This window comes from Actinomadura bangladeshensis (assembly GCF_004348335.1).
Taxonomy (GTDB): Bacteria; Actinomycetota; Actinomycetes; order Streptosporangiales; family Streptosporangiaceae; genus Spirillospora; species Spirillospora bangladeshensis.
In genome coordinates, this window is the sequence record NZ_SMJW01000020.1 from 1 (window position 1) to 51,255 (window position 51,255).

A 51,255-nucleotide genomic window follows, 5' to 3' on the forward strand; every position below is an offset into this window, starting at 1 on the left:
TATGCGATCGTCGGAAGCGTCAGATGTGTATAAGAGACAGCCCGCGGCACCCAGCGCTACGCCGTACTCGCCCACACCGAACCACGCCCCAACGGCACCCTCCCGCACTACGCACCGGCCGAACCCAAGACCCGCTGGTTCCCCGTCCAGCCGATCCAGGACGCCGTGACCGGCGCCCTTGGGCATGATGCCGCGCCCCGCACACTCTCCTACGACGAACGGCTGTTCGCCTACCTGCCCTGGCCCGGCTACACCGCGGTCGACCGCACCGCCGCCTCCAGCACCACCCACTGGGACGACCGGCACACCGCACTCGCCTCGCTCGCCTCGATCCCGGACCCGGACGCCTTCGCAGCCGCAGCCGCCCACACCCCCTACGGCCCCATCGACCTATTCATCCTGCACGCCGGGCCAGGCACCTGGACATGGAACGACATCCACTTCCGCCCCACCCAATTCACCCCAGCACACTTCACCGTGCGCACGCTCCCGAACGACACCGTGATCGCCATCCGCCGCACTCGGTGACGTCCGCCCGATATCGGTCGCCGCTCGGCGAAGCGATCGCGCAGGGCGTCTATCCCCGCATCGACCGTGGTCGGCCTTCACTTCGGTCAGGGACGCTGATGCCCTTGCGGGGGAGGAAGAGGGCGATGTCCTCGAAGCCGGTCGTGCACCATGCGGAGCCGTCCGAGGCCACCGCCAGTGCCTCGATGCCGGGATGGGCGTCCGTCCAGGCGCGTGCGCTGCCACCCATGGCGAAGGCGGCGGTGGCGAGCGCGTCCACGTCGGTGAGGTGCCGTCCGACCAGGGTGATGGAGGCGAGGCCCGTGGCGGGGCGCCCGGTGCGGGGGTCGATGATGTGGGCGCCGCGTTCGGTGCTGCCGGAGGTGGCGACGGCGAGGTCGTGTCCGGCCACGGCGGTGATGAGCCGGTCGCGGTGACGCGGGTCGGTGACGCCGATGTGCCAGGGGTGTCCCGGGTGGGCCTCTCCGCGCGCCTGGACGTCGCCGCCGCCGTTCACGCAGTGGTCGCGTGCACCGGCGTCGTGCAGGATCGTGGACGCACGCTCGACCGCCCACCCCTTGACCAGGCCGCTGGGGTCGAGCCGTCCACCGGGCCGGCAGGTGAACGCCCCACCCGTGAGGTGCTCCAACTCATCGCAGCGGCGCAGGACGTCGGCGACGTCGGGATCGCATTCGCCGACCGTGAGGCGCCCCTGGGCGAGGCACGTTATCTGGCTGTCGGGCCGGTAGGGGGAGAAGACGCGGTCGACGTGGTGTAGCCAGGCGACGGCCCGTGCCAGCGCCTCGGTCACGGCGGGGGAGGGGCCCGTGCGGATGTCGAACGTGACCGCCGTCCCCATCACGTGCTCGACGTGGCGGATCGCCTCAGGCATGGGCGCGGTCCAACGCGCTTTGCAGGGACGTGATGTATCCCTCGCTGGTGTAGGTCGCGCCGGAAACGGCGTCGATGCGGGCGCTGCCGGCCGTGACGGCCTCCTGGGTGAGCCGGGGGAGCGCCATGGCGGCGATCTCCCGGTCGCGGCCGTTCTCCGAAGGGGCGCGCAGCACCCGGACGGCGGTGAGCCGGCCCTTCGACATGGTGATCTCGACCTGGACCGGCCCGTACCGGGTGTCGACGCTCTGCCCCCGGTAGGTCCCGTCCGCGGTGGCCGCCGTCACGCCTCCGCCCGGCGCGCGCGGTTCGGGGGCGACCGGGCGCGTCACCGAGATCGCCTGGTGGTGCGGTTTCAGCGACAGCAGCAGGATGACGCCCGCGATGGTCGTCCCCGTCGTGATCGTGGCTCGGCGCATGCTCGGCCTCTCAGAACTCGAACGACTCGGTGCGGATGTGGCGGCGCCGCACGCCGGCCTGGCGCAGGGCCCGCAGTGCGGCGGCGGTCATGCCGGGCGGCCCGCACAGGTAGACGTCCCGGTGCCGGACGTCGGGGACGACCGACCGCAGTGCCCGCCCGGTCAGCGGCAGCGAGTACCCGGACGGCTCGTCCACGAAGTAGTGCACCCGGGCGCCCCGCGCGGCGGCGACCGCGTCGAGTTCGCGGCGCAGGGCCAGGTCCTGCGGGCGGCGCGCGAGGTAGACGAGGGTGACGTCGCCGGGGAGCGTCTCGAACAGGGTCCGCAGCGGGGTGACGCCGACGCCGCCGGCGAGCAGCAGCGCCCGGTCGTGGCGGGGGCGCGTGCCGGTGAAGCCGCCGTAGGGGCCCTCCGCCCACACCCGCGTCCCGGGGCGGAGCCGGGCGAGGGCGCGGCTGTGGTCCCCGGTCTGCTTGACGGTGATCCGGAGCCGGTGCCCGCGCGGCGGCTCCGACAGCGAGTAGGGGTTGGCGGCCCACCACAGGCCGGGCGCGAGGAACCGCCAGCGGAAGAACTGCCCCGGCTCGGCGCGCAGTCCGCCCAGGTCGCGTCCGGTCATGTAGACGGAGACGACCCCGGGGGCCTCGGTGTGGACGGCGGCGACCCGCAGCCCGTGCCGGAACCCGCTGATGACCGGTGTGAGGAAGCGGAACCAGGCGAGGGTCACGGCGACCCCGATGTACAGCGTGTACCAGGCGGCCCGCGCCCAGGCGCTGCCGACGAACTGGGCGCCGTTGGCGAGCTGGTGCGAGAAGGCCAGGAAGATCGCCAGGTAGGTCGCGAAGTGCAGGTAGTGCCATGTCTCGTACGGCAGCCTGCGCCGCGCCGCCCGTGCCGAGGTGATCCCGACGCCCAGCAGCAGGACGAACCCGGCGGTCCCCTTGAGCATCTCGGGGTAGTCGAGGACCACGGACACCGTCTGGTGGACGACGTCCGTGCGGGACGTCACCGCGTAACCCCAGATGATCAGCAGGACGTGCGCCATGACGAGCCAGACGGTGTACCGGCCGCCCATCGCGTGCCAGCGCGCCAGCCGGTCGGTGCCGACGCCCCGTTCCAGCGCGGGCACCCGTGCCATCAGGGCGAGCAGGACGGCGCATCCGTAGCCCGCGAGGAGGCCGGTGACGCGCCCGGCCTCGGTCAGCCAGCCGTCCAGCCCGGCGACCGAGCCGGTGCTCCGCCACCACAGCGCCAGCACCAGCGCCGCTCCCGCGTAGATCAGGAGCTGCGGCCACGAGGACGGGACGCGCCACGCCGGACGCGGCGGCCGGGTGACGGGCCGCGGGATGTCGGGTCTGGTCACGGTCATGCCGGCCACCCTGCCAACGCAATCTCTGCGTTCCCTCTGACACCGTGGGGAAGACGCCCCTTCAGAGCCGTTTCAGAGGAAACTCAGAGGTGGGAAAGGGAAGCTGGCCGCACTATGACGAGTGAATCCGGGGCCGCGAGCCTGCGGCGGACCGACGGCACGCCCGTCCGGGTCCTGGTCGTCGACGACGAGCCGGATCTGGCCGAGGTGCTCTCGCGCGTGCTGGCCTCCGAGGGCTGGGCGGTCCGCACCGCCGCCGACGGCGCCGGGGCGGTCGCCGCCGCCCGCGACTTCCGTCCGGATGCGGTGGTGCTGGACGTGATGCTTCCCGACATCGACGGCCTGCAGGTGCTGCGCCGGCTCCGCGCCGAGGCGCCGGAGGTGTGCGTGCTGTTCCTGACCGCGCGCGACGCCGTCGAGGACCGCATCGCCGGGATCACCGCGGGCGGCGACGACTACGTGACCAAGCCGTTCAGCCTGGAGGAGGTCCTGGCCCGGCTGCGCGGGCTGCTGCGCCGGGCCGGTTTGACCCGGCAGGCGGAGTCCGCGCGGCTGCTCACCGTCGGCGGCCTCGCCATGGACGAGGACGCCCGCGAGGTGACCCGCGACGGGCGGCTCGTCGAGCTGACCCCGACCGAGTTCGAGCTGCTGCGGTTCCTGATGCGCAACCCGCGCCGGGTGCTGTCCAAGGCGCAGATCCTCGACCGCGTCTGGGACTACGACTTCGGCGGCCAGGCCCACGTCGTCGAGCTGTACATCAGCTACCTGCGCAAGAAGATCGACGCGGGTCGGGCGCCGATGATCCACACCGTGCGCGGTGTCGGGTACGTCCTGAAACCGGAGGCTTCGTGAGGGCTCCGCGCACGCTGCGGGCCCGGCTCACCGCCGGGCTGGTCGTCCTGCTCGCGCTGAGCTGCCTCGCCGTCGGGACCGCCACCGCGGTGGCGCTCGACGGGTTCCTCGTCGGGCGGCTGGACGAGCAGCTGACCGCGTCCGGCGGCAGGTTCCCGGCGAGCCTGGAGCATGAGCGCCACCGGGACGCCGACAACGGCCCGGACACCCGCGGACAGGCGCCGGGAACCTTCGGCGCCCGGCTGTTCGGGGGCTCGGTGGCGCAGGCCGTGATCGTCCGCGGCGACGACGTCGAACCCGTTCCGCTCACCGCCGCCGACCGGCGCGGACTGGCCGCCGTCCCGCCCGACGGACGCGGCCGGTCGCTGTCGCTGTCGGCGCTGGAGGAGTACCGGATGGCGGCGGTGCGCGGCGACGACGGCGACGTGCTGGTCACCGGGCTGCCGCTGCATCCGGTCGAGGAGACCGTGCATCGCCTGATCCTGGTGGAGGCCGTCCTCTTCGCGGCCGTGCTCGCCGCCGCCGGGATCGCGGCGGCGGCCTGGGTGCGGCTGGCGCTGCGCCCGCTGCGCCGGGTCGCGGCCACCGCGTCCCGGGTCACTGAACTGCCACTGGCCAGCGGGGAGGTGGCGATGCCGGAGCGGGTCCCCGACGCCGACCCCCGCAGCGAGGTCGGCCAGGTAGGTGCGGCGCTGAACCTGATGCTCGGCCACGTCGAGAACGCGCTGGCCCGCCGCCATGCAAGCGAGGAGCGGCTGCGCCGGTTCGCCGCCGACGCCAGCCACGAGCTGCGCACGCCCGTCGCCGCCATCCGGGGCCACGCCGAACTCGCCCTGCGCACGTCCGAGCCCGTCCCGGCGGAGGTGCGGCACGCGCTCGGACGCATCGAGGCCGAGTCGGTGCGCATGTCCGAACTGGTCGACGACCTGCTGCTCCTCGCCCGCCTGGACGCCGGCCGCCCCCTGGACACCCGCCCGGTCGACCTGACCCGGCTCGTCCTGGACGCCACCGCCGACGCCCGCGCCGCAGGACCCGGTCACCGCTGGGAGCTGGTGCTCCCCGAGGAGCCGGTGACGGTCACCGGCGACGACCGGCGCCTTCACCAGCTGATCGCGAACCTGCTCGCCAACGCCCGCACCCACACGCCGCCCGGTACCCACGTCACCGTCCGGCTCGCCGCTCGCGGCGACGGCGCCGTCCTGGAGGTCGAGGACGACGGCCCCGGCATCCCGCCCGGGCGGCAGGACGAGATCTTCGACCGGTTCGTCCGCGCCGACCACGGCCGCTCCCGCGCCGCGGGCGGCACGGGCCTCGGGCTGGCGATCGTCCAGGCGGTGGCCGCCGCGCACGGCGGACGCGCCGAACTCGTCGGCGCCGACCGCACGATCTTCCGCGTGACGCTCCCGGCCTCAGGCCGGTGAGGCGCGCGAACCGAGGACCTTGGTCCCTGCCGGTAGCGGGGCCGGAGAGGTGGAATGGAGTCGGGCGGGAGAAGCCCAGGAAAGGGATGGAGAAGCGGGAGACCGCGCACCGTCCAGCTCGAAACGCTGCCTAAGCGGCGGAGGACTTCTCCCGCCTTCTGCATGGCCCCGCGGTCAGGTGAGGTGAGCGTCGAGTTCGGCCCGGCCGGGGAGCAGGCCTTCGGCGCCGCGTTCGGCCGGCTGCCCGAGCGGTTCGGCGGTGATCTGGAGGGCATGCTCGTCCAGGCCATGGCGGAGCAGGGCGTCGAGGTGCTGCGGCGCCGTCCAGGACGAGGTGTTCGGGGCAGTGGTGGTGATGTTCGGAGTCGGGAGCGTCGACGTGCTCGGCCATTCGGCCCGCCCGGCCGGGGCCGCGGCCGCCGATGCCCGCGCCCGCCTCCTACCCCGCCGCAGGTGGAACGCCCACCTGCGCCGACTCCGCTGAGCCATGCCCGCCAAACGGCATCACGCGGGAACCGCGACCGGCCCGGCCGAGCCGAGTGCCGATCCGCGGGAGCCGCTGCCGCTGCTGCGCAAGGAACTGGGCACCGGCGACCGGGGCCTGTCCGCGCGCGAGGCGGCCCGGCGGCTCGCGGTGTACGGGCCCAACCAGGTGCGGCGGCGGGAGAAGCGGTCGCTGGTGCGGCTGCTGTCGGGTCAGCTGGCTCATCCGCTGGCCCTGCTGCTGTGGGGCGCCGGAGCGCTGGCGTTCATCGCCGGGATGGGGGTGCTGGGCTGGGCGATCCTCGCGGTCATCCTGATCAACGCCGTCTTCGCGTTGCTGCAGGAGCACCAGGCCGAACGCGCGGTGGAGGCGCTGGCGGCCTACCTGCCCGAGCAGGCCCACGTCATCCGGGACGGGCGGCGGCAGGCCGTCGAGGCGGCCGGGCTGGTGCCGGGCGATCTGATCGTGCTGGCCGAGGGCGACAAGGTCCCGGCCGACGCCCGGTTGACCGATGGGGCGGTGGAGGCCGACCTGTCGATGCTGACCGGCGAGTCGGCGCCGGTGGAGCGGGTCGCGGCCGCCGCGGAGGAGGGCGCGCCGCTGCTGCGCGAACCCAACCTGGTGTTCTCCGGGACGACCTGTACCGGCGGCGAGGCGCAGGCGATCGTGTTCGCGACCGGCGGGCACACCGAACTGGGGCGCATCGCCGCGCTCAGCCAGCGCGCGCCGCGCCGCGACAGCCCGCTGGAGGTCCAGGTCAAGAAGGTGGCCTGGCTGATCGCGGCGGTCGCGGTCGGCATGGGCGTCGTCTTCCTGCTGATCGGCGCGCTCGTCGGGCTGCCGCTGAGGGACGCGCTGATGTTCGCGATCGGGCTGCTGGTCGCCAACGTCCCCGAGGGCCTCCTGCCGACCATCACCCTGGCGCTGGCGGTCGGCGTGCGCGTCCTGGCGAGGCAGGGCGCCGTCGTCAAGCGGCTCAGCGCGGTCGAGACGCTCGGCTCCACCAATGTCATCTGCACCGACAAGACCGGCACCCTCACCCAGAACCGCATGCGCCTCCAGGCCCACTGGACCCCGGAGACCGGGACCGTCACCGGCGCGGCCCCGCCCGCCGAACTCGCGCAGGCGATGACCGAGTGCACGACGGTCTCCGCTGCCGAGAACGGCGACCTGCAGGGTGATCCGACCGAGATCGCCCTGGTCGAGGGAGCCGGGCCCGATGCGGCCGCGCGGCTGGCCGCCCGGGACGAGCGGCACCGCGCGATCTTCCGGTTCGACGCGCGGCTGCGGCTGATGTCCACGGTCGGGCAGCGCGGCGACCATCTCACCGTCTACGTCAAGGGCGCACCCGAAGCCGTCCTCGCCCGGACCACCGGCGCCGGCCGCGCTGCGGTCATGGCCGTCGTGGACGACCTCGCGCGCCGGGGACTGCGGGTCCTGGCGGTGGCCGTCCGGGATCTCCCGGCCGGCGCCGGGGTGCCCGAGCGCCGGGAGGAGGCCGAGACCGGGCTCCGCCTCCTCGGACTGGTCGGGCTCTACGATCCGCCGCGCCCGCAGGTCGCGGACGCGGTGCGCCGCTGCCACGACGCGGGGCTGCGCGTCCACATCGTCACCGGCGACAACGGCGCAACGGCGGCCGCCGTCGCCGCGGAAGTGGGCATCGGCGTCCCCCGGCTCCAGGTGGTCGCCGAGTCCGAGCAGGTCCACGACCATGAGCTGGACGAGCTGCTGACCGGCGATGCCGAGATCGTCTTCGCCCGCTCGTCCCCGGAGACCAAGCTGAAGGTCGCCGACGCGCTGCGCGCTCACGGCCAGGTCGTGGCGATGACCGGGGACGGCGCCAACGACGCGCCGGCTCTGCACCAGGCCCACATCGGCGTGGCGATGGGACGTTCGGGCACCGATGTGGCCCGCGAGGCGTCCACCATGGTGCTGACCGACGACAACTTCGCCACCATCGTCAGCGCGATCGAATCCGGACGCCGCGTCTACGACAACGTCCGCAAGTTCATCCTGTACATCTTCGCCCACGCCGTCCCGGAGATCGTCCCGTTCCTGGTGTTCGCGCTCAGCGGCGGCCTGGTCCCCCTCCCGCTCACCGTGCTGCAGATCCTCGCGATCGACCTGGGGACCGAGACGCTGCCCGCGCTCGCGCTCGGCCGCGAGCCCGCCGAGCCCGGCATCATGAACCGCCCGCCGCGCCGCTCCTCCCAGGGCGTCATCTCCCGCGACATGTTGATCCGCGCCTGGGGCTACCTCGGCCTGGTCTCCGCCGTCCTGGTCATGCTCGTGTTCTTCTACGTCCTGTGGCGTGCCGGCTGGCACCCCGGCGACCCCACCGGAAAGGGCGCCGCCCTGCACCACGCCTACCTGACCGCCACCACCGCGACGTTCGCGGGCCTGGTCACCTGCCAGATCGGCACTGCCATGGCCGCCCGCACCGACCACGCCTCGCTCCGCGAGGTGGGCCTCACCACGAACCCGCTGCTACTGGCGGGCATAGCCTTCGAACTGCTGTTCGCCGCCGCCCTGATCTACCTCCCCCCATTGCAGCACCTGTTCGGCACCGCCGCCCTGCCCTGGGACGTCCTGGCCATCATCGCCGTGTTCCCGCTCATCGTCTGGGGCACCGACGAACTCCGCCGATGGAACCGTCGCCATCGAGGTCATCAGGCTGCCGAGCCGGCCGAGCGCGCCCGATCGGCGGCCGGGTAGGCCGGCGCAGTCAGGGATGGTGATCATCATTGTCGCGGCGGGTGTCGCTCTCCTGCTCAGGGCCCTCCACCCCGGCGCCCGCGGTGCTGGGCGGCACTGCGACTCCGGTGGCGGGTTCCGGCGCGGGTGCCGACCCGCCGGACGCCAGTTCGTCCGCGATCCTCGCCGCCCAGGCGTCGATCGACGGCCAGTCGCGGTAGTCGCCGTACCGGATCCCGAGCAGCCCGCAGATCAGGCGCCCGGCGAGAGGGATGTGCTCGCGCCGGAAGGCCCCGGAGAAGAGCCGGTGTTCGCGGGCGTCGAGCGTCCGGTGCAGGTCGTCTGCCAGCAGGGCCTCCTCCTTGGGGCCGTAGCCGCGCCACGGGCCGCGCAGCGCGGCGGGCATCCCGACGCTGAACAGCCACACCGGCCGCTCGGCGAGGACGGCGCGCTCCCGCCGCAGGAAGCCGGTCGCCTCGGCCAGCCAGGCTCGGCTGTGGACGGCGCTGCCGAGCACGAACGCCCTGTAGGCGCCGGCGTCGCCCACACCGCTCATGGCGGAGACTTCGACCCGCTCACCGTGTTCGGTCAGTACCGCCGCGATCCGTTCGGCGATGCTGCGCGTGGACCCGTGCGCGCTTGCGTATGCCACCAGGACCGTCATGTCCTCACCTCCAGCCCGCGTTGTGCGGACTCCCGGGGCCGTGGCCCCTCGTCAGGCGAAGCCGACGGCGTCCTTTCAGCCGACGGCGGCCGCGACGGGGCGCACGAACCGCTTGTCGAGTCGAGTGATGCGCAGGATCCGCGCCATCTGCGGCCGGACGCCGGTCAGCGTGGCATGGACGCCCATGACCGCTCCTTTCGTGAACCCCGCCAGTGGCACCAGGTTCCGTTGTCGCCCACTGCGCCGCCAGGGACCAACGTCCCGATGACATCCGGGCTGAAGACGGCCGGTCTGTGATCGGGTCCGCGGCGGCCCGTCGGCAGGTGCCGAAGGACGGGCGGTGACGGGACCTTTGGCCGCTGCCGAACGCCGATCACTTCTCTAGCTTCGGGAGCGGGATCGTGAGGAGGTGCGCCGTGGTCGCGTCGGCGATACGGACCGAGGGCCTGACCAAGCGTTTCGGGCCGGTGGTCGCGGTGGACGGGCTCGACCTGAGGGTCGCCCGCGGGGAGATCTTCGGATTCCTGGGGCCGAACGGTGCCGGGAAATCGACGACGATCCGGTTGCTGCTCGGCCTCGTCCGGCCGACGTCCGGCAGGGCGTGGCTCATGGACGTTCCGGTCGGGGACGTCGAGCGCGCTCACCGGCACGTCGGCTACGTCGCCGGGGACGTGGCGCTCTGGCCGCAGCTGACCGGGATGGAGACGCTCACCTATCTCGGGAACCTGCACGGCCAGGTGGACGTGCCGTTCCGGGACGAGCTCGTCGAGCGGCTGCGGTTCGACCCGGGCATGCGGGCCCGCTCCTACTCCAAGGGGAACCGGCAGAAGCTCGCGCTGATCGCGGCGCTGATGACCCGGCCGGACGTGCTCCTGCTGGACGAGCCGACGTCCGGTCTGGACCCGCTCATGGAGGCCGAGTTCCAGGCCCTGGTCCGGGAGGCGGCCGGCCGGGGGCAGACCGTCTTCCTGTCCTCCCACATCCTGGACCAGGTCCAGGACGTCTGCCACCGGGTGGCGATCCTGCGCGAGGGGCGGCTGGCCGAGGTCGCCGCGCTGGAGGACCTGCGCGGCCTCGGCGGGACGGTGCTGGAGGCGATCGTCGACGGACCCGTCCCCGACCTCGCCGGCGTCCCCGGCGTGACCGGGGTGGAGCCCATCGACGGCGGCGTGCGGGTGTCGGTCAGCGGACCGCCCTCGGCGGTGCTGTCCCGGCTGAGCGCGTTGCCGCTGGTCCGGCTGCGCAGCCACGAGCCGACCCTGGAAGAGATCTTCCTGAGCTACTACGAGGCGGCGGAACGATGAGCAGGGCCGTTCCGGTGCGCCAGGCCGCCGTCCGCCCCGGCCTGGAACGCGGGCACTCGGCGTCGCTGCGGGTCGCGTGGCTGACCGTCCGCCTGATCCGGCGCGGCGTCGGCTGGCTCGTGCCGGTCGTCGCGTTCTATGTCGCGGTCGAGGTCTTCTCCTACGAGCAGACCTATCCCGATGCGGCCTCCCGGCAGAAGCTGGCGTCGCTCTCGGATGATCCCGCGATGCGGATGCTGCAGGGCATCCCGCACGCGGTCGACACACCGGGCGGATTCGTCGCCTGGGACGCGGGCTGGATGCTGGCGGCGGTCACCGGCATCTGGGCGCTGCTCGTCGCGGGGCGGCTGCTGCGCGGCGAGGAGGAGTCCGGCCGCGGCGAGCTCGTCCTGGCCGGGCCGATCCGTCCGGCCCGAGTCGTCCTGGTGCAGGAGGCGGTGATCGCCGGTGCGGCGCTTGCGGCCGGCGCGTCCGCCGCCGTCATGCTGGCGCTGATGGGCGCGGGCGCGGAGGGTTCGGCGGTGTTCGGTCTCGGGCTCGCCGGGTTCGCCGCGACCTTCGCGGGCGTCGCGGCCGTGCTCGCCCAGCTCTTCCAGGTACGGCGGCGCGTGACCGCCGCCTCGGCCGCGGTCTTCGGACTGTCCTTCCTGCTGCGGATGGCCGCCAACAGCGCCGACTCGCGAGGCTGGCTGCGCTGGTTCACGCCCTTCGGCTGGCTCGACGAACTGCACGCCTACCGCGATCCCGGCCGGCCGGCGCTCGCCGTCCTGCTGGCGGCTCCCGTCCTCCTGGCGTTCGCCGCCGTCGCGTTGCGGACCCGGCGCGACACCGCCGGTGCGTTGATCACCGAGCCGGACCGCGCCCGAGCCCGGCTGCGGCTGCTCGGCGGCCCGGCGGCCTTCGCCTGGCGCGGCACCCGCGGCATGCTGGCCGGCTGGCTGCTCGGCATCGCCGGGTACGCGTTCGTCGCCGGCGCGCTGATCGTCACCGCCCTCGACTTCATGGCCGACGACCCGAACTACCGGCGCGTTCTGGAGACGATCGGGTGGGACGCCGCGGACGTTGCCGAGGGGTTCGCCGGGATCATGGGGATCCTCATCGGCCTGCTCATCGCCCTGTACGCCTGCTGGCGGGTCGGCGCGGCCCGCGCCGAGGAGGCCGCCGGACGGCTGGACCACGTCCTCGCGCGTCCCGTCGGCCGTCGCCGGTGGCTCGGCGGCCATGTCGTCCTGGCCCTGGCTTCGGCGCTGTTGCTGGCGCTGGCCGCGGCGGCCGCGATGTGGGCCGGCGGCGCCGCCACGGGCGCCGGAATAGGGTTCGCCGACATGCTCGCCGCCAACCTCAACCCGCTGCCGGTCGCCGTCCTGGCCACGGGCTTCGCGGTGCTTCTGTTCGGGGTCAGGCCCCGGCTGACCGTCCCCGGCTCGGCCGCGGCGGTCGTCATCGCCTACCTGGTCGAGATGATCGGCCCCGCACTGGACTGGCCGGACGCGGTGCTGGACGCCTCCCCGTTCCACCACCTCGCCGGCGTCCCGGCGGAACCGTTCGAGCCCGTCGCCGCCGCCGTCATGATCGCGGTCGGCGCGCTGCTCACCGCAGTCGGCATGCTGCGCTTCGAGCGCCGGGACCTCACCGGCGACTGAACGTGCGGAACGCCAGGGCGGCGGGCGGGATCGGGAGCCAGAAGCTGAGGATCCGGTAGACCAGCACGGTCAGGACGGCTTCCGTGGGCCCCGTCCCCAGGGTGACCAGGGCGAGGACGAGCACGGGTTCGACGAGTCCGAGCCCGCCCGGGAGGGGACCGAGGAGACGCAGCGGAACCAGCAGGAGGTAGACCGCGGCCAGAGCGGCGGGGGAGAGCGGCACGTCCATGGCGTGGCCCACGGCCAGGAACGCCAGTACGGAGCAGCTGGTCACCGCGGTGTTGCCGGCCAGGAGCGCGATCAGGCGCCGGGGCCGGCGCATCCGCCCGGGCAGGCCCGCCGCGGCCGCCCTCAGCTGCAGCACGAGCTCCGCCCGGCGGCGCCACAGCTGCGCCGTCCCCAGAGCGGCGACGGCCGAGACGAGCAGGACCAGCGGCAGGGACCAGGTCGGTGCACGGAGCGTCTCCCGCCCCTGCACCGCGGCGGAGGCCAGTGCGAGGGCCAAGGCGACCAGGTGGACGAACGCGCCCGTCAACCGGGTGAGCGCGACCGTCGCGACGGCTTCGTACGGCCCGGCTCCATGGTCGCGGAGGTAGGTACCGAGGACGGCGGCGCCGCCCCGGCCGGTCGGGTGCTGGCGGGACGCGTAGGACGCGGCGACCTGCCGCACGCAGGTGCGCCCGAAGGCGAGGTCGCGCGTGGAGGCCCCCATCAGGGAGAGCGCGCCCGCCGCATAGGAGGCCGCCACCAGCAGCAGGGCGACGAAGAGCCAGCGCACGCCGGCGTCCGCGAGGACGGCCGCGGGGGAGCGCAGGCCCGCGATGCCGATGAGGGCGTGGTAGGTCGCGTAGCCTGCGAGGACGAGCAGCAGCAGGAACCACGGCCGGGACGGGATCCGCGACAGCGGGCGAGGGGCGGCACGGGTCGCCCCCGCACGGGTCGCCGCGGTGCGCAACTCGTCCAGGAGCCCGGGGGTGTCCCGCAGTTCCATCCGGGTGGATCGTGCCAGCGCCAGCGGCTGGAGGTAGGGGGCGGCGGCCTCGACGGCGGATGCTCCGAGCACGTCCACGGCCGCTTGGACCGACCGCCGCGGGTCGGTCAGGAGTGCCGTGGAGACCAGGAGTTCGGCCACGTCCTGGGCCAGCCGCCCGTCGCCGGCGGCGTCCTCGGCGAAGCCGAAGTCGACGAGCACCGGGTCACCGCCGGTGTCGATGAGCACGTTCGCCAGGCGCAGATCGCGGTGCGCGATCCGTGCCTTGCGGAGCTTGGCGACCTCACCCCACAGGCGGCGGAGGGAGGTGTCGTCCAGCGAGGTCGGCGGCCGGCCGCCGGTGTCGACGGTCTCCTCGGCGAGGATCCACGTGCCCGCTCCGGCGGGCGCCACACCGAGGACGGCGGGCACGCGCGCACCTGCGGACGCCGCGCGCATCAGCATGTACGCCTCATGCTCCACCTGGCGTTTGGGGCTCGCCATCGGCGTCTCGTCCTCGACCTCGCGGTAGAGGAGGAATCGGGCCGCCTTGAACAGCAGGTCGGCGTCGCGTTGATCGCGGCCGAGCGCCTTGACGAAGGCCGTGCGCCCGTCGGGGGAGCGGGCGGTGAAGGGGACCGAGCCGCGGGCGTCGGCCTTCACCGGCTCGACGAGGGAACCCGCCAGGCCGCAGCGGGCGAGGCCGGCGGCGACCTGCGCCGGCGTCGGGACGTGGTCGGGCGTGCCGCGCGCGAGGTGCACGGCGCCGCCCACCGCCCAGCCGAGGGCCGCCCCGGCGACGACGTCGAGCGGGAAGTGGGCGCCCACGTAGACGCGGGCCAGCGGGACGGCGACGGCGACCGCCCACAGGACCCACCGGACGGGGCGGCGGACGTGCGCGGCGGCCACGGTGGCGAGGGCGGCGGCCACGGCCGCGTGGCCGGAGACGAAGCCGAGCCCGCCCTCGTGCGCCCCCCGCAGCACGACCTCCGACAGCAGTGCGCCGGGGCGTCCGCGGTCGGCGGCGTCCTTGACCAGCTTGGCGAGCAGCCAGGCCAGGGAGCCGGCGAGGGCCAGGTCGACGGCGAGCCGGACCCGGCGCACGCCGAGGGCCGCCGCCGCCGTCACCCCGACGGCGCCGAGCGCACCCGTCTGCATCACGACGTCGACCGGCCAGAACAACCAGCCGGGCAGATCGTTGACGAGCCGGAAGACGCCGGCCTCGGGGCGCAGCAGGAACCCGTCGGCGGCGAAGACGGCAAGGGAGAGGCAGACCGCGAGCCCCGCGGCGAGACGTATCACGTCACCGGGGTGCCGCGCGGTGGCGGGCGCGTCCGGCGGGAACGGCCCGGGGACAGCGAACGCCCGGCGGAGCCGTGGCCTTCGCCCGCCGGCCGCGGGCCGTGCGGGCGCCGCCGGGCCGAGGGCGCGCAGAGCGGCGGCCGCCGCTCGGTCGCGGGTCGTGACCGCGGAGGTCATCGCGACCAGTCTGGCCGCGTCCTCGTCGAGCAATGCCGGCGCCGTGTCGGTCTCCGCCCGTCCCCAGCCGACGATCCAGGGGCGTCCGCGCGCATCGATCAGGACGTTGTCGGGCAGGAGGTCGCGGTGGGCGATGCGGTCGTGCCGCAGGGCCGCGCACTGCCGCCACAGGTCGTCCAGTGCCTCCTGCGCGAGCCCTTCGGCCGTGCCGAGCGGATGCGCGTCGATGTGGTCCATGATCAGCGCCCAGCTGCCCGGACCGGCCTCCGCCACGAACCGGACGGACGGTACCCGCGCGCCGGCCCGGCGGGCGCGCATGAGCAGGTACCCCTCGTGCTCGGCCAGGTGCTTGGCGGTGGCGAACGGAGGCTCGCCCGGCCTGCGCCGCCACAGCCGGCCGAGCCGGTGCAGGACGTCGGCGTCGCGCTGGTCGCGCCCGACGACCTTCACGAAGAGCCGTCCGGCGGATGTCGCCGCGGTGTACGGGACGGCGTGCCGCAGGTCGCCGGACACCGTGCGCACCTCCGTGACCGTGAGCCCATGGCGCGTGAGCGTCTCGCGTATCGCCGCGAGCCGGGGACGGTGCGCGGGCGTTCCGATGAGCAGGAGTGCCGCCGCGCCCACGGCCCAGCCCATGGCTGCGCCGCCGAGCACGTCCACGGGGAAGTGCGCCCCCACGTACATCCTGGCCGCGCCGACGGCGGCGACCACCGCCCAGAGGACCCGCCGGTATGGACGAGGGAGGTAGGCGCCCGCCACCGTCACCAGCGCCGCGGCGACGGCGGTGTGACCGGCGACGAAGCCCGTACCGAACGCCGTGGCATCGGATCGGAGGGCGACGTCGTCCAGCAGTGCGGCGGGACGAGGGCGTCCGGAGACGTCCTTGACGACCTTGGCCAGCACCCATGCGAGCGTTCCGCCCATGGCGAGCGTGATGGCGAGCCGGAACCGGCGGACAGCCGCGGCGCCCGAAGCCGCGACTGCGACCGCGCCGACCCAGCCGGCCTGCATCAACAGCCACATCGGCAACTGAACGGCGTCCGGAAGGTCGTTGACAAGCCGGAAAAGGTCGGCGTCCCAGCCGGGCACGCCCCGGCTCACCGCGACCAGCACCCCCAGTGCACCGAGGGCGAGCACCAGCCGCACCGCGTCCATCGGATGGCGGAACGCGGCCTCGTGCGACCGGGCGGAGGCCGCCGGGCGGCGCCACCGCCACCACGCCCACGCCGCGCCGCCCGCCGGAAGGTAGAGCAGGTAGGTGAAGAAGCGGAACAGCAGGACGCCGGCGGTGGCGGCGGGCAGGTCCGCGCCGGTGAGGTCGAGTCCGCCGATCAGCGCGAGTTCGAGGACGCCCGCGCCGCCGGGGGTGAGGGGGACGGCGGTGACCTGGCGGGCCACCGTGTAGACGGCGAAGGCCTCCAGCACCCCGACCCGGGACACGCCCGCCGCCTGCAGCGACACGTACAGCACCGCGAACACGCAGACGTGGTAGCCGACGGCGGACAGCGTCAGCGCCGGCCAGTGGGCGCGGATCAGCTCGCGGGCCTCGCCCTGGAACCGTCCGACGTCACGGGTGTAGTCGGCGATCCTGCGGTGCAGCAGCCGTGCGAGGGGCCGCGCGGCCCGGGAGAGGCCGGCCGCGATCGTGGAGGCCGCACGGTCGCTCCACAGCATGACGACGGTCACCGCGATCAGGACGGCGGCGAGCCCCAGCCCGGCGGCGCCCGCCCCGCGCACTCCGGGAGGGACGTCCGACGCCATGGCGAGCAGACCGAGCGCGAGCAGCGGCAGCGTCAGCCGCGCGGCGAGGTTCCAGATCCCCGTCACCAGTACCTGCAGCGCGATCGGGCCCGCCCGGAAACCGAGGTCCCGGGACATCGTGACGTTCAGTGCCGCGCCGGCCGCGCCCCCGCCCGGCAGGGCGTAGGACAGGCCGGTGGTCACGACATTGATGACGGACGCGGGCCCGAGCCGCAGCCCGGGTAGCGCCGCGCTGAGGCCGATGGCCGACAGCAGCACCGACAGCCCCGTGAACGCCGACAGCAGCATCAGGTCCAGGGCGCTCACGCGCGTCCGCAGGATGTCGGCGACCTTCTCCAGATCGACGAGGTCGGGCAGCACCTTGCCGAAGATCGCGGCGACGACGAGGAGGGGGAGGACGCGGCCGAACCAGATCCGGCCGCGTCCCCGTCTCGCCGCATGGTCCCCGGCGGCCTGCGGGCGGGCGGATCCGCCCTCGGCGGTCTGGACGCCCACCGTCAGGGGATGAGCGCGTCGAGGGTGGTGAAGGAGTAGCCGGCGTCGCGGAGCCCCTTGATGATCGCGGGGAGCGCGTCGGCGTCCAGCGTGGTGCCGTCGTCGGGGTTGGCGCCCACGTGCATCAGCACGATCATCCCCGGGGTCTTGGCGGCCAGGACGCGGGTGGCGACCTTGTCGGCGGTCTGCCCGCCGGAGGTGCCCTGCCAGCCGAGCGAGTCGACCGTCCACCCGACCGGGACGTAGCCCAGGCCGTTCAGCAGCGTCACATCCGAGGCGGTGTAGGCGCCGTAGGGGAAGCGGAACAGCGGCACCGCCTGCGCGCCATTGGTGTTGAAGATCGCGGTGCGCGCGGCGGTGACCTGCGTCTTCGCCGTCGCGTCGCTGATCTTGGTGAAGTCGGGGTGGGTGTCGCTGTGGTCGCCGATCCGGAACCCCGACCCGGCCAGCAGGTTGCTGTAGACCGGGAAGCCGCGTGCGAAGTCGCCGACCAGGAAGAACGTCGCCGGGACGTTCTCGCGCTGCAGGGTCGCCCGGATCGAGGAGACTCCGGAGGCGTCCCACGCCGAGTCGAACGTCAGCGCGGCGACCTTGGACGTGGTGGAGATCTTGGTGACGTTCTTGCCGCGCAGCGCGGACGGCACGCCGGGCGGCGGCCCGGGAACCCACGCCTGCACATCGGTCGTCCAGGTGGTGCCGGTGATGGTGCGGCTCCAGAACGCCCCGTCCCGGCCGCGTCCGACCGACACGGTCCTGCCGCCGGCGAAGGCGGCGCCGGGCCCGTCGACGTACAGGCCGCCCATGATCTGCCAGTCGCCCCACGACCCGGCGTAGGCGCGGACGCGCAGCCGGTGGGTGCCGGCGTTGCGGACGAACACCCAGACCTTCCCGGTCGCGGTGTCGGCGGCGATGCCGGGGGTGCTGTAGGTGCTCTCGCCGAGCGACGCCCAGTCCGACCAGGCGGTGCCGGTACGGGTCCGGGTCCAGACGGCGTGGTCGCGGCCGGTGACCACGACGCGGACGGTATCGGTGCCGGTCACGGCGACGGCGGGCGCGGAGTCCGCCGTCATGTCCAGGGCGGTCCAGGCGCTCCAGCCGGTACCGGGGGTGTAGGTCCTGGTCTGTAGCTTGTCGGTGGCGTCGCGGACGAACACCTCGACGCGCCCGTCCGGGTGCCCCGCGGCGGCGGGCGAGGTGCTGATGAGCAGGTCGTCGACCTTCGCCCAGGGCTGCCAGGTGCCGTCGACGCGGATGCGCTCCCACAGCCTGCCGTCGACGCCGCGCCCGTACACGTGGGGGTCGCCTCCGGCGAAGGCGACGGCGGCGCCGCCGATCAGGTGTCCGGCCAGGTTGAGCGGCGCGGACCAGGCCCCGTCGACGAACTGCCGGTACAGCACGTTGGTGGTGGAGGCCCGGTAGGCGACGTCGAACCCGTTGCCGCCGGGCCGGCCGGCGATGCCGGGGGTGTAGGTGGGGACGTCCTCGGTCGCCGCCGCGCGAGCCGCCGCGATGGAGGAGGACGCGGGCAGGGCGGGCGCGGTCACCAGGGTCGCGGGGAGCAGCACCGCCGTCGAGAACGCTGCGAGGCGTCGCATCGGAGTTCACCGTCCTTCGGTGGGGATTCCAGCGTCCGCCCGCATGTCCGCGCGGAGGAGTGACGAAGGTCCCGGCACCGCCGCCGAACGTCGGTGCGTCAGGGCTTGGGGGTGTCGTGCACGTCGGCGAGGACGAAGTAGTTCTCCTCCTCCTGCGCGAAATGCAGCCGCAGGACCGCGTACAGCTCCTGGACGGTCCGGCGCAGATCGCTCCCGGGCTCCGGAGCCCCGGGTGCGGACCGCAGTTCCGCGATGAGCGCGCCGATGCGGCGCGTCAGCTCGGCGATCTCGGTGTGGCCGCGACTCATCGCCCCGGTGGGGTCGGCGCCGCCGAGGGCTTGCGCGACCGCGGGGTAGAGCAGCCGCTCGTCCTTGCGCTCGTGTTCGGCGAGGTCGGTCAGGAAGCCCGCCAGCGCGTTCAGTGCGGCGTCCCGCTCCCGGCCGCCGGAGGTCGCGATCGTGTCCGCCAGGACGGGCAGCCGGTCGATGCGCGGCCACAGCGCGCGGTGCTCCTCGTCCAGCCGCCGGACGAGCTCGGCGGCGTCGCCGCGCAGCCGCGGCTCCCGGTCGCGGCCCGGGCCGAGCGCGCGCAGCGCGGCGAGGATCGCGGCGACGTCGATGCCCTCCTGGAGCAGTGCGCCGGCCGCGGGGGTCAGCAGCCCGAACGCCGCGACGACCATCGCGGCCAGCGACAGGCCCATTCCGGCGACCACGCTCTGCCGGGCGACCGAGCGGGTGCGCCGCGCGATGGCGAGGGTCTCGGCGAGCCGTTCCAGCCGGTCCACCGTGATCACCACATCGGCCGCCTCCGACGACGCCGTGGCGCCCCGGGCGCCGAGCGCGACGCCGACTCCGGCCGCGGCGAGCGCGGGCGCGTCGTTGACCCCGTCGCCGACCATCACGGTCGCCGCCCGCTCGCTCTCCGCGCGTGCGACCTCCACCTTCTCCGCCGGGGCGAGACCGGCGTGCACGGCGTCCGCGCCGACCAGTTCGCCGATCGAGTTCGCGACGTCCGCGCGATCACCGGTCACCATCACGGTGCGCTCGATGCCGGCCCGGCGCAGCAACCGGAACGTGCGCGGCGCGTCCGGGCGGATCCGGTCGCGCAGGAGCAGGACGGCGGCGGCCCTCCCGTCCACCCCGACGAACACCGTGATCGCACCGCGTGCGGCGGCCCGGCGGCGCACCCGCTCCAGCCAGGCCGGATCGGCGTCGCCGGCCCAGCTCGCCTTGCCGACGCTCACCCGATGGCCGCACACAACGCCGCGCACGCCCTGCCCGGCGGTCTCGGCGACGTCCGACGGCGCGGCGAGCGCCAGCCCGCGCTCATGCGCTCCGCGCACGATCGCCGAGGCCAGTACGTGCGGCGACACCTGGTCGAGAGAGGCGGCCAGCATCAGCGGATCACCGGCGGGCGCCGGGCGGGCCGGGATGATCTCGGCGAGCGCGGGGTGTCCCGTGGTGACGGTGCCGGTCTTGTCGAACAGCAGCACCCGTGCCCCGGCCAGCCGCTCCAGTGCGCTCCCGCCCTTCACCACCACGCCCCGCCGCGCGCAGCGCGACAGGCCGGACACGAACGCGATCGGCGCGGCCAGGATCAGCGGGCAGGGCGTTGCCACCACCAGTACCGCCACGGCCCGCACCGGATCCCCGGCGGCTGCCCACGCCGCCCCGGCCAGCACCAGCGTCACCGGGATGAACAGGGCCGAATACCGGTCGGCGAGCCGCACGAACGGCGCGCTCTCGGCCGCGGCCTCCTCGGTCAGCCGCACGATCCCCGCGTAGGTGCTGGAGGCCGCGTCGTTGGTCGCGCGCAGCTCGAAGGGCCGCCCCGAGTTGACGGCGCCGCTGCGCACCGCGCCGCCCGCCGGATGCTCCTGCGGCAGCGCCTCGCCGGTGAGCGTCGACTCGTCCAGGACGGCCGTCCCGCCCTCCACCAGCCCGTCGACCGGTACGACCTCGCCCGGGCGGACCAGGAGCCGGTCGCCCGGACGCACCTCGGCGACATCGACCGTGTCCAGGCCGCCGCCGTCCGCCCGGCGGTGCGCGACGCGCGGCGCCAGCGACAGCAGCGCGCCCAGATCCCGGCGGGCCCGCCGCCCCGCGCGGTCCTCCAGCAGCCGCCCGCCGGTCAGCATCACCGCGATCACGGCGCCCGCGAGAGCCTCGCCGACCGCGATCGTCCCCGCCAGCGCGAGGACCGCGATCACATCGCTGCCGAACCTGCGGTGCAGCAGCCCGGTCACGACCCACCAGACCGCCGGGACGAGCGCGAGCACCGTCACCAGCAGCCAGACCAGGTCGCCGGCGCCCGCCCCGACCGTCCAGCGGACGACGGTACCCGCCGCCAACCCGCCGCCGGTCAGGGTGAGCAGAACCCCGGGACCACGTCGCGTGATCACACCCCGCATGTCCACCTCGCCGTTCCGTCGTAGCCGGAACCTTCACACTTCCCACCCGGCGCCACCGTTCCCAGGGGCGGCGGACTCGGTGGCACCGGGCACAAAGGCCGTCCGGACGGGGACTTTCGCCCCTAGGGTCGCGCGCGATCGGCAAAGAGCCTGGAAAAAGGGAATCGACAGCTGAAGGAGAACACGATGTCCGAGCCGATCGTCGTCGGCATCGACGGCTCCGAGGAGTCGGATCGCGCCGTGCTGTGGGCCGCCGCCGAAGCCGTCCTGCGCGAACGTCCCCTGCACATCGTCCACGCGCTGGAGAGCTGGCCCTACCGGGCGCCGCTGTTCATGCCGGCCGAGACCACCGAACGGATGACCCGCACCGGGCACCGGCTGCTGACGGCCACCCGCGAACGCCTACGGGAGCGTTGGTGCCATCTGGAGGTCACGACCGCCCTGGTCTCGGAGGAGCCCTCGCAGGCTCTGCAGGCGCAGTCGGGCCAGGCGTACGAGCTGGTGGTGGGCAGCCGAGGCCGGGGCGGGTTCGCCGGCATGCTGCTGGGCTCGACAAGCCTGCGCGTGGCGGCACGCCCGACCGTCCCGGTCGTGATCGTGCGCGGTGACACCGGCGACCGCGGCGAGATCGTCGTCGGCATCGACCTGCTGCGGGACGTCGACACCCTTCTGGACTACGCCTTCGAGACCGCCGCGCTGCGGGACGCCCGGCTGCGCGTCGTGCACGCCTGGCAGACGTTCGGCACCCTCATCGAGGCCGGCTACGCGATCGACGGCGAACAGATCGAACTCGACCTGCGCGGCCAGGTCATCGAGACCTGCGAGCCGCTGCGCGCCAAGTACCCGCGCGTGGACGTCGTGGACGAGATCATCATGGAACACCCGGTGACCGCGCTGTCCCACGCCTCACGCAACGCCCGCCTCCTCGTGATCGGCGCCCACCAGCGGCGCTGGACCGCACCCCAACTGGGCTCGATCGCCCACGGCGTCATTCACCACGCCCGCTGCCCGGTCGCCGTCATCCCCTCCAGCTGATCCGGCTGACGCCGCCCGTTCACCGTCCACCCCGGTCCGGCCCACCCGGCACCGGCCGGTGGCGTCTACGTCATGGCATTCCTAGGAGAAGACCACATATCCGTCGCCTTGTCGCCATTCCCGGATAGGGAAAGGAAAAGTGTCGTGACTATGACCCTTGGAGATCGCGCCCTCCTTAATCGCAGGGTCACACACCAGTGCGGGAGTGCTGGTTCACATGGGTGCAGTGCACAGGCCTGCGGGTATAGGGCGTGGACATGAGCGCAGGTGCGGGTTCCGGGCGGGAGCCGATCATGCAGGTCGCGACTCGGCTGTTCGCCGACCGCAGGAGACCACGCGGTTCCGGTCCCACCTGCACTTGCTGATCGATCGCGTCCTGCGGGCTCCGGGGCCGGACCATCGCCCCCGCCCCTCGTAGTCGCCGACTCGGTCAATGCATTGGAGGAGGAAAATGCTGGTCAGCAATGTTTATCGTCCGATGGTGTTCGGCTGCCGAGCTGATGAGCGGCTGGTCGAGGTGGCGCAGTGGATGAGGGACAACGAGATCGGCGCCCTGGCGGTGCTCGACGGCGAACAAGTGCTCGGGATCATCACCGAGCGTGACCTGGTCGAGGCGCTGGCGACCTCGGCCGAACCGGCCTCGCAGCCGGCGGCGGCATACGCATCAACGCGGATCAAGACCGCCGGGCTGGAGGAGGATGCGCGCGAGGTGGCCCGCCGAATGCTGGATGCGGGAATCCGCCACCTGCCGGTCCAGGACCAGGGCCGCGTCATCGGCATGGTGTCGATGCGCGATCTGCTCGCTCAGGAGATCTGGGCAACGTGACGTCCTCCATGGGCGACTCGGGGGACCGGATGGCGGCTCGCGCGGGACAGGGCGTCCACCACGGTACGGGCGGTTCCAGCGCGGATCGGTGAGGGGACCTGCCCGAACCTGACGGCGCCCAGCGGTGCCGTGACCGCGGAGCAGAAGCTCGCGCACGGGCTGCACACGGCGTTCGCCGCCCGGCTCCTGTCCGGGGGTTCGGCGAACGAGCGGGCCGCCCTGCGGTCGGTGCAACCGCCGGGAAGGCGCCGATCGCCGCATTGAAGCAGGCCGCTCGTGCCGTCGGCCGCTGCCGTCCGCATGGCCACCGGGCCGGTGTGCGCCGCGCCGGGGTCAGGCGAGGCTCATGAAGAGCTTCTCCAGGCCGCCGAGCTGCCCCTGCGCGCGCCGCAGGCGCACGAGCACGTCGGCCAGCGAGTCCGCCTCGAATTTCACGTCGCTCTCCTCACGCCCGCCAGGGTATAAGTGCCTGCTGCTCTGCCGACCGGACGGGCGGTGCCGAGCTCGCGAGCCCTCGCGGGAACGGGTGCCGATATGACCGGCGGGCTCAGCCGCCCAGGGCCTGAAGGGCTGCGGTGAGCCGCCCGGCGGCGTCATCGGCGACCGGCCCGAGGCCGGGCTGTTCGCTCACCGTGGCCATGACCTGGGGGTCCAGCGCTTCGACGACGGTGTCGCCGCCTTCGGACCGGACGACGACATTGCAGGGCAGCAGCAGGCCGATCCGCCGGTCGACCTCCAGGGCCCGGTGAGCGAGCGGCGGGTTGCAGGCACCGAGGATGAGGTAGTCCTCCATCGTCTCGCCGAGCTTCTCCTGCAGCGTGGCGCGTACATCGATCTCGGTGAGCACTCCGAATCCCTGCTCCTTCAGCGCCGTCCTGACCCGTTCGACGGCCTCGGTGAACGGCTGGTGCAGTCTGACGGTCATGCCGTAGTTCATAAGATCGCCCTTTCCTGATCGGCGGCTTGAGCAAGTGCCGGGTGGTTCTCTGCCCGAATGGCGTCCTGTCAGCCAGGTTCCCCGAGGCAAGGACGGCTCGTGCATCGAAGGGCGGGTCGGTGCGGCTTCGGCGTCCAGCGGTCATCATCCCTCCCCAGGGTTCCATTATACCCCTCCCCGTATATGGAGGACTGGAATCAACGAGGAGAGCAGGTCGTTCTTATACCCGTACGGGTATCGAACAGGAGGAGACCGCGATGGCCACGACCGAACTGACGCGCGAGAACTTCGAGGACGTCCTCGCCGGCGGCGACATGATTCTGATCGACTTCTGGGCCGGCTGGTGCGGGCCCTGCCGCTTCTTCGCACCCGTTTACGAGCGGGTCTCCGAGAAGCACGCCGACATCGTGTTCGGCAAGGTCGATACCGAAGCCCAGCAGGAGCTGGCCGGCGCCTTCCAGATCTCCTCGATCCCGACCCTGGTGATCATCCGCGACCGGGTCGTGCTGTACGCCCAGCCCGGCGCCCTGCGCGAGCCGGAGCTGGAGAGGCTGATCGAGGAGGCCCGGGCCGTGGACATGGACGACGTGCGCCGCCGCGCCGCCGAGCACCAGCACAGTGCTTGAGAAGGGGCGGCGACGATGGAGCTGGACAAGGAGTCCCTGACCGAGGTCGCCATGCGGCTCCGGCGCGCGCAGGGGCAGATCGGCGGCGTTGTCAAGGTGATCGAGGAGGGGCGCGACTGCGCCGACTGCTCCTGACGCTCGCCTGACGCGCGCACGGTGTCCGTCCGTTCATCGGCGAAAGTGAACCGTGCGTCCGGCTCGCTCTCGGTGGATCCCGGGAGCGAGCCGGTCAGGTTGTGGCGGCGACCGCCACCAGGAGCAGGACTGACGACCCCACCTCGATGATTCCGATCTGCTTCGCCGAGTAGCGGCGGCGGCGCAGCACGACCGCGCGGACCAGGTACCAGGTGAAGGGGAGGGCGTACAGCGGGTTCAGCCAGGCCGCGAGGGCGGCCGCGCCCGCGTGGAACCCGACCGAAGCGCCGAACAACCTCGCGCTGTCCCGTTCGCGGATGCACGACTTGACGAAAAGGACCGTCCCGGCGAAGTACAGGAACGTTATCGCGGCGGCCTCGGTGGTCGTCCATGGGGATTCGCCGGCGACCATCGCGACCATGGGCAGGATGAGGGTGGCGGCGGCGACCGAGACCATCCCGTTCAGGAGCGCCCGGTCGTCGCGGCGGGTCGCGAACAGGCCGTTGACCAGCAGCGCTGTTGCGAAGATCGGGGCGAAGACCAGCAGTTCCGGGCGCATGAGCAGGACTACCGCCCCGGCGGCCGCCGCCGTCCCGCCGTAGACGAGGACTTGGCGCCGGAACCTGCTGAGCCGACGGGTCTTGACCGACAGCAGCGCGTAGTACGACAGCAGGTAGCCGGCGATCCAGGTGACCAGCAGCGGCAGGGCGGGCCAGGAGAAGCCGGCGGTGAGCAGGCCCGCCAGGAACGGGACGAGCAGCATGGCCCAAGCGCCATGCTGCGGCGGGATCCACTGGCGCCTGCGGTGCGCGGGCGCCCTGCCCGAGGCCGCATGGCGGGGGCGTGTGCGCCGGCGCCGCGCTTCTGGCGCCGGAGATCCGGTGTTGCTCACCATCTGTCCCCCCGGGAGGTGGTGCGCCGTGGGACGGGACCCGCGGGCCCGAGTATCCCGATCTCCGATTAATACATTCCAGTCACGTAAAAACTAGGTCATAGCTGGACGAATTACCAATCAGCGCAGCAGCCGACGGCGGCCGGCCGGCGAAGCCGTGAGCGGCGGGGACGCTGATCGGTTGGGCTCTGCCGGACGCGCCCCTCCAGGGATGCAGAGCACGTCTTGGGCGGCACAGCCGGGCGGCGACGGTGATCCCGGCGGTTCCTCCGCCGGGACCAGGACGCGGTGCCGGCTCGGGAAGGTGGAGGAGTTGGGGGAACCCCCCACCCGGAGAGCTGGTCCTGCCGGGGCGGGCCCGGCAGGACGGGGCGGCACCGATCAGGTCTCGGCCGGGGCGTAGGCGGCGGCCCAGGCGCCGTAGCCGCCGAGCAGGTCGGCGACCTCAGTGCGGCCGGATCGGCGCAGCAGGCTCGCGGCGGCGGAGGAGCGGGCACCGCCTGCGCAGTGGACGACGATCCGCCGGGCGACCGGGAGGGCGTCCATGCGCTCGGGCAGCTCGGCCAGCGGGATGTTGACCGCTCCCTCGATGGCGCCGGCCGTCAGTTCACCGGCGTTGCGGACGTCGATCAGCAGCGGCGGCTCGGCGCCATCGAGTTCGTCGCGCAGCTCGGCGAAGGTGACCCGCTCGGCCTGGACGATGTTCCCCTCGGGCGCCCGTGTGAAGGCGTCCTCGGGGGCGCCCAGGTAGCCGGCCGTCGTGTCCAGGCCGATCCGGGCGAGGCGGATGATGATCTCCTCTGCGCGGCCGTCGGGGGCGATCACGACGATCTCCCGCCCGGGTTCGATGAGCATGCCGGCCTGCTCGGCGAACCGGCCGTCGGCGGGGATGTTGACCGAGCCGGCGAGGTGGCCGGCCGCGAACTCCTGCGGGTCGCGGGCGTCGACGACCACCGCACCGGCGTCGCGGCGCGCCAGGACGTCGCCGAACCGCAGCTCACGCAGGTGCTCCTCGACCTTCAGCAGTTCCCGCTCCTTGCGGTTGAGGATCGCGTCGTAGCCGAAGTAGTTCGGGGCGGGGGGCTGGCCTTCGGTGACGATGTCGACGAATTCGCGCTCGCCCATGGGCACGCAGGCGTAGTTGCTGAGCCGCTGCGCGCCGATGGTGGACTGGAGCTCGGTCGACAGGTTCTTGCCGCAGGCCGAGCCGGCCCCGTGGGCGGGGAAGAGCCTGGTCTGGTCGGGCAGCGCCATCAGCTTGTGCTGGACGGTGTCGTAGAGCATCCTGCCGAGCTCGTCGGCGGTGACGCCGATGGAGGCCAGCAGGTCCGGGCGGCCGACGTCGCCGATGAACAGGGCGTCCCCGGTCAGGACGCCGTAGGGCGTGCCGTCGCCGGAGTGCTCGAAGACCAGGACGCTGATCGACTCGGGAGTGTGCCCCGGGGTCTCCAGGATCTCCAGGGTCACCTCGCCGAGGCTGATGCGCTCGCGGTCGTGCAGCTTTCGGATCGGGAACTCCGCCTCGGCGCGGGCACCGTAGCCGATCCACGCCCCGGTGCGGGCCGCCAGTTCGAGGTGGCCGGAGACGAAGTCGGCGTGGAAGTGGGTGTTGATCACGCCCTCGATGTGCAGGCCGTTGGCCGCGGCGTCGTCGAGGTACTCGGAGACGTCCCGGCGCGGGTCGACGACGACGGCGCGTCCGGTCTGCTTGTCGCCGATCAGGTAGGACGCCTGGGACAGGCACTCCAGGTAGTGCTGGGCGAAGTACATCGGCGTCTGCATCGCTTCGGTTTCCTTTCGCGGATCACGGGCGGCGGCGGTCCTGCGCCGGGACCGCCGGATGGTCGAGGTGAACGCCCAGATGAGGGCGACGAGGGCGACGGCCGCCAGGAAGAACGGCCGGGTCTGCGCGGGAAGCTCCTGCGCGACCACGAAGACGGACATCACCAGGACGAACCAGCCGAAGGCCTTGCGCAGCCGCTCGGGATCGACCTTTCCGGCCAGCCGGGAGCCCAGCAGGCCGCCGACGGCCGCCAGCGCGGTGACCGAGAGGGCGAGCGTCCAGTCGATGTGCACGCTCTGCAGGTAGCCCGCCAGCCCCGCGAAGGACTTCATCGCGATGACCAGCAGGGAGGTGCCGACGGCGATCGGCATCGGCAGTCCGCCGAGCAGGGCGAGGGCGGGCACCACCAGGAAGCCGCCCCCTGCGCCGACCAGCCCGGTGACCAGGCCGACCGCCGCGCCCTCAAGGAGGATCCTGACGAGCGGCCTTCTCCCGGCCTGGTGCCCCGGTTCGGGCTCCTTCCGGCCGCGCAGCATCGCGCCGGCCGTGACGGTCATCATGATTCCGAAGGCGATCAGCAGCACGTTCGCGGGGATGAACGCGGCGAGCCGGCCTCCGGCATAGGCGCCGGCCATGCCCGCGGAGCCGAACAGCAGGCCGGTGCGCCAGCGGATCCGGCCGGCCCGCGCGTGCGGGACGGCTCCCACCACGCTCGTCACGCCCACGACGAACAGCGACATGGCGATCGCCTGCTTGGCGTCGACGCCGGCGAGGTAGATCAGCACCGGGGTGGTGAGGATGGAGCCGCCTCCGCCGAACACCCCCAGTGTGACCCCGATCAGCACCGCCGCGGCGAGCGTGAGCGCGAGGGTCATGCCGGTCGCTCCTCGCCCGCCAATTGAGCGCTGATCGTGCGGAGGTCGCAGCTGGCACCGCGGTTGAAGGGCAGTTTCGCCAGCAGCATCCCCATCGCGCAGGTGTTGGTGAGGGCCGCGAAGGTCAGGCCGCCGCCGATGAGCGCCGCCACCCACTTCAGTTCGGGCACGGCCACGCTGCCCACCACGGCCGCCAGCACGATCGTCCCGGCGACGAACCGGACCTGACGCTCTAGATCCCACCGGTCGCGCCCGTCTCGGTTGAGGGGTGCCCCGGCCGCCTCCCAGGCCGTGATCCCGCCTTCCAGCACGCGGGTGTTGCGCAGGCCCGCTTCGGCCAGCGCCTGCTCGCCCTGCCCGGCTCGGACGCCGGAGCGGCAGATCAGCACGATGTCCTCGTCCAGGTGCCGGCACAGTTCGTCGCGGTGCTCCCGGAGCATGTCGAGCGGCACGTTGTAGGAGCCGGGGATATGGGCCGCGGCGAACTCGCCCGGCGTTCGCACATCGAGGAGGCGGGGCGGCGTGGGGCCGTCCAGCCGGGCGCGCAGGCTCGCGGCGTCCAGTCGCGTGGGCATGTCGTTCATCGGGCCTCTTTCAACTCGGTGCAGAAGGTGGCCGTCCGGCCACGTCATATACCCCTGGGGGTATCTCTGGCGCCAAGCTAGCGGATGGGCGGGCGAAATGCCAAATACCCCCCGGGGTGTGCGCGGCCGCCTCGGGGAGAGAAGCGGATGCTCCGCCTCGCCTGCGACCCCGGCGACGGCGAATCCGTCGGCCGACACGGCACTGCGCCTGTTCGCCTAGCACGGCACCACCGCCGATCCGCACACCGCACGGCTCGGTGAAGGCGCCGGGCCTCCCGTCAGGGCACTGGGCAGGCCGGCGCGGCCGGTGGAGGCGGGCATGTCCTCGGCGAGCAGCGCCCCGACGGTGGGATACCGGCGGCGAGCCCGGCTCCGCCGAGGATCCGGCCGACGACCAGGACGGTCAGGATGCGGCGCTGGCCGGCGGGCGGCGGAGGCCGTGAGGCGTCGGTGTCGGGGATGACGCGGGTCGCCGACTGTGCTCTCCGTCTCCCGGGGCCGGTCGGTTGCACAGGGCCGGTTCCGGCCTGCTAGTGGCCGCCGCCGTGCTCGCCGTGCGGCGGGGCCTCCATCGCCTTCAGGAGGTGGTGGCTGTAGACCTGGAAGCCGAGCGCCGCCTCCACGTACGCCCTGGCGTCGGCGATGGACCGGTCCTTGTCGGTGGCCAGCCTCGATACTTCCGCGAGCCTGTGCGCCAGCTGCGTGTTCAGCACCTCGGTCAGGTACTCCGCGACGGGCTTAGGCGAGCCGTCCTCGATGGCGCGTTCGGCGAGCGGGATGACCGGCCCGACCGACAGCCCGGCCGGCTTGAGCCCGGTGTACGGAGCACCCTCGCCCATGCGGTGAAGACGGACGACGGTCTCGAAGAACAGGCGGTCGGCCACCTCGCGCGCCCGCTCGTCCGAACCCCGGGCTTCGCGCACGCTCTCGAACACCGACCGGATCTCGTCCTCGTCATGGAGCGGGACGTAGGGTAGGACCACCTGCACGTCATCGGACTCCAGCGCCTGACGGGCGGCGGTGACGACGGGTCCGTCCAGCGAGTCGCAGTGCGGGGGCATGGCTCCCCCTCCTCTCCGCGGAGGCGTGCGGCGCACCGCCTCGGCAGAAGCGGCTCCGAGGCTGGTGTTCCTGCAAGTCACTGCTCAGCGTATGGCGCCCGGGCGCCGGACCTCAGGGCCGAAGGTCCCGTCTGGAGCGTCCCTGCCGCCCGGCTCCACGGAGTCGTGCGACCTCTACCAAGGAGCACTCTGTTGGGCGCCTCACTCACGGTTCCGTCCGATGACCCCGCCGGTCGGCAGCGGCGGTTGACGCGGCTGCTGTGGCTGTCGGTCGGCGCCGCCGTCGCCACCATCTCCCTGAAGGCCGGCGCCTGGCTGCTGACGGGCTCGGTCGGGCTCCTGTCGGACGCCCTCGAATCGGTGGTCAACCTGGTCGCGGCCCTCATCGCGCTCGTCGCGCTGCGGTGGGCGGGCAAGCCCGCGGACGAGGAGCACGCCTACGGGCACACCAAGGCCGAGTACTTCTCCGCCGGCGCGGAAGGCATGATGATCTTCGTCGCCGCGATCGGCATCGTCGGCACCGCCGTCGGCCGGCTGCTCCATCCGCAGCCGATCCAGGACATCGGCGTCGGCTTGGCGGTGTCGGCCGGGGCCTCACTGATCAACCTGGCGGTCGGGCTGGTGCTGATCCGGGCCGGGCGCCGCCACCGGTCGATCACCTTGGAGGCCGACGGCAGGCATCTGATGACCGATGTGTGGACCTCCGTCGGCGTCATCGCCGGTGTCGCCGCCGTCGCGGCCACCGGCTGGCAGCGCCTGGACCCCGTCATCGCCATCATCGTGGCCGTCAACATCGTCTACACCGGCACCGTGCTGATCCGCCGCTCAGCCGGCGGCCTGATGGACCGCGCCCTCCCGGCCGGCGAGCGGCGGCTGGTCAACGACGTGCTGGCGTCCTTCACCCGGGACGGGGTCGACTTCCACGCGCTCCGCACCCGCCAGTCGGGAAGCCGCGCGTTCGTCTCCTTCCACATCCTCGTCCCCGGCGACTGGACCGTCCAGCAGGGCCACGACCTCGCCGAGGCCGTGGAGGACGACATCCGCCGCTCGCTGCCCCAGGCCACCGTCTTCACCCACGTCGAGCCGCTCGAGGACCCCCGCTCCTACCAGGACCTCGGACTGGACCGAGACCCCGACGCCGGTGCCGCCGCCCGGGACTGCTCTGCCCGGCCGCCCGGTAGCACCGCCAGGGGCGCGGAGCACGGACCCGGAGACGAGTCCGCAGCCGACAGCGACCGCGGGGCTTCGTAAGCGCCAGGGGCGGTCCCATGAGAACTCTCTGAATGTCCAGGCGGAGGCGGTGGCTCGGCTCGGACTCCGGACATCATGATCGAATCATCGGTCGTCTGAAGGGTCGAGCATGCCGACTATCGCCCAAGGCGCGGCGGCTGCCGGCCCCTGGGTCCTCGGCCTGGCCACCATCGCCGTCCTGACGATCCCGTTGGCCACCGAAAGCGGCGAACACCTGGAAGATCAGGTCGCCCGGTCCTCCCTCGTGGAAGAGCACGCGGAACTGGGGGCACCCTTCATCGGCTACGGCGTCGCGCCGGTTACTGAAGCGGGCCCGCTCGCGGTGTGTCAGAAGGCGGCGGGACGGGAAACATAGCCCGCCTTCCTGACCGCGGCGACCAGTTCGTCCACGCCGGTCGTCGCCGGGTCGTGGACGACCTCGATCCGGGACGAGGCGAAGTGGACCTTCACCGAGTCGACGCCGGGGAGGCGGCCGACCTGCTTCTGGATCTTCTGCACGCACGACGGGCATGAGAAACCCTCGGCGCGGAGGACGGTCTTGACGGTCGTTGCACTGGACATGGCCCAGATCTCCTTTCCCCGGTGCCCTTGCCGGGACCGGTCCCTTTGCGTGATGGGCTCACGCTAAGCATTCGGGCCGTCCGTTTCCTTGACCTGGGTCAAGTACCGTCCGGCGAGGTGCGTGGCAGGCTGGCGGCATGGTGGAGGAGCCGGACCTGTGCGTGACCCGTGTTCCGATCTTCCAGGGGCTGACGCGCCGGGAGCAGACCGAGGTCGCCGGGTTCGCGCGGCCGGTGGTCGCGGTGAAGGGCGAGACGGTCATCGCCCCGGGGCAGTCCGTCTCCCGGCTGCTGGTGATGCACGCCGGCCGGCTCAAGATCAGCCACCTGGCGCCCGGCGGGCAGGAGCAGATCCTGCGCACGGCGGCCGAGGGCGACGTGGTGGGGGAGCGGACGTTCCTGACCGGCCACCGGCCCGAGCATTTCGCGGTCGCCCTCGAGGACAGCCGGATGTGCGTCTTCGACCACCGCGACCTCTCGACGCTGCTGCACGACTACCCCGACATCGGCATGCGGATGCTGCGCACGCTGTCGGACCGCCTCGCCTCCGTCGAGCGGCTGCTCGCCGCGGTCACCTCCGCCGATGTCACCGCGCGCATCGCGGCCTATCTGCTCGACCTGCCCGCCGACCTGCGGGACGGCGTGCCCGCCGTCCGGCTCCCGCTGGCGAAGAAGGACGTCGCCGCCTACCTGGGGACGACGCCGGAGACCCTCAGCCGGTCGCTCGCCGCGCTGGCGGCGGACGGCGCCATCGAACTGCGCGGCCGCCGCGACGTCGTCATCCTCGATGTCGAAGCCCTGGACCGGGCGGCGGCCGTTCCCGGCTGACCGGGAGCGCCGTCCATCGGCCCCGATCGCGGGTGGCTTGATCTGCGTCAAGGAACTCCCGGGCGACCCGGCCTAACGTCCGGATCAGACGTCGACAGGGACGCCTTTCCGGGAGGAGTGGGAGCAGATGAACAGAATCCGGGCTTGGGGGTCGTGGCGGTGGAGCACGCCGCTGCTGAGCGCCGTCCTGATCGTCGCGTCGTTCGCGGCCTCGTCCGCACCGGGCGGCGGGGCGCTCGGGGACGCGCTGATGGTCGCGGCGGCGGTGGCGGCCGGTTGGCGGATCGCGGCCGACGCGGTCCGGGCGCTGACGGCCCGGATGGTCGGCATCGACCTGCTGGTGTCGGTGGCCGCGATCGGCGCCGTGATCATCGGTGAGTACTGGGAGGCCGCCGCGGTGACCTTCCTGTTCGCCGTCGGCCACGCGCTGGAGAACGCCACGCTGAGCAGGACGAGGTCGGCGCTCGCCGAACTGGTCGCGGTGGCTCCCGACACGGCCGTGGTACTCCGCGGCGGTGAGCAGGTGGAGGTGCCCGCCGCCGCGGTGGCGCACGGTGAGACGGTGCTGGTCAAGAACGGCGCCAAGGTGCCGGTCGACGGGGTGGTGATCGACGGCTCGGGGGCATTGGACGAGGCGTCCATCACCGGTGAGTCGATCCCGGTGGAGAAGGCCGCCGGCGACCGGGTGTTCGCCGGGACGGTCTCCATGGGCGGCTTCCTGCAGGTGCGGGCGACCGGTGTCGGGGCCGGCACCACGCTGGCCCGGATCATCCACCGGGTCGAGGAGGCCCAGGACGCCAAGGCCCGCACCGCGGCGTTCATGGACCGGTTCTCGGCCTGGTACACCCCGGCGATCATCGTCCTGGCGCTGGTGTTCGGGCTGGTGACCGGCGACGTCGTGCTGGCGCTGACGCTGCTGGTCATCGGCTGCCCCGGCGCGCTGGTCATCTCCATTCCGGTCGCGATCGTCGCCGGTATCGGCCGCGGCGCCAAGAGCGGAATCCTGATCAAGGGCGGGGAGTTCCTGGAGACGTCCGCGAAGATCGACGCCGTCGCGCTGGACAAGACCGGCACGCTGACCGAGGGCCGGCCGTACCTGACCGACGTGGTGACGCTGGACGGGGCGTGGACCCGCGCGGACGTGCTCGGCTGGGCCGCCCGCGCCGAGGCGGGGTCGGAGCACCCGCTGGCCCGCCCGATCGTCGAGGCGGCGCGGGCCGAGGGCCTGGACGTCACCGGTCTTCCGGAGGCGACCGAGCCGGTGCCGGGCAAGGGCATCATCGCGATCCTCGATGGGCACCGCGTCGCGGTGGGGAACCTGGCGATGCAGGAGGACGAGGGGGGCCCGCACGCGGCGGCGGCCGCCGCGGTCCAGGACCTCGCCGCCGCGGGCCGCACCCCGATGGCGGTGTCGGTGGACGGACGGCCGGTCGGCGTCGTCGCCGTGGCCGACCGCATCCGGCCGGACGCGGCGCGGATGGTCGCCGACCTGCACGCCGCCGGCGTGAAGAGGGTCGTCATGCTCACCGGGGACGTCCGGCGGGTCGCCGAAGCCGTCGCCGCGCAGGTCGGCGTCGACGAGGTCCACGCCGGGCTGCTGCCGGAGGGCAAACTGGAGGCCGTCCGCGACCTGCGGGCCCGCGGCCACGTGGTCGCGATGGTCGGCGACGGCGTCAACGACGCACCCGCCCTCGCCACCGCCGACATCGGCGTCGCGATGGGTGCGGCGGGTACGGGCGTGGCGATCGAGACCGCGGACATCGCGCTGATGAAGGACGACCTGTCCAAGCTGCCGCAGGCCGTCGGCCTGGCCCGCCGCACCGTGTCGGTCATGCGGCAGAACATCGCGATCGCGCTGGTCACCGTCGGTCTGCTGCTCGCGGGCGTGCTCGTCGGCGGCGTCACCATGGCGATCGGGATGCTCGTGCACGAGATCTCGGTCCTGGTCGTCATCGCCAACGCCATGCGGCTGCTGCGTCGCCGCGGCGCGTCCCGGACCGGCACCGGCGCGGCCGGACGGACGCCGAACCGGATCGAGGTGCGCGGCACCGACCGGCAGCCGGCCTGACACCGGCCGGTGCGGGACGCACATCGCGCCGAATCGGAAGGCCCGGAGGCGTGGCCGCCTCCGGGCCTGCGAACGGGCCGCGCACCCCTGCTGCCGCGTGAACCTGCCGAGCGGCCTGTGCCGGGTGCCGAGCGGCACGCCGGCCACGGCCCCAGAGCCGGCCGGCCCTCGGGGCCGGTATCACGGACGGGTGCGGGGTCTGCCCGTGAAGGCGCGCAGCAGGAGGGCGGTGCTCGTGCCCGCGGCCAGGCCGGCCGTGCCCAGCAGCGCGATCTCGGCCGGGCGGTGGTGGCGGGCCAGTTCGGCGATCACGAGGGTGACCGCGGACAGTGCCGTGATCAGCGCGATGAGCGTGTTGAGCCGGCCCGCCTCCGAGTGCGGCCAGTCCTCCCGGCCGGTCGGCGGCGGTTCGGGTGCCTGCCGCCGGTGGGCGGCCAGGGCCCGGCTCCGCCAGGGCGAGGTGTCGATCTTCCCGAGCCGGTGGAGGCCGGCTGCCACGCCGACCAGCAGCAGTGCGTAGCAGGCGATGAAGACGGCTTCGGACCGCATGGCCGACTCCTTCCCATTCCTTCCGGGCCGCTCAGCTCTGCCCGCCGGTGGCCTGAGGGTGGTCGACGACCTCGGTGAACAGGGCCAGTTCCGCTTCCTGCGGGGCTCCGTCCGCGTCGGGACCGGTGGGGACGGCCGCGGGTTGCGTGGCGCTGCCGCCGCTCTCGCCGGGCACGTGCCGTCCCCGGTGCCGGACGCCCTGCCAGGTCAGCCACAGCAGGGGGAGTACTCCGCCGGTCATGAACAGCACGTCGCCGGGTAGCCGCAGCCATTCGAACAGCGCGTTGGTCGAGTTGCCGATGAACTCCAGGCTGCGGGCGTCGTAGTAGCCGATGTCCACCGAGTGGTAGAGCTGCAGGATCCCGAGCGGCATCAGCGTCGCGAAGGACATCCAGGCCAGGCCCGCGTTCAGTGACCAGAAGCTGATGGAGGCCAGGCGGTCGGACCAGTACTTCTCCGGGACCAGGTAGCGCAGTGCGAAGACCGCGAAGCCGACGGCGAGCATCCCGTAGACGCCCATCATCGCGGCGTGGCTGTGGTTGGCGGTCAGCATCGTGCCGATCTCGTAGTAGGAGACGATCGGCAGGTTGATCAGGAAGCCGAACACGCCGGCGCCGAGGAAGTTCCAGAAGCCGACCGCGACGAGGAACATGACCGCCCAGCGGTGCGGGAAGGGCGTCGGGCTCTTGGACTCCTGCCGCGCTCCGAGCCGGATGAACGTCCACGCCTCGACGGTGAGGAAGGTCAGCGGGATGACCTCGAAGGCGGAGAAGAACGCGCCCAGTGCCAGCACTTCGGCCGGTTCGCCGTTGAAGTACCAGTGGTGCGCGGTCCCGATGACGCCGCCGACGCTGTAGAGGATGATGTCGAGGAAGACCACGCGCAGTGCGATCTTCTCCCTGACCACGCCGAGCAGCACGAAGATGTAGGCGACCATCACCGTGGTGAACAGTTCCAGGAAATCCTCGACCCACAGGTGGACGACCATGAAACGCCAGAAGTCAGAGATGGCGTAGTTGGTGTCGTTGCTGGTCATCAGGCCGGCCGAGTAGACGATCGGGAGCGCCAGCGCGGCGAAGAAGAACAGCCAGGGCAGGTTGCTGCGGTGCTCGCCGGTGAGCCGGTGCCGCATGCCGCGCCACAGGATGACCACCCAGAACGCCATGCCGATGGTGAGGAGGATCTGCCAGAACTTGCCGAGGTCGAGGTACTCCCATCCCTGCATGCCGATCCACTTCCACAGGTCGCCGAAGGCGCCGTGGATGCCGGCGAGTTCGCCCAGCAGCGAGCCGACCACCACGATGACCAGCGCGCCGAGCAGCAGGTACGACAGCTTCGCCTGGCCCTTGGGGTCCCGGCGGCGGGTGATCATCGGGATGAGGAAGATCCCGGCGGCCAGGAAGCTGGTCGCCACCCACAGCAGCGACAGCTGGACGTGCCAGGACCGCATGACGTTGTAGGGCAGCCAGCGGTCCAGCGGGACGCCGAAGAAGCTCTCCAGGTCGGCCCGGTAGTGCTGCGCGGCGGCCCCGGCGAACGTCTGGACGAGGAACATCCCGGCCATCACGAAGAAGAACCAGGCCATCGCCCGCTGGCTGGGCGTCAGCGGCACCGTCCGGGGCTCCTTGAACCGCAGTTCGCGCTGGTCGCGGCCGTGCCAGCCGAGCCAGTTCCAGCGTCCGAACGCGGCGAACAGCGCACCGGTGCCGCCGATCAGGGCGATGAGGCTGATCACGCTCCACACCACGGTGGACCCGGTCGGCGAGTTGCCGACCAGCGGCTCGGCGGGCCAGTTGTTGGTGTAGCTGTACTGCTTGCCGGGACGCTCCACCGATGAGGCCCAGGCGCTCCAGGCGAAGTAGGCGGTCAGCTGCCTGATCTGGGCCGGGTCGGTGATCGCCTCGGGGCGCAGTCCGGTCTTGCCCTGCGGCTGGGCGAAGAACTCGCTGTAGTGCCGGGTCAGTTCGCTGAAGGCGGCCGCCTGCGCGGCGGAGATGGTGAGGGTGCCGGACTCCTCGTCGTAGGAGTTCGTCCGGAAGTCTTTGATCGTCTGCTGCAGCGGTGTGTCGGTCCCGCCGTGGGAGCGGTTGACCAGCAGGGCCGCGCGGTGCAGGTAGTCGGCGGTGAAGTCGGGCCCGAGATAGCCGCCGTGCCCGAAGATCGAGCCGTACTCCATCAGGCCGTTCTTGAGGAAGACGTCCTGACCGGCCATGACGTCGGCATGGGTGAACACGGTTCCGCCGCCGGCCGCGACGGTGCGTTCGGGGATCGGGGGAGTCGACCGGTAGCTCTGGAACCCCATCAGTACCAGGACGAAGAAGCCGAAAGCGGTGATGAGAGCGGCGGCCTGGACCCAGCCGCGGCCGATGAGCGGGTCGCGTCGCTTGACGGGCGGTGCCGGTGACGCTGTCACGGAACCTCCAGTGGGGGGATTTTCACGGCTGGTGCTAGTTTCTACAGATGAAACTGTGAGAAAAACAAGCCGCTGGAAGCCGTCGGCCGAGAGACCTTCCCCACACGACCGTGCAGCCGCAGGTGGCGCCCGAACGGGCTGGACGGGCTCTCGGGCACGTTGTCGACCCGGAGCCTGCGGCTCGTGCACGCGATCCTCAAGCGCGTGATCCGGCAGGCCCAGGCCCGGGACATGGTCATGCGGAACGTGGCCGAGCTGGTCGAAACTCCGAAGGGCACGGCCGGGCGTCCGAGCCGGGCTCTCACCCTGGACCGGGCCCCGGGCCGTTTTGGAGGCGGCACAGTCATCGCAATCGCACGCCTACGTCGCGGTCGGCCTGCCGACCGGCGTCCGCACCGAGGAAGCCCGCGCCTCGATCGTGCCCAACTCAAGGAAAAGGCCGCTGGCCGCCCAATTGTTTCGGTTCCTGAAAAGGTTGTTCCGAGCGAATGTCGATCACTTTGCCGGGTCGCTCGATCGCCAAGAGTCATCTCTTGGTGCGAATGGGTGCACGCTCCCTGATGTAACAGCGCCAGCTGTCGCTGATGTGTCACACCCTCTGCGGTAAGTGCCTCTGACCTGGGGATACTCAACGTTCCGATGCAATGGGAGGCTGTTGCGAAAGGGGCCGGGCCAGTCTTGAGATGGGCGGATATTCGTCGGCGGGATCTGTTAGTGTCCATGCTTTCGCTTTCGGGGGAAGGCAGTGAATGTCGATTGACCGCCAGGGGAGTTCGTCGTGTTCAGAAGTAACCGTGGCCGGGTGGCCGTGGTGTCCGCCGCGGGGGCGGTGGCGGTGGCCGGGGCCGTCGCTTACGGGGTGACGCGCCCAGCCGAGAAGCCGGTCTCGTCCGCGTCGGACATGCGGCCGGTCAAGAGCGAGGTGCACACCCTCGCGCTTTCCGGGCAGGAGAAGGCGGCGTGGGCCAAAGGACGCCCGGCCGCGGGGGTTCCGCGTACCGGGACCGAGCCGTTCAGCATGCTCGGCGTCACCTGGGGCACCGCGCGGGACGGGTTGAAGGGGGCGGTCGCGGTACGGACCCGCTCGGCGGCCACGGGTGCGTGGTCGCCCTGGCGGAAACTCGAGCCCGGCGGTGACGCACCCGACTCCCGCTCCCCGGAGCGGTCCGGATCGCGGGGCGGCACCGCGCCGCTGTGGGTCGGGCCGTCCGACGGCGTCGAGGTGCGTGTCGTGGGCCGAGCCCGGGGCGGCGCGCTTCCCGGCAAGCTGCGGGTGGACCTGGTCGACCCCGGGGACAGGGGCCGCGGCCGCCCATCGCACGCGGGTCCGAAGCAAGTGCCCACTAGGAATCCGCACAATCCGGAGGAGAGCACGACACCTTCGGCATCGCCCACCACGGAACCGGAGGGTCAGCAGCCCACCGTCTCGGCGACGCCCACCCCGTCGGCGAGCCCGACCTCAAGCTCCTCTGCTCCGACGGCGGCGCCCACGCCGACCGCCTCCGAGCCCACCGTCTCGGCGACACCGACGGCCTCGGCCAGCCCGTCCCCGAGCCAGACGCCCACCCCGACGCCGACCACCGCGGAGCCCACCGGCTCGGCCGGCCCCACCGCATCGCAGTCGGCGAGCGCGTCGGCGTCCCCGAGGGAGCCGGTGACCCCGTCGCCCACCGCGACCGCGGGTCCCGCGCCGCGTCCGGCGATCGCGTCCCGGGCCCAGTGGGGCGCGGACGAGTCGCTGGTGAAGGCGGCGCCCGACTACGACCAGGCGGTCAAGGCGGTGTTCGTCCACCACACCGACACCGGCAACGCCTACACCTGCGACCAGTCACCCCAGGTGATCAGGTCGATCTTCACCTACCACGTCACCAGCCTCGGCTGGAATGACATCGGCTACAACTTCCTGGTCGACAAGTGCGGCACCCTGTTCGAGGGGCGCGGCGGCGGCGTCGGCCGCCCCGTGCACGGTGCCCACACCTACGGCTTCAACACCGACACCACCGGTGTCGCCGTGCTCGGCACCCACATCAGCGTGGCGCCTGCCCAGGCGGTGCAGGACACCATCGCCAAGGTCGCCGCATGGAAACTCGGCCTCACCGGCCAGGATCCGGCAGGCAAGGTCACCCTGACCTCCCTGGCCCCCGACGGCACGGGCAAGTACCCCTACGGCACCAAGGTCACCTTCAACGCGATCTCCGGGCACCGCGATGGCTACGCCACCGAATGCCCTGGCGACGCCCTGTATGCCAGGCTCGCGGCCATCCGCACCGCCGCGTCCGAACTGTGACCCTGCCGACACCGGTGTAGGAGCCGGGCCACCCGGCCGGACGAAGGCCGGTCGCCCCGTCCCTGAGAACACAGCGGACGCGGCGACCGGCCACCGTCGAGTCACCACCGGTGGCCTTCCCGGGAACCGGCCATGCCCGCACAACCTGATCTCACCGATGGAACTGCGATCTCCAAGTGCGGCTGGAGTACTAGGTACCTTAATGAGGTGAGCGGCATCGAGAGAGTCACCGTCCCCCTGCTGGACGCCCTCGAAGTCCTGCCGGACGCCCACAGACGACGCCAGTTCGAAGTGCACGGCTGGAACCTCATGCGCACGACCCACCGCGCCGGCCCCACCATCTACCGCGTCCTCGACAGGCTAGAGAACGCAGGGCCCTGGAAAGACGCCAACCCCGACCCGAGTAGACCTAGACGCCGCTTCTACGAACTAACTCTTAACGGCCTCGCTAGAGCCTACGACCTGCTCGAGGCTCGCCGCCCGGCCGCACTGGGGCCTGCCCGTCGACCGCTCGGCAGGTCGGCACCTGGGCCGGCGATCCTGCGGCCGCTCGCGCGCAAGTTCGCGGTTCGACGAGAACTGCCCGGAGGTGAGGCATGACACTGCTCAACTTCGGTCTCGCGGTCGCAGCGGGAGTTCTCGCCACCGAGTGCACGGACATCGCTCCATGGTGCGCAGTCAGGTTGGCGCGCTGGGCCGCCTGCCGACGCTACGCGGGCGATCCGGAGCGCGCTGCTCTTCGTGCGGCCGAACTTGAATCGGTTCTCGCGATGCGACCGACGCGGATCCTCAAGCTGACGACTGCGTTGGCCTTTGCGGCGGACGCAGTGCCCACATCCACGCGTTGGGGCGTGGTGATACAGACGCTCGCCTACATCAAGAACAGGCCTCGCGAGTACCTCGTTCCGCAACTCTGGCTCCTCGCTCCCGTGATGCTCGGTGTCATAGGGGTGATCTTGCTCTTTGACGGCGATGTACCGGTCGGCTTTGCGGTCCTCCTTGCTGGGATGGCGCCAGGGGCGCTGTCACTGCTGGTCATGGACGTGATGGGGGCATCGCGGCGAGCGCGAGAGCTTGCGTCCAGTGAGGCAGGGGAGTCGTAGAGTGCGCAGAAACAGCCTGGAGTGAGTGGTCCGGGGCCCGACCGTATGCTCGGGCCAATGTCGGCCGGCCTATGTTCAGGTCGACGATGGAGTTCTTGACCATCCCGCACCGCCCGGGGCTGATCGCAGTCCGTCGGGGTGCACGCCGACGATGTGCGACCTGTGGCTGAACAACTGGCGGCCGAACAGATCGTGAAGGCAAGGCCGAGGGGGCGCTGAGCAGAATTATCACCGCACCCAGAACAGCCGACCAATCCCCCACCACTACAAGAAATCACGCCGTGGATTCAAGCTCAGAGGTGGAGTCTTTCATTCACCTGATCGAACAGTTGGCGGACCTTCGCGTCGTGGGAATCGTCAAGGCGCAGCCCTTCAAGCGCGGCCAGGTCCTGTGACGTGGCCAGCCCTCGGTGGAGAGAGGAAAGGATGGTCTCTAGCGCGGCCTTCAGGTAGAGGTCCCGCTCCTGCCTCGCGGGGAGCACCGACACGGTCACGACCACTCGCGCTAGGTCCGCAAAAGCGCCGGGGTCCCGCTCGTCCCGGAATCCGGCGACCAGCGCGGCGAGGAGGGCATGGGTCACCGAGACGGCGCGTTCGCCGGGAGCGGCCAGGTTGGCGATCGTGGGGAAGGCCCTCGCGAACGGCTCCATCGAGTGGAGCATGAAGGCGTCCGTCGCACTGCAGAACACGCTGCTCTTGAGCCGGATTTGGAAAGGCTCGTGCGCCGGATCAAAAAGAATGTCGCCGCGCATCTCGTGCTCCGGCGGGATGTTGTACGTCCAGTACAGGTCCGGCGAGTCGGGTTGGTAACCCTCGGTCATGCGGGTGACGCGAATGGTGCGCCTGCTTCCGTCCCACTCTTGATGAAGTGCGATGGTCCTGCAGAGGCCGCCCCATTCCTCGCCAAGGAGTTGGGATCGCCACAGGGTGGCTTGCACGCGCCAGGGAAAGCCCGCGTCCCCTTCCGGGAAGAGTTCCCGTCCGGTGAGCTCGCCGCCGGCCATTACCGCCAGGACCACGAGGTTCATGCTCCAGGCCGCATGCCGCGCCGGGACGGTGGCCGGCCGCGGCCGATATTGATCATGGGTGGAGCCGGGACGCGGATGGAGGGCCCGGCGGTAAAGGTCGAGCAGCAGCCCGGTCAGCGCCTTCCGCCTTGCCGGGTCCAGTTGGGCGAACATGCCCGCCAGGAAGTCGATGATGGGCGCCCGGGCCGTGAGTCCCGCGAAGGACAGGAGCGCATGGAGCAGGTCGTCGTTGATTTGCGGAGCCAGCGGTGACCCGGTCGCCATGGCGGCCTGATCCGCCATGCTGCCGAGGATGCGGGCGACGAGCCGGGCGATGAGGAATTCACCGAACGTCGCGTGCAGAAACTCGTAGGTGTGCAACGGCCGCCCGTCACGGGTCACCTGCGTCTCATGGACGAAGAAGAACCGCCCCACCACGATCTGCGCCGCCGACAAGGGAGCCTGGAGTCCGGCGTCTCCGAACTGAGCGCGCTCCGGTGCGAGCAGCGCGGTGAGGTCCGCGTCCAGGTCGGTGTCGGAGACCCACTGGCTGCGCCGGTTGAACATGGCGAAAGCGACGACCGACAGCCGCAGCAGTTCCTGCTCGACCGCCCGCTCATGCCCCTCGTCGTCCAGGTCGGGAAGCAGCTTGCGGATCTGCCGCCCGGCGAATTCCCGCAGGAGCCGCTCGTAAAGGCCCGTACGGTCGAAGTCCGCCGACCTCTGGTGCAGGGCGTTACCGTCCGCGTCGTACAAGGCGAGCATCAGCAGCAGCAGCGGCTGCTCGGCCAGTTCCCGATGCGCCAGTGCCACGTCGTCCGAAAGGGAACTCAGCCCGCGTCGCCGCAGGGCGGGCTCGTTGAGCTCGCGCCAGTTCGCCAGCCATGTCCTGATCTGCGCGTCGTCGAACGGCTCCAGGCGCGCGACGACGGAACCGTGCGGAATCCTCGCGCGGTCGACCACGGCCGTCCGGCTGGTCACGACGACGGCGACCGGGCGGCCCTGGTCGGCCTCGCGCTCCTGGAAGGCCGTCACCTTCATCAGGAAGTCGGTCTGGGTGACGCCCGTCGCCTGCAGCAGTTCGTCGAAACCGTCCAGGATGACCACGGGAAGCGCACCGGCGCCGGCCTCGACGAGGCGCGGCCAGGACATCCGCTCGCCGGTCGCCTGCCGGACGGCGTCCTCGATGCGGGTCTGCAGATCGTTCTCGGTCGGCGCCTGCCGGAGTTCGACCACGATGGGCAGGAAGTCGTCCGCCGGAAGGCGCGCGGCCAAAATGCGGGTGAGGACCGATTTGCCCGACCCGGGCTGGCCGAGCACCAGCAGCGGCGACGCAACCGCCTCCGGCGAGGTCAGGTAGCCGGCGAAGAAGCGGCTCGGTTGGGCGTAGACCGGAATGTCCGTCCACCAGGAGTCGTGGCTCGGACGCGCCGTGGCGTCCATGACCGCCGCGCGGAGGCGATGGTCGACGTATCCCTGCTCCAGGGTCGGGATCGTCAGGCCGGACGGGATGTCCCCGCCCACCGTGATGGGCCGGTGCAGGGATGCCTGGTAAGAGTGGGACAGCGCGCTCCGGGGTGCACCGGACCGGCCCGTCATGGACGCGAGCAGCCGCTCCAGCTCGGCCATCCCGCTCGCCAGTTCGCTCTGGGCAGCGCGCCTTTCCCAGTGCTCGATCCAGATGCCGAACTCCGGGCAGTCCACCGCCAGTCGGCGCAGCATCTCCTCGTATCTTTCCAGGGCCTGCTCAGGCACGGCCAGGGTCAGTTCGCGGACGTCCTCCCCCGGACCCGCCCTTCCGGGCAGCCCGGCGGCGAACTCGACCAGACTCGTTCCGAGCCGTCCGTAGTACACGAGCAACTCGCGCCGTATCGACTCGTGCGTATGCGATGGTCCAGGCGTGGGCAGCTCCACCCGCGTCAACGCATGGGCCACACCGCGGCGTCCCACGTCCTCGCCGGCTCCGGTTAGCGAGACCTGCTCGCCCGGCTTCAGCCTGACCTGCGGCAGCACGTCCGCGAGTGTCTCGAAGTAGGCCGCCAGGACGATGATCGTGTGCGCCGCCCGCAGCCGCTCGGTACGGGTCAGGCGGTTCAGGCCCCGCAGCCGGTCACCGAGATCGCGGGTGAGCGCGTGCCCCAGCCGCACGGCCTCATCGCGGGCCCCCAGCACATCCAGCCCGGCCCCGGCCAGCCCGAGCCCGGCCAGCCAGTCGAGCAGATTGATCAGCTTGCTCTCGCTTTCCCCGAGCATCCTGACCGCCTCTGCATAACTGATCGGACGCCCCACAAAGCCCTCCTGCAGCTAGAAAGCAATACCGCCATCCTGCTCCCGGCCATCAATCGCCCACCACTCATGACCACCTTCGGCCCCATTCGGCGCCACCGCCTGCACACCAGCGGGTGTGTCAAGTTGACGGGGACTGTCTGAAAGTCTGTGGGTGAGGCGGTGATCGGCTTTCAGTTCAGGGTGATGCGGTCACCGTAGTGCAGCGCCAGGGCGTTCAGCGCGGCCTTCCAGCCGGGGGTTTTGCCGGTGACGTTCGACCGGTTCTTCAGCGGCTGGCGGATGACCAGGTAGAGCACTTTGAGCGCGGCCTGCTCGGTGGGGAAGTGCCCCCGTCGGCGGGTGGCTTGGCGGAACCGGGCGTTCAGGCTCTCGATCGCGTTGGTGGTGTAGATGACCTTGCGGATCTCGGTCGGGAACGCCAGGAACGGGGTGAACGTCGGCCAGGCGTCCCGCCATAGCCGGATGATCGCCGGGTAGCGGTCGCCCCACTCGGCCTCGAACTCGGTGAACCGCTGCTGGGCGGCGGCCTCGGTCGGGCGGCCCGCGGGGGCATCCAAGCCGCCCGGGCGGACGCCGGACGTGACTTGGCGGCGTAGTAGGTGGACGGTGCGGTCTTGGTGCCGTGCGCAGACAGCACCCGGCAGATCGGCTCAGGATCTCGTTCGCCCGGCGCAGCTCGGCTGATTCCTCGGTCGTGGTCCCCGGCCGGGCGCCGGCGTCGACCTTGGCCCGACGCACCCAGGACCGCACCGTCTCGGTCGAGGTGACTCATGCTTGGCCGCGACCGCCTTCATCGCCGACCACTCACCGTGGTAGTCCGGACGGACCTCGGCCACCATCCTGAGCCGCGCGCCTGCGCAGCTCAGGGGATAGGGGGACGGACGTGCCATGACTCGATCCTCTCAGGGAAACGAGCCTCCATCCGACCCGGGGCGCTTCAGAGTCCATTAACGAGCGACTAACAAACGATCATTCGGGGGAGTGACGTTGGGGTACGCGTTCAAACGCATCGACCGCCACGGCAAGCCGCGCCTACAAGCACGTCATGCCCGAGTTCGGCGCGATGCGGATGATGGACATCCTGCCCGAGCACGTCCGCGCCTGGATCAAGCGCATGAAGAAGAACGCAGCCCCCGCGAACCCCGCCGACGCGAGACCGACGGCCACGTCCCCGCCAACTGGTTCCCCAACCGGATCTGGAAGCCCGCCCTCAAGAAGGCCGACTCGGACCCGAAGGTCCGCATCCACGACCTCCGCCACACCCACGCGTCCTGGCTCCTGGCCGGCGGCGCCGACCTTCAGGTCGTGAAGGAATGCCTTGGCCACGGATCCATATCCACCACCGAGCGCTACCTGCACACCCTTGACGACGCCGACGACACCGTCCTCGCCGCCTTCGACAGGATTCGCAGCCGCCGTCGCACCGACTGACGAACTGAACGTTCTGCTTGAAGCGGGCCGAACAAGGAGACGCCAAGCGGAAGCGATCGTCCGCTATGTCTGTGTCATCCTGCAGCGATGATGAGTTGCGCAACCTCCGAATTAAAAGTTCGAAATCGTGAGATCAGGGCGGCACTCTCAGTGTTATTGCGTGCCGTTCTTTCCGCATGAATCCCTATTCGCGCGCTGTTTTATGTCGCCGCGTCCCGATCTGATTCGAGACTGCCGAGCCGTCAACGAGCCGCCACGACCATTAACGATGATTGGGCTTCCTCGTCGGCGGCGCCGCTCGACCTGCGCAAGTGGGTGTTCGGGTATGTGCAGGTGTAGCAGGTCGTCAACCTCCGGGGAGGACGATCATGTCGGCGGCGAAGGTGAGCCGGGGACTGGCCGGCGGAGTCGCCCTCGGCAGCGGCGATCGAGTATCGCCGCGCGCTACCTGACTCGTCCCTCTCAAACGCTGTCGCGGTGGGCGGCGGAGGCCATTCCGAGCCAGGTGTGGGGGTTGCGTTCCCAGCACCAGCCGAGTTTGGGGGCGTTCTTGCTGATCCATATCGCCGGGACGCGGCGGTCGCCGCAGCGTGATCCGCCCAGGGAGTAGCATTTGTTCTTGACCAGGACCTCTGGGAACTGGGTGGTCATGGCTATGCCCTCCTCGATGGTGAGCAGGGTCCTTTCCCGGGCGCCGATGGTCTCCATGGCGTCGTTGGGGATGGCGCCGCAGAACTCCTCGCCGCGTTCGATGTCGAACAGCAGGTAGACCGGCTGGTCGGGGAGGTCGGCCTCCTTGATGGCGACGAAGCGTTCGAGGGATCCAGGTTCGAAGGAATGGTCGACGAAACCGGTCTTGGCCTTTCCGTGCAGGGTGGTGCGCGGCATCATCTGCTCGATCGGGACGACCTGGCGCTGCACCACCAGCAGGAAGGGCAGTCGGCCGGCATCGGGCTCGCAAGCGAGCTTCCCGGCGTTCACGGCGACAGGCCGCAAGGGCGTGACCAGGGCGCGGAACTGCTCTGGGGTCATGCCGGCCATGGCCGGGTATTCGCGCTCGACCAGGTTGTGGACCTGCCGGTCGAATTCTGCGCCCGCGTCGAAGGTCGTCTGCGGTGTCATGAGGTCCTTTCGTAAGAGCCGGCGGTTCAGAGATCTGGGGCCGGGAGAGTCCGATGGCGCGGCCCGCCGCGTCTTCGGGCACCGCCCCGTCCAGCAGGGGGGCTCGCTCCTATGAGGGCGGCTGGCGAGTTCGGGGGAGTCCTCGGAAGAACTGCGCCGATTCGTTGCAATCCCCGGCGGCGATGATGGTGTGGTTGAGCTTGACCGGTACGCCTGCCTGTCTCCTGTTCATCGGGTGATGCGGGCGAGGGCGCCGGTTTCCAGCGCCGCCCACAGGGCGCCGTCCGGGCCGAGGGTGATGCCGTGGGGTTCCGAGCGGGGGGTGGGCAGGTCGTACACCTGGATCAGGCCATCGCCGGTGATGGAGCCGACGCGATTGCCGCCCCACTCGGTGAACCACTGCTCACCGTTGGGGCCGGGCGTGATGGCGTGCGGCCGGGCGGTCCGGTCGGGCAGCGCGAACTCGGTCACCCGCCCGTCGGTGGTCATCCGGCCGATCTGCCCGGCGGCGATCTCGACGAACCACACGCAGCCATCGTGTCCGGCCGCGATGCCCACCGGCGCTGCGGCCTCGGTCGGCAGGGGGTGGACGGCGATCGCCCCGTCCATGCCGATCCGCCCGATCGCGTTGGCCTGATTCAGGGTGAACCACATCCCGCCGTCCGTACCGGCGGTGATCGCGGAGGGGAACGCGCCGGTGGCGGGGAGCGGGAACTCGCTGACCCGGCCTTCGGTGGTGATCCGGCCGATCCGGTCGGCGGCGGTCTGGGTGAACCACAGCGCGCCGTCGGGTCCGGTGGCGATGCCGTACGGGCCGCAGCGGGGGGTGGGCAGCGGAAACTCAGAGACCGTGCCGTCGGGGGCGATCCGGCCTATCCGGTGCGCCTGGTACTCGGTGAACCACAGCGCCCCGTCCGGCCCGGTCGTGATGATCGTCGGCCCGCACGCAGGATCGAGCCGGTGGATGCCGGGCTCCTGGCCGGGGAGGAGCCGGCCGATACCGCCACCGCGGACGAGCGTGAACCACAGCGCCCCGTCCGGCCCGGTCGTGACGGCATACGGGCCGCCGCTGCGGTCGGCTACGACGTGTTCCCTGATGATCAACGGTCTTCTCCGCGGCGGTGCTGGGCGGCGATGCGTTCGATGTCGGCGGGGGTGCCGGCCATGATGGTGCGGACGTGCTCGGTGATCAGGCCGGTGGGCCAGTCCCACCAGGCGGCATGGCGGAGCCGCTCCACGTCGGCGTCGTCGAAGCGCCGCCGGATCTGGCGTGCCGGGTTGCCGCCCACGATCGTGTACGGCGGCACGTCCGTCGTGACGACCGCGCCGGCCGCGATGATGGCTCCGTCGCCGATCCGCACGCCGGGCATGACGACGGACTGGTAGCCGAACCACACGTCATTGCCGACGACGGTGTCGCCCCGGCTGGGCATCTCGGTGACGATGTCCAGGGTCTCCTCGGCCCACTGGCCGCCGAACATGGTGAACGGAAATGTGGACACGCCCATCGTCGGGTGCTCGGCGCCGGCCATCAAGAACCTGGTTCCGGTCGCGATCGCGCAGTACTTGCCGATGACCAGCCGCTCGGGCCCGTAGGCGTAGAGCACGTTGCGGTGCTCGAAGTCGGTCGCGTGGTCGGGATCGTCGTAGTAGGTGTATTCGCCCACGGTGATCGCCGGCGAGCTGACCAGTGCTTTGAGGAACACCACCCGGCGGTGGGCCGGCAGCGGGTGAACGGTGGTCGGGTCGGGAGACAACGAGAGTCCTTCGCAGATCGGTCGGGTTCGCCACGTCCTGGGCGGCGCGGCGCAAGCGGCGGCCCGGGCGCGTTGAACGGGTCCCACTCTCCGCCAAGGACCGGTCTTGATCAACGTGGACTTCGTAAACTGATCGATAACCCGGCTGTTATGGATCGGAACGAGGCGCGAGTGGAGCTGCGGGACATCGAGATCTTCCTGGCCCTGGCCGAGGAACTGCACTTCGGCCGCACCGCCGAGCGGCTGCACGTCTCCCAGGCCCGCGTCAGCCAATCGATCAAGAAGCAGGAGCGCCGCATCGGCGCTCCGCTGTTCGACCGCACCAGCCGCAAGGTGCGCATCACCCCCGCCGGAGAACACCTGTACCGGGAGCTCGGCGCCGGCTACCGCCAGATCATGGACGGGATCGAAGCGGTGTCCGCCGCCGCCCGCGGCACCTCGGGGACGCTGACCCTGGGCGCCATGGGCCCGCAGGCCTGGATGATCCAGGAGGCCGTGGAGCTGTTCCGGACCCGTTACCCGGCCGCCCGGATCCGCCACCGCGACATCAACCCGATCGATCCACTCTCCCTGCTCCGCTCCGGCGAGATCGACCTCGGACTGCTCTGGCTGCCGATCCGCGAACCCGATTTCACCGTCGGCCCGGTCACGCACACCTCCGCCCTCATGCTCATGGTCGCCGACACCCACCCCTTCGCCGGGCGCGAATCGGTCTGCCTGGAGGACTTCGGCGACTGCACCTTCATCTCGCCCAAGTCCGCGGTTCCGGCATACGTCGAGGAGGTCTTCCAGCCCTCTCACACCCCCGCCGGCCGCCCCATCCGGCGCGGGCCGCAAGTCGCGAGCTGGCACGACCAGTTGACGGCGGTCAGTTCCGGGCAGGCCGTCGCCGCGACCGTGGTCGAGGCCGCCCGCTTCTACCCCTGGCCCAACCTGGTCTACGTCCCCGTCCGCGACGCCCCGCCCTGCCGATGGGCTCTCGTCTGGCGCACCGTCAACGCGGCCCCGCTCCTGCGAGCCTTCGCCCAAACCGTCCGCGACCTCGACACGTCCAGCGTGCAGGAATGACCCGGCCACCACCTACGGCCAAGAGTGCTCAGGTTTCGGGGAAATACGTGGGAGGACGCGGGGCCCGGACCAAGCCGGCGATCCGCCACCGAGCCGCCATCTCGTCCCACTCGGGCACGCCCGCCAGCACACGGAGCCAGCCCCCCCGCCCGGGCAGTGCGGGAGCGCTCAGACGCAGCCAACAGCGGTATCGATCGAAACGGAGCCCTTGTGGGCGCGTAGACCAAGATGTCCGCCCGGCACTCCTTGACCCGTCTCACCGACTGCAACGGTCACTGCCGGTCACGGTCACACGGGGCGGCACAGAGCGTGCTCGGCGGCGTAGGCCAGCAGGGTGGCGACGGTGGCGGGAGACATTGATCGTCCTGTGAACAGCAGGTCGAAGGCGTCGAAGCTGGTGTGGAGCCACAGTAGGTGACCGGCCTGGTCGACGGTGACCCCATCGCGGAGTGCGCCTTGGTCGTGGAGGCGCTGGGCCAGATCGTTCATGCCCTGGGTACGGCCGTCCTCAAGGCGGCGCACGGTGCCGCCGACGGCGTCGGCGTCGAGTTGCGCCATGGAGAACAGGGCGCGAAGTACGTCTCGGTGCGCGGCGTACATGTGCACGTTGGCGGTGATCCCGTCGCGGAGCCCGCGCCGGGCCTCGGGTTGCAGGACGGCGGTGACCATGTCGGTGAAGCCGCCACGGTGGAGCAGATCCATACCGAGCGCGTTGAACAGGCCCGCGCGTGATCCGAAAACGGTGTAGATCGTCGAGCGGGACACCTCGGCGAGCTGGGCGACCTTGTCCATGCTGACCTGCTCGGAGGGGGCGTCGACGAGGCGCTGGTAGACGGCGTTCAGGATGCGTCGCCGGGTCTGATCGGCGGCCTTGGCCCGCAGCCGCTGCTCGTACTTACGGGTAGGGGGCATGCCTCTGAGTCTACCGCTTCGCTTGACAGCACGTCCTATGAAAGACAGCATGTCCAGCGAAAGACAGGTTGTCCGACGAAAACAACCAGTGCCGTCGTGCCATTAGGAGTCCGCAATGCGCGTGATGATCCGCTACGCCGTCAAGCCGGAGCTGGTCGACCACAGCCTCGAGTTGCTGCGACAGGTCTATTCGGACCTGGAGAGCAGCCGACCGCCGCGACTGCGCTACGAGACCTTCCGTCTGGAGGGCACCGACCAGTTCATGGCCATCATCGAGTCCGACGGTGGCCCGGCCGAGGCCGCCCACCACCACCTGCTCTCCTTCCAGCGTTACCGGACCGCGCTGAACGAGATCTGCACCCAGCTGCCGTCCGTGACCCATCTGGAATCGGTCGGGGCCTACCAGTTCCGGTGAACCCCCCCGCCACTCACCCAAGGAGACCCTTGGTGATCCGTATCGCCCTCGTTGTCGGCAGCACCCGCCCCGGCCGCCGTGGCATCGCCGTGGCCCGCTGGGTCCTTGACACCGCTGCCACTCACCCGGCCGTCGCCGACGGCCGCGCCAGCATCGACATCCTGGATGTGGCCGGCTTTGATCTGCCGATGCTGGACGAGCCGGTCCCGACCGCCTTCGGCACCTACGCCCACTCCCACACCCGCCGCGGTCCCAGGCGGTCGCGGCATCGGAGCCTGTCAAACTCGTTGAGACAGTTCAGGCTGCGGGTTGGGCCTGGTTGTTCTCCTGGTTCTTGTCCTTGGGTGGTTCGTTTATCCAGGCCTTGTCGGGCAGTTCGGGCGGGACGGGCCTGGTGTGGAACCGTTCGGGGTTGGCGGTGTAGGCGGCGGCCAGTACCTTGCAGCGGCGGTCTCGGATCTTGGTCGCGGTGCCGTCATGGA

General features: G+C 71.7%; 43 protein-coding genes and 4 pseudogenes. 22 read left to right on the top strand and 25 right to left on the bottom strand.

What is annotated here, in order from left to right:
• Positions 1-165 precede the first annotated feature (165 nt).
• Complete coding sequence (locus E1284_RS06420) at positions 166-528, top strand: hypothetical protein (protein WP_131938060.1); 363 nt, start codon at positions 166-168, stop codon at positions 526-528.
• 49 nt (positions 529-577) lie between these two features.
• On the opposite strand, the gene E1284_RS06425 is transcribed toward E1284_RS06420, so the two are convergent.
• Genes E1284_RS06425 through E1284_RS06435 form a run of 3 tightly spaced genes read right to left on the bottom strand, consistent with a single transcriptional unit; the run spans position 578 to position 3,186 of the window.
• Positions 578-1,399: an FAD:protein FMN transferase gene (locus tag E1284_RS06425; RefSeq protein WP_207923594.1), complete on the bottom strand. Its 822-nt coding sequence runs from the start codon at positions 1,397-1,399 to the stop codon at positions 578-580.
• The gene (locus E1284_RS06430) at positions 1,392-1,817 is read right to left on the bottom strand and encodes an FMN-binding protein (RefSeq protein ID WP_131938061.1); all 426 of its coding nucleotides are present in this window, start codon (positions 1,815-1,817) and stop codon (positions 1,392-1,394) included. Before E1284_RS06430 ends, E1284_RS06425 begins: the two co-directional genes overlap by 8 nt.
• Positions 1,818-1,827: 10 nt before the next feature.
• Positions 1,828-3,186 carry a ferredoxin reductase family protein gene (locus tag E1284_RS06435; RefSeq protein ID WP_131938062.1) on the bottom strand — a complete coding sequence of 453 codons (1,359 nt, stop codon included), beginning with the start codon at positions 3,184-3,186 and terminating at the stop codon, positions 1,828-1,830.
• A 114-nt stretch (positions 3,187-3,300) separates the two neighbouring features.
• On the opposite strand from E1284_RS06435, the gene E1284_RS06440 reads away from it, so the two are divergent.
• Positions 3,301-4,038: a response regulator transcription factor gene (locus tag E1284_RS06440; RefSeq protein ID WP_131938063.1), complete on the top strand. Its 738-nt coding sequence runs from the start codon at positions 3,301-3,303 to the stop codon at positions 4,036-4,038.
• A complete protein-coding gene (locus E1284_RS06445; protein ID WP_131938064.1) occupies positions 4,035-5,459 on the top strand; it encodes a sensor histidine kinase in 1,425 nt (474 codons plus the stop codon). Before E1284_RS06440 ends, E1284_RS06445 begins: the two co-directional genes overlap by 4 nt.
• 174 nt (positions 5,460-5,633) lie before the next feature.
• Here E1284_RS06445 and E1284_RS06450 read toward each other — a convergent pair whose 3' ends face one another.
• Positions 5,634-5,948: a hypothetical protein gene (locus E1284_RS06450; protein ID WP_131938065.1), complete on the bottom strand. Its 315-nt coding sequence runs from the start codon at positions 5,946-5,948 to the stop codon at positions 5,634-5,636.
• Between E1284_RS06450 and E1284_RS06455 the strand changes: the two genes are divergently transcribed.
• The gene (locus E1284_RS06455) at positions 5,947-8,658 is read left to right on the top strand and encodes a cation-translocating P-type ATPase (protein WP_131938066.1); all 2,712 of its coding nucleotides are present in this window, start codon (positions 5,947-5,949) and stop codon (positions 8,656-8,658) included. The genes E1284_RS06450 and E1284_RS06455 overlap by 2 nt on opposite strands.
• Positions 8,659-8,668: 10 nt before the next feature.
• Here E1284_RS06455 and E1284_RS06460 read toward each other — a convergent pair whose 3' ends face one another.
• Positions 8,669-9,301, bottom strand: coding sequence for a flavodoxin domain-containing protein (locus E1284_RS06460; RefSeq protein WP_131938067.1), 633 nt, complete (start codon positions 9,299-9,301; stop codon positions 8,669-8,671).
• 416 nt (positions 9,302-9,717) lie between these two features.
• Here E1284_RS06460 and E1284_RS06465 point away from each other — a divergent pair, with 416 nt between their 5' ends.
• Positions 9,718-10,605 carry an ABC transporter ATP-binding protein gene (locus tag E1284_RS06465; protein ID WP_207923595.1) on the top strand — a complete coding sequence of 296 codons (888 nt, stop codon included), beginning with the start codon at positions 9,718-9,720 and terminating at the stop codon, positions 10,603-10,605.
• Entirely contained in the window at positions 10,602-12,248 is a 1,647-nt protein-coding gene (locus tag E1284_RS06470) for an ABC transporter permease (protein ID WP_131938068.1), read from the top strand. The genes E1284_RS06465 and E1284_RS06470 overlap by 4 nt, the downstream gene beginning before the upstream one ends.
• On the opposite strand, the gene E1284_RS06475 is transcribed toward E1284_RS06470, so the two are convergent.
• The 3 genes from E1284_RS06475 to E1284_RS06485 all read right to left on the bottom strand — a co-directional run bounded on the left by E1284_RS06475 (position 12,235) and on the right by E1284_RS06485 (position 20,950).
• Positions 12,235-16,953: a lysylphosphatidylglycerol synthase domain-containing protein gene (locus E1284_RS06475; protein WP_165965144.1), complete on the bottom strand. Its 4,719-nt coding sequence runs from the start codon at positions 16,951-16,953 to the stop codon at positions 12,235-12,237. The genes E1284_RS06470 and E1284_RS06475 overlap by 14 nt on opposite strands.
• A gap of 2 nt (positions 16,954-16,955) precedes the next feature.
• Entirely contained in the window at positions 16,956-18,548 is a 1,593-nt protein-coding gene (locus E1284_RS06480) for a polysaccharide deacetylase family protein (protein WP_131938070.1), read from the bottom strand.
• 98 nt (positions 18,549-18,646) lie between these two features.
• Positions 18,647-20,950, bottom strand: a complete 2,304-nt coding sequence (locus E1284_RS06485) for a heavy metal translocating P-type ATPase (protein WP_243714295.1) — start codon at positions 20,948-20,950, stop codon at positions 18,647-18,649.
• Between the two features lie 195 nt (positions 20,951-21,145).
• Between E1284_RS06485 and E1284_RS06490 the strand changes: the two genes are divergently transcribed.
• A complete protein-coding gene (locus tag E1284_RS06490) occupies positions 21,146-21,994 on the top strand; it encodes a universal stress protein (protein WP_131938072.1) in 849 nt (282 codons plus the stop codon).
• 451 nt (positions 21,995-22,445) lie between these two features.
• Complete coding sequence (locus E1284_RS06495; protein WP_131938073.1) at positions 22,446-22,820, top strand: CBS domain-containing protein; 375 nt, start codon at positions 22,446-22,448, stop codon at positions 22,818-22,820.
• A 547-nt stretch (positions 22,821-23,367) separates the two neighbouring features.
• On the opposite strand, the gene E1284_RS06500 is transcribed toward E1284_RS06495, so the two are convergent.
• Positions 23,368-23,745: a DUF302 domain-containing protein gene (locus E1284_RS06500; protein ID WP_243714296.1), complete on the bottom strand. Its 378-nt coding sequence runs from the start codon at positions 23,743-23,745 to the stop codon at positions 23,368-23,370.
• A gap of 269 nt (positions 23,746-24,014) precedes the next feature.
• Here E1284_RS06500 and E1284_RS06505 point away from each other — a divergent pair, with 269 nt between their 5' ends.
• Positions 24,015-24,383 carry a thioredoxin family protein gene (locus E1284_RS06505; RefSeq protein WP_131938075.1) on the top strand — a complete coding sequence of 123 codons (369 nt, stop codon included), beginning with the start codon at positions 24,015-24,017 and terminating at the stop codon, positions 24,381-24,383.
• 15 nt (positions 24,384-24,398) lie between these two features.
• Positions 24,399-24,518, top strand: a complete 120-nt coding sequence (locus E1284_RS06510) for a metal-sensing transcriptional repressor (RefSeq protein ID WP_131938076.1) — start codon at positions 24,399-24,401, stop codon at positions 24,516-24,518.
• Positions 24,519-24,612: 94 nt separating this feature from the next.
• Here E1284_RS06510 and E1284_RS06515 read toward each other — a convergent pair whose 3' ends face one another.
• From E1284_RS06515 to E1284_RS06535, 4 genes are all read right to left on the bottom strand, one after another.
• Positions 24,613-25,413 (bottom strand): YwiC-like family protein, encoded by an 801-nt coding sequence (locus tag E1284_RS06515; protein WP_131938077.1) that lies wholly within the window; start codon positions 25,411-25,413, stop codon positions 24,613-24,615.
• A 378-nt stretch (positions 25,414-25,791) separates the two neighbouring features.
• A complete protein-coding gene (locus E1284_RS43930) occupies positions 25,792-28,068 on the bottom strand; it encodes a TSUP family transporter (RefSeq protein ID WP_131938078.1) in 2,277 nt (758 codons plus the stop codon).
• Positions 28,065-28,652 carry a rhodanese-like domain-containing protein gene (locus tag E1284_RS06525; RefSeq protein WP_131938079.1) on the bottom strand — a complete coding sequence of 196 codons (588 nt, stop codon included), beginning with the start codon at positions 28,650-28,652 and terminating at the stop codon, positions 28,065-28,067. The genes E1284_RS43930 and E1284_RS06525 overlap by 4 nt, the downstream gene beginning before the upstream one ends.
• A 530-nt stretch (positions 28,653-29,182) precedes the next feature.
• Complete coding sequence (locus E1284_RS06535; RefSeq protein WP_207923596.1) at positions 29,183-29,713, bottom strand: DUF6448 family protein; 531 nt, start codon at positions 29,711-29,713, stop codon at positions 29,183-29,185.
• 192 nt (positions 29,714-29,905) lie between these two features.
• Here E1284_RS06535 and E1284_RS06540 point away from each other — a divergent pair, with 192 nt between their 5' ends.
• Positions 29,906-30,964: a cation diffusion facilitator family transporter gene (locus E1284_RS06540; protein WP_243714297.1), complete on the top strand. Its 1,059-nt coding sequence runs from the start codon at positions 29,906-29,908 to the stop codon at positions 30,962-30,964.
• A 109-nt stretch (positions 30,965-31,073) separates the two neighbouring features.
• Positions 31,074-31,319: a hypothetical protein gene (locus E1284_RS06545; RefSeq protein WP_131938080.1), complete on the top strand. Its 246-nt coding sequence runs from the start codon at positions 31,074-31,076 to the stop codon at positions 31,317-31,319.
• On the opposite strand, the gene E1284_RS06550 is transcribed toward E1284_RS06545, so the two are convergent.
• Positions 31,292-31,525 (bottom strand): heavy-metal-associated domain-containing protein, encoded by a 234-nt coding sequence (locus E1284_RS06550; protein ID WP_131938081.1) that lies wholly within the window; start codon positions 31,523-31,525, stop codon positions 31,292-31,294. The two genes, E1284_RS06545 and E1284_RS06550, sit on opposite strands and share 28 nt — an antisense overlap.
• Positions 31,526-31,662: 137 nt before the next feature.
• On the opposite strand from E1284_RS06550, the gene E1284_RS06555 reads away from it, so the two are divergent.
• Together E1284_RS06555 and E1284_RS06560 are read left to right on the top strand one after the other, a co-directional pair.
• On the top strand, positions 31,663-32,352 hold the full coding sequence (locus E1284_RS06555; protein ID WP_243714298.1) for a Crp/Fnr family transcriptional regulator: 690 nt from the start codon (positions 31,663-31,665) through the stop codon (positions 32,350-32,352).
• A gap of 127 nt (positions 32,353-32,479) precedes the next feature.
• On the top strand, positions 32,480-34,420 hold the full coding sequence (locus tag E1284_RS06560; RefSeq protein ID WP_131938082.1) for a heavy metal translocating P-type ATPase: 1,941 nt from the start codon (positions 32,480-32,482) through the stop codon (positions 34,418-34,420).
• Between the two features lie 180 nt (positions 34,421-34,600).
• Here the strand turns inward: E1284_RS06560 and E1284_RS41235 are convergent, their stop codons facing one another.
• The 3 genes from E1284_RS41235 to E1284_RS41240 all read right to left on the bottom strand — a co-directional run bounded on the left by E1284_RS41235 (position 34,601) and on the right by E1284_RS41240 (position 39,053).
• A complete protein-coding gene (locus E1284_RS41235) occupies positions 34,601-34,969 on the bottom strand; it encodes a hypothetical protein (RefSeq protein ID WP_165965146.1) in 369 nt (122 codons plus the stop codon).
• Positions 34,970-35,000: 31 nt separating this feature from the next.
• Entirely contained in the window at positions 35,001-37,382 is a 2,382-nt protein-coding gene (locus tag E1284_RS06565; RefSeq protein ID WP_207923597.1) for a nitric-oxide reductase large subunit, read from the bottom strand.
• Positions 37,383-38,792: 1,410 nt separating this feature from the next.
• Positions 38,793-39,053 (bottom strand): hypothetical protein, encoded by a 261-nt coding sequence (locus tag E1284_RS41240; protein ID WP_165965147.1) that lies wholly within the window; start codon positions 39,051-39,053, stop codon positions 38,793-38,795.
• Here E1284_RS41240 and E1284_RS41245 point away from each other — a divergent pair.
• The 3 genes from E1284_RS41245 to E1284_RS06580 all read left to right on the top strand — a co-directional run bounded on the left by E1284_RS41245 (position 39,037) and on the right by E1284_RS06580 (position 40,772).
• Complete coding sequence (locus E1284_RS41245) at positions 39,037-39,669, top strand: peptidoglycan recognition protein family protein (protein ID WP_165965148.1); 633 nt, start codon at positions 39,037-39,039, stop codon at positions 39,667-39,669. The two genes, E1284_RS41240 and E1284_RS41245, sit on opposite strands and share 17 nt — an antisense overlap.
• 207 nt (positions 39,670-39,876) lie before the next feature.
• Positions 39,877-40,269: a PadR family transcriptional regulator gene (locus E1284_RS06575; protein ID WP_131938084.1), complete on the top strand. Its 393-nt coding sequence runs from the start codon at positions 39,877-39,879 to the stop codon at positions 40,267-40,269.
• Positions 40,266-40,772, top strand: a complete 507-nt coding sequence (locus tag E1284_RS06580; protein WP_131938085.1) for a hypothetical protein — start codon at positions 40,266-40,268, stop codon at positions 40,770-40,772. The genes E1284_RS06575 and E1284_RS06580 overlap by 4 nt, the downstream gene beginning before the upstream one ends.
• Positions 40,773-41,065: 293 nt before the next feature.
• On the opposite strand, the gene E1284_RS06585 is transcribed toward E1284_RS06580, so the two are convergent.
• From E1284_RS06585 to E1284_RS42940, 3 genes and pseudogenes are all read right to left on the bottom strand, one after another.
• The gene (locus E1284_RS06585; RefSeq protein ID WP_131938086.1) at positions 41,066-44,068 is read right to left on the bottom strand and encodes an NACHT domain-containing protein; all 3,003 of its coding nucleotides are present in this window, start codon (positions 44,066-44,068) and stop codon (positions 41,066-41,068) included.
• Between the two features lie 170 nt (positions 44,069-44,238).
• Positions 44,239-44,604 (bottom strand): annotated as a pseudogene (locus tag E1284_RS06590) (transposase); the annotation flags it as partial.
• Between the two features lie 73 nt (positions 44,605-44,677).
• Positions 44,678-45,016: pseudogene (locus E1284_RS42940) on the bottom strand (hypothetical protein); the annotation flags it as partial.
• Positions 45,017-45,131: 115 nt separating this feature from the next.
• Here E1284_RS42940 and E1284_RS43935 point away from each other — a divergent pair.
• The gene (locus E1284_RS43935) at positions 45,132-45,377 is read left to right on the top strand and encodes a hypothetical protein (protein ID WP_424923469.1); all 246 of its coding nucleotides are present in this window, start codon (positions 45,132-45,134) and stop codon (positions 45,375-45,377) included.
• The gene (locus E1284_RS43940; RefSeq protein WP_424923470.1) at positions 45,263-45,499 is read left to right on the top strand and encodes a tyrosine-type recombinase/integrase; all 237 of its coding nucleotides are present in this window, start codon (positions 45,263-45,265) and stop codon (positions 45,497-45,499) included. The genes E1284_RS43935 and E1284_RS43940 overlap by 115 nt, the downstream gene beginning before the upstream one ends.
• Positions 45,500-45,961: 462 nt before the next feature.
• Here the strand turns inward: E1284_RS43940 and E1284_RS06600 are convergent, their stop codons facing one another.
• The 3 genes from E1284_RS06600 to E1284_RS06610 form a co-directional block, all read right to left on the bottom strand.
• Positions 45,962-46,621 (bottom strand): DUF5701 family protein, encoded by a 660-nt coding sequence (locus tag E1284_RS06600; protein ID WP_131938087.1) that lies wholly within the window; start codon positions 46,619-46,621, stop codon positions 45,962-45,964.
• Between the two features lie 228 nt (positions 46,622-46,849).
• Positions 46,850-47,719, bottom strand: coding sequence for a Vgb family protein (locus tag E1284_RS06605; RefSeq protein ID WP_481726174.1), 870 nt, complete (start codon positions 47,717-47,719; stop codon positions 46,850-46,852).
• A gap of 2 nt (positions 47,720-47,721) precedes the next feature.
• Complete coding sequence (locus E1284_RS06610; protein ID WP_131938089.1) at positions 47,722-48,378, bottom strand: CatB-related O-acetyltransferase; 657 nt, start codon at positions 48,376-48,378, stop codon at positions 47,722-47,724.
• Positions 48,379-48,528: 150 nt separating this feature from the next.
• On the opposite strand from E1284_RS06610, the gene E1284_RS06615 reads away from it, so the two are divergent.
• The gene (locus E1284_RS06615) at positions 48,529-49,446 is read left to right on the top strand and encodes a LysR family transcriptional regulator (protein WP_243714300.1); all 918 of its coding nucleotides are present in this window, start codon (positions 48,529-48,531) and stop codon (positions 49,444-49,446) included.
• A gap of 288 nt (positions 49,447-49,734) precedes the next feature.
• On the opposite strand, the gene E1284_RS06620 is transcribed toward E1284_RS06615, so the two are convergent.
• Entirely contained in the window at positions 49,735-50,358 is a 624-nt protein-coding gene (locus E1284_RS06620; RefSeq protein WP_165965149.1) for a TetR/AcrR family transcriptional regulator, read from the bottom strand.
• Between the two features lie 115 nt (positions 50,359-50,473).
• Between E1284_RS06620 and E1284_RS06625 the strand changes: the two genes are divergently transcribed.
• The gene (locus tag E1284_RS06625) at positions 50,474-50,773 is read left to right on the top strand and encodes a hypothetical protein (RefSeq protein ID WP_131938090.1); all 300 of its coding nucleotides are present in this window, start codon (positions 50,474-50,476) and stop codon (positions 50,771-50,773) included.
• 32 nt (positions 50,774-50,805) lie between these two features.
• A pseudogene (locus E1284_RS43820) lies at positions 50,806-50,976 on the top strand (NADPH-dependent FMN reductase); the annotation flags it as partial.
• A gap of 94 nt (positions 50,977-51,070) precedes the next feature.
• On the opposite strand, the pseudogene E1284_RS41250 reads toward E1284_RS43820, so the two are convergent.
• Positions 51,071-51,255: pseudogene (locus E1284_RS41250) on the bottom strand (hypothetical protein); the annotation flags it as partial.

Coding starts and splice junctions, on each gene's coding strand:
- E1284_RS06425 (WP_207923594.1), bottom strand. CDS start 1,399: ATGCCTGAGGCGATCCGCCACGTCGAGCACGTGATGGGGACGGCGGTC.
- E1284_RS06430 (WP_131938061.1), bottom strand. CDS start 1,817: ATGCGCCGAGCCACGATCACGACGGGGACGACCATCGCGGGCGTCATC.
- E1284_RS06435 (WP_131938062.1), bottom strand. CDS start 3,186: ATGACCGTGACCAGACCCGACATCCCGCGGCCCGTCACCCGGCCGCCG.
- E1284_RS06440 (WP_131938063.1), top strand. CDS start 3,301: ATGACGAGTGAATCCGGGGCCGCGAGCCTGCGGCGGACCGACGGCACG.
- E1284_RS06455 (WP_131938066.1), top strand. CDS start 5,947: ATGCCCGCCAAACGGCATCACGCGGGAACCGCGACCGGCCCGGCCGAG.
- E1284_RS06450 (WP_131938065.1), bottom strand. CDS start 5,948: ATGGCTCAGCGGAGTCGGCGCAGGTGGGCGTTCCACCTGCGGCGGGGT.
- E1284_RS06460 (WP_131938067.1), bottom strand. CDS start 9,301: ATGACGGTCCTGGTGGCATACGCAAGCGCGCACGGGTCCACGCGCAGC.
- E1284_RS06470 (WP_131938068.1), top strand. CDS start 10,602: ATGAGCAGGGCCGTTCCGGTGCGCCAGGCCGCCGTCCGCCCCGGCCTG.
- E1284_RS06480 (WP_131938070.1), bottom strand. CDS start 18,548: ATGCGACGCCTCGCAGCGTTCTCGACGGCGGTGCTGCTCCCCGCGACC.
- E1284_RS06490 (WP_131938072.1), top strand. CDS start 21,146: ATGTCCGAGCCGATCGTCGTCGGCATCGACGGCTCCGAGGAGTCGGAT.
- E1284_RS06495 (WP_131938073.1), top strand. CDS start 22,446: ATGCTGGTCAGCAATGTTTATCGTCCGATGGTGTTCGGCTGCCGAGCT.
- E1284_RS06500 (WP_243714296.1), bottom strand. CDS start 23,745: ATGACCGTCAGACTGCACCAGCCGTTCACCGAGGCCGTCGAACGGGTC.
- E1284_RS06505 (WP_131938075.1), top strand. CDS start 24,015: ATGGCCACGACCGAACTGACGCGCGAGAACTTCGAGGACGTCCTCGCC.
- E1284_RS06510 (WP_131938076.1), top strand. CDS start 24,399: ATGGAGCTGGACAAGGAGTCCCTGACCGAGGTCGCCATGCGGCTCCGG.
- E1284_RS06515 (WP_131938077.1), bottom strand. CDS start 25,413: ATGGTGAGCAACACCGGATCTCCGGCGCCAGAAGCGCGGCGCCGGCGC.
- E1284_RS43930 (WP_131938078.1), bottom strand. CDS start 28,068: ATGACCCTCGCGCTCACGCTCGCCGCGGCGGTGCTGATCGGGGTCACA.
- E1284_RS06525 (WP_131938079.1), bottom strand. CDS start 28,652: ATGAACGACATGCCCACGCGACTGGACGCCGCGAGCCTGCGCGCCCGG.
- E1284_RS06535 (WP_207923596.1), bottom strand. CDS start 29,713: ATGCCCCCGCACTGCGACTCGCTGGACGGACCCGTCGTCACCGCCGCC.
- E1284_RS06545 (WP_131938080.1), top strand. CDS start 31,074: ATGCCGACTATCGCCCAAGGCGCGGCGGCTGCCGGCCCCTGGGTCCTC.
- E1284_RS06550 (WP_131938081.1), bottom strand. CDS start 31,525: ATGTCCAGTGCAACGACCGTCAAGACCGTCCTCCGCGCCGAGGGTTTC.
- E1284_RS06555 (WP_243714298.1), top strand. CDS start 31,663: ATGGTGGAGGAGCCGGACCTGTGCGTGACCCGTGTTCCGATCTTCCAG.
- E1284_RS06560 (WP_131938082.1), top strand. CDS start 32,480: ATGAACAGAATCCGGGCTTGGGGGTCGTGGCGGTGGAGCACGCCGCTG.
- E1284_RS41235 (WP_165965146.1), bottom strand. CDS start 34,969: ATGCGGTCCGAAGCCGTCTTCATCGCCTGCTACGCACTGCTGCTGGTC.
- E1284_RS06580 (WP_131938085.1), top strand. CDS start 40,266: ATGACACTGCTCAACTTCGGTCTCGCGGTCGCAGCGGGAGTTCTCGCC.
- E1284_RS43935 (WP_424923469.1), top strand. CDS start 45,132: ATGCGGATGATGGACATCCTGCCCGAGCACGTCCGCGCCTGGATCAAG.
- E1284_RS06600 (WP_131938087.1), bottom strand. CDS start 46,621: ATGACACCGCAGACGACCTTCGACGCGGGCGCAGAATTCGACCGGCAG.
- E1284_RS06615 (WP_243714300.1), top strand. CDS start 48,529: ATGGATCGGAACGAGGCGCGAGTGGAGCTGCGGGACATCGAGATCTTC.
- E1284_RS06620 (WP_165965149.1), bottom strand. CDS start 50,358: ATGCCCCCTACCCGTAAGTACGAGCAGCGGCTGCGGGCCAAGGCCGCC.
- E1284_RS06625 (WP_131938090.1), top strand. CDS start 50,474: ATGCGCGTGATGATCCGCTACGCCGTCAAGCCGGAGCTGGTCGACCAC.